This is a genomic window from Cryobacterium sp. M25, assembly GCF_002929635.1.
Taxonomy (GTDB): domain Bacteria; phylum Actinomycetota; class Actinomycetes; order Actinomycetales; family Microbacteriaceae; genus Cryobacterium; species Cryobacterium sandaracinum.
On record NZ_PJJU01000050.1, the window covers coordinates 56,401 to 114,071 of the forward strand.

At 64.6% G+C, this 57,671-nt stretch carries 52 protein-coding genes and 1 tRNA gene (2 of these 53 only partly in view); 14 read left to right on the forward strand and 39 right to left on the reverse strand.

Features of this window, described 5'->3' with window-relative positions; translation table 11 throughout:
• The 4 genes from CXY81_RS16965 to CXY81_RS07845 all read right to left on the reverse strand — a co-directional run.
• On the reverse strand, nucleotides 1-415 hold the 5' portion of the coding sequence (locus tag CXY81_RS16965; RefSeq protein ID WP_233194056.1) for an N-terminal phage integrase SAM-like domain-containing protein. 134 nt of this gene lie to the left of the window's left edge; 415 of the gene's 549 nt are visible here — the first part of the coding sequence; it begins with the start codon at nucleotides 413-415; the stop codon falls past the left edge of the window.
• A 21-nt stretch (nucleotides 416-436) separates the two neighbouring features.
• A complete protein-coding gene (locus CXY81_RS07835; RefSeq protein WP_233194057.1) occupies nucleotides 437-700 on the reverse strand; it encodes a helix-turn-helix domain-containing protein in 264 nt (87 codons plus the stop codon).
• 632 nt (nucleotides 701-1,332) lie between these two features.
• The gene (locus CXY81_RS16635) at nucleotides 1,333-1,488 is read right to left on the reverse strand and encodes a hypothetical protein (RefSeq protein WP_166805222.1); all 156 of its coding nucleotides are present in this window, start codon (nucleotides 1,486-1,488) and stop codon (nucleotides 1,333-1,335) included.
• A 938-nt stretch (nucleotides 1,489-2,426) separates the two neighbouring features.
• Nucleotides 2,427-3,800, reverse strand: coding sequence for a hypothetical protein (locus CXY81_RS07845; protein WP_104194503.1), 1,374 nt, complete (start codon nucleotides 3,798-3,800; stop codon nucleotides 2,427-2,429).
• A gap of 629 nt (nucleotides 3,801-4,429) precedes the next feature.
• Here CXY81_RS07845 and CXY81_RS07850 point away from each other — a divergent pair.
• Nucleotides 4,430-5,260 (forward strand): hypothetical protein, encoded by an 831-nt coding sequence (locus tag CXY81_RS07850; protein WP_233194058.1) that lies wholly within the window; start codon nucleotides 4,430-4,432, stop codon nucleotides 5,258-5,260.
• 146 nt (nucleotides 5,261-5,406) lie between these two features.
• Here the strand turns inward: CXY81_RS07850 and CXY81_RS07855 are convergent, their stop codons facing one another.
• The 3 genes from CXY81_RS07855 to CXY81_RS07865 all read right to left on the reverse strand — a co-directional run bounded on the left by CXY81_RS07855 (nucleotide 5,407) and on the right by CXY81_RS07865 (nucleotide 10,212).
• Nucleotides 5,407-6,093 (reverse strand): nuclease-related domain-containing protein, encoded by a 687-nt coding sequence (locus CXY81_RS07855; protein ID WP_233194059.1) that lies wholly within the window; start codon nucleotides 6,091-6,093, stop codon nucleotides 5,407-5,409.
• A 450-nt stretch (nucleotides 6,094-6,543) separates the two neighbouring features.
• Nucleotides 6,544-9,219 carry a DEAD/DEAH box helicase gene (locus tag CXY81_RS07860; protein ID WP_104194504.1) on the reverse strand — a complete coding sequence of 892 codons (2,676 nt, stop codon included), beginning with the start codon at nucleotides 9,217-9,219 and terminating at the stop codon, nucleotides 6,544-6,546.
• Nucleotides 9,220-10,212: a DUF1837 domain-containing protein gene (locus tag CXY81_RS07865; protein ID WP_104194551.1), complete on the reverse strand. Its 993-nt coding sequence runs from the start codon at nucleotides 10,210-10,212 to the stop codon at nucleotides 9,220-9,222. It abuts the gene before it with no gap.
• Nucleotides 10,213-10,495: 283 nt separating this feature from the next.
• Between CXY81_RS07865 and CXY81_RS07870 the strand changes: the two genes are divergently transcribed.
• Nucleotides 10,496-11,095, forward strand: coding sequence for a GNAT family N-acetyltransferase (locus CXY81_RS07870; protein WP_146067651.1), 600 nt, complete (start codon nucleotides 10,496-10,498; stop codon nucleotides 11,093-11,095).
• Between the two features lie 103 nt (nucleotides 11,096-11,198).
• Here the strand turns inward: CXY81_RS07870 and CXY81_RS07875 are convergent, their stop codons facing one another.
• From CXY81_RS07875 to CXY81_RS16380, 15 genes are all read right to left on the reverse strand, one after another.
• A complete protein-coding gene (locus CXY81_RS07875; protein ID WP_206750598.1) occupies nucleotides 11,199-12,380 on the reverse strand; it encodes an IS30 family transposase in 1,182 nt (393 codons plus the stop codon).
• 455 nt (nucleotides 12,381-12,835) lie between these two features.
• A complete protein-coding gene (locus tag CXY81_RS07880; RefSeq protein WP_104194553.1) occupies nucleotides 12,836-13,411 on the reverse strand; it encodes a hypothetical protein in 576 nt (191 codons plus the stop codon).
• Nucleotides 13,412-13,560: 149 nt separating this feature from the next.
• Nucleotides 13,561-14,115, reverse strand: a complete 555-nt coding sequence (locus CXY81_RS07885) for a GIY-YIG nuclease family protein (protein WP_104194506.1) — start codon at nucleotides 14,113-14,115, stop codon at nucleotides 13,561-13,563.
• A gap of 195 nt (nucleotides 14,116-14,310) precedes the next feature.
• A complete protein-coding gene (locus CXY81_RS07890) occupies nucleotides 14,311-14,634 on the reverse strand; it encodes a hypothetical protein (protein ID WP_146067652.1) in 324 nt (107 codons plus the stop codon).
• Between the two features lie 86 nt (nucleotides 14,635-14,720).
• A complete protein-coding gene (locus CXY81_RS07895) occupies nucleotides 14,721-15,329 on the reverse strand; it encodes a hypothetical protein (protein ID WP_146067653.1) in 609 nt (202 codons plus the stop codon).
• A gap of 586 nt (nucleotides 15,330-15,915) precedes the next feature.
• Entirely contained in the window at nucleotides 15,916-16,872 is a 957-nt protein-coding gene (locus CXY81_RS07905) for a hypothetical protein (RefSeq protein ID WP_104194510.1), read from the reverse strand.
• A gap of 143 nt (nucleotides 16,873-17,015) precedes the next feature.
• On the reverse strand, nucleotides 17,016-17,384 hold the full coding sequence (locus tag CXY81_RS07910) for a hypothetical protein (RefSeq protein ID WP_104194511.1): 369 nt from the start codon (nucleotides 17,382-17,384) through the stop codon (nucleotides 17,016-17,018).
• Nucleotides 17,385-17,990, reverse strand: a complete 606-nt coding sequence (locus tag CXY81_RS07915) for a hypothetical protein (protein ID WP_104194512.1) — start codon at nucleotides 17,988-17,990, stop codon at nucleotides 17,385-17,387.
• A 912-nt stretch (nucleotides 17,991-18,902) separates the two neighbouring features.
• The gene (locus CXY81_RS07920; protein WP_104194513.1) at nucleotides 18,903-19,940 is read right to left on the reverse strand and encodes a serine/threonine-protein kinase; all 1,038 of its coding nucleotides are present in this window, start codon (nucleotides 19,938-19,940) and stop codon (nucleotides 18,903-18,905) included.
• A 10-nt stretch (nucleotides 19,941-19,950) separates the two neighbouring features.
• Nucleotides 19,951-20,397 (reverse strand): hypothetical protein, encoded by a 447-nt coding sequence (locus tag CXY81_RS07925; RefSeq protein ID WP_104194514.1) that lies wholly within the window; start codon nucleotides 20,395-20,397, stop codon nucleotides 19,951-19,953.
• Between the two features lie 98 nt (nucleotides 20,398-20,495).
• Nucleotides 20,496-23,684, reverse strand: coding sequence for a type I restriction endonuclease subunit R (locus CXY81_RS07930; RefSeq protein WP_104194515.1), 3,189 nt, complete (start codon nucleotides 23,682-23,684; stop codon nucleotides 20,496-20,498).
• Nucleotides 23,684-24,838 carry a restriction endonuclease subunit S gene (locus CXY81_RS07935; RefSeq protein ID WP_104194516.1) on the reverse strand — a complete coding sequence of 385 codons (1,155 nt, stop codon included), beginning with the start codon at nucleotides 24,836-24,838 and terminating at the stop codon, nucleotides 23,684-23,686. Before CXY81_RS07935 ends, CXY81_RS07930 begins: the two co-directional genes overlap by 1 nt.
• A gap of 11 nt (nucleotides 24,839-24,849) precedes the next feature.
• Nucleotides 24,850-26,466 (reverse strand): class I SAM-dependent DNA methyltransferase, encoded by a 1,617-nt coding sequence (locus tag CXY81_RS07940; protein WP_104194517.1) that lies wholly within the window; start codon nucleotides 26,464-26,466, stop codon nucleotides 24,850-24,852.
• The gene (locus tag CXY81_RS07945) at nucleotides 26,466-28,634 is read right to left on the reverse strand and encodes a hypothetical protein (protein WP_104194518.1); all 2,169 of its coding nucleotides are present in this window, start codon (nucleotides 28,632-28,634) and stop codon (nucleotides 26,466-26,468) included. Before CXY81_RS07945 ends, CXY81_RS07940 begins: the two co-directional genes overlap by 1 nt.
• A 164-nt stretch (nucleotides 28,635-28,798) precedes the next feature.
• Nucleotides 28,799-28,945 (reverse strand): hypothetical protein, encoded by a 147-nt coding sequence (locus tag CXY81_RS16380; protein WP_158252030.1) that lies wholly within the window; start codon nucleotides 28,943-28,945, stop codon nucleotides 28,799-28,801.
• On the opposite strand from CXY81_RS16380, the gene CXY81_RS16640 reads away from it, so the two are divergent.
• Both CXY81_RS16640 and CXY81_RS16970 read left to right on the forward strand, forming a co-directional pair.
• Entirely contained in the window at nucleotides 28,944-29,495 is a 552-nt protein-coding gene (locus CXY81_RS16640; protein ID WP_199183017.1) for a hypothetical protein, read from the forward strand. The genes CXY81_RS16380 and CXY81_RS16640 overlap by 2 nt on opposite strands.
• 51 nt (nucleotides 29,496-29,546) lie before the next feature.
• Entirely contained in the window at nucleotides 29,547-30,434 is an 888-nt protein-coding gene (locus tag CXY81_RS16970) for an Ltp family lipoprotein (protein ID WP_104194519.1), read from the forward strand.
• A 253-nt stretch (nucleotides 30,435-30,687) separates the two neighbouring features.
• On the opposite strand, the gene CXY81_RS07960 is transcribed toward CXY81_RS16970, so the two are convergent.
• Nucleotides 30,688-31,530: a metallophosphoesterase gene (locus CXY81_RS07960; protein WP_104194520.1), complete on the reverse strand. Its 843-nt coding sequence runs from the start codon at nucleotides 31,528-31,530 to the stop codon at nucleotides 30,688-30,690.
• A gap of 168 nt (nucleotides 31,531-31,698) precedes the next feature.
• Complete coding sequence (locus CXY81_RS07965) at nucleotides 31,699-32,292, reverse strand: hypothetical protein (protein ID WP_104194521.1); 594 nt, start codon at nucleotides 32,290-32,292, stop codon at nucleotides 31,699-31,701.
• Nucleotides 32,293-32,596: 304 nt separating this feature from the next.
• Here CXY81_RS07965 and CXY81_RS07970 point away from each other — a divergent pair, with 304 nt between their 5' ends.
• Complete coding sequence (locus tag CXY81_RS07970; RefSeq protein WP_104194522.1) at nucleotides 32,597-34,465, forward strand: hypothetical protein; 1,869 nt, start codon at nucleotides 32,597-32,599, stop codon at nucleotides 34,463-34,465.
• 95 nt (nucleotides 34,466-34,560) lie between these two features.
• On the opposite strand, the gene CXY81_RS16385 is transcribed toward CXY81_RS07970, so the two are convergent.
• Entirely contained in the window at nucleotides 34,561-35,073 is a 513-nt protein-coding gene (locus CXY81_RS16385; RefSeq protein WP_158252031.1) for a hypothetical protein, read from the reverse strand.
• Nucleotides 35,074-35,277: 204 nt separating this feature from the next.
• Between CXY81_RS16385 and CXY81_RS07985 the strand changes: the two genes are divergently transcribed.
• The 6 genes from CXY81_RS07985 (at nucleotide 35,278) to CXY81_RS08010 (ending at nucleotide 40,208) form a co-directional block, all read left to right on the forward strand.
• Nucleotides 35,278-35,634, forward strand: coding sequence for a hypothetical protein (locus CXY81_RS07985; protein ID WP_104194523.1), 357 nt, complete (start codon nucleotides 35,278-35,280; stop codon nucleotides 35,632-35,634).
• A complete protein-coding gene (locus CXY81_RS07990) occupies nucleotides 35,634-35,939 on the forward strand; it encodes a hypothetical protein (RefSeq protein WP_146067654.1) in 306 nt (101 codons plus the stop codon). Before CXY81_RS07985 ends, CXY81_RS07990 begins: the two co-directional genes overlap by 1 nt.
• Nucleotides 35,940-35,978: 39 nt before the next feature.
• The gene (locus CXY81_RS07995) at nucleotides 35,979-36,281 is read left to right on the forward strand and encodes a hypothetical protein (RefSeq protein ID WP_104194525.1); all 303 of its coding nucleotides are present in this window, start codon (nucleotides 35,979-35,981) and stop codon (nucleotides 36,279-36,281) included.
• Nucleotides 36,278-37,186, forward strand: coding sequence for a site-specific integrase (locus CXY81_RS08000; protein WP_104194526.1), 909 nt, complete (start codon nucleotides 36,278-36,280; stop codon nucleotides 37,184-37,186). The genes CXY81_RS07995 and CXY81_RS08000 overlap by 4 nt, the downstream gene beginning before the upstream one ends.
• A gap of 92 nt (nucleotides 37,187-37,278) precedes the next feature.
• On the forward strand, nucleotides 37,279-38,280 hold the full coding sequence (locus CXY81_RS08005; protein ID WP_158252032.1) for a tyrosine-type recombinase/integrase: 1,002 nt from the start codon (nucleotides 37,279-37,281) through the stop codon (nucleotides 38,278-38,280).
• Entirely contained in the window at nucleotides 38,277-40,208 is a 1,932-nt protein-coding gene (locus CXY81_RS08010) for a hypothetical protein (RefSeq protein ID WP_104194528.1), read from the forward strand. The genes CXY81_RS08005 and CXY81_RS08010 overlap by 4 nt, the downstream gene beginning before the upstream one ends.
• A gap of 242 nt (nucleotides 40,209-40,450) precedes the next feature.
• Here CXY81_RS08010 and CXY81_RS08015 read toward each other — a convergent pair.
• Nucleotides 40,451-40,527 (reverse strand) — tRNA-Pro (locus tag CXY81_RS08015).
• 340 nt (nucleotides 40,528-40,867) lie between these two features.
• On the opposite strand from CXY81_RS08015, the gene CXY81_RS08020 reads away from it, so the two are divergent.
• Nucleotides 40,868-41,245: a hypothetical protein gene (locus CXY81_RS08020; RefSeq protein WP_104194529.1), complete on the forward strand. Its 378-nt coding sequence runs from the start codon at nucleotides 40,868-40,870 to the stop codon at nucleotides 41,243-41,245.
• Here the strand turns inward: CXY81_RS08020 and der are convergent.
• Genes der through CXY81_RS08055 form a run of 7 tightly spaced genes read right to left on the reverse strand, consistent with a single transcriptional unit; the run spans nucleotide 41,242 to nucleotide 47,703 of the window.
• Nucleotides 41,242-42,759: a ribosome biogenesis GTPase Der gene (gene der / locus CXY81_RS08025; RefSeq protein ID WP_104194530.1), complete on the reverse strand. Its 1,518-nt coding sequence runs from the start codon at nucleotides 42,757-42,759 to the stop codon at nucleotides 41,242-41,244. The two genes, CXY81_RS08020 and der, sit on opposite strands and share 4 nt — an antisense overlap.
• Nucleotides 42,756-43,442, reverse strand: coding sequence for a (d)CMP kinase (gene cmk / locus CXY81_RS08030; RefSeq protein WP_104194531.1), 687 nt, complete (start codon nucleotides 43,440-43,442; stop codon nucleotides 42,756-42,758). Before cmk ends, der begins: the two co-directional genes overlap by 4 nt.
• A gap of 2 nt (nucleotides 43,443-43,444) precedes the next feature.
• A complete protein-coding gene (locus CXY81_RS08035) occupies nucleotides 43,445-44,527 on the reverse strand; it encodes a prephenate dehydrogenase (RefSeq protein ID WP_104194532.1) in 1,083 nt (360 codons plus the stop codon).
• Nucleotides 44,528-44,546: 19 nt separating this feature from the next.
• A complete protein-coding gene (locus tag CXY81_RS08040) occupies nucleotides 44,547-45,344 on the reverse strand; it encodes a pseudouridine synthase (protein WP_104100394.1) in 798 nt (265 codons plus the stop codon).
• Nucleotides 45,341-45,964, reverse strand: coding sequence for an SMC-Scp complex subunit ScpB (locus CXY81_RS08045; RefSeq protein WP_104100393.1), 624 nt, complete (start codon nucleotides 45,962-45,964; stop codon nucleotides 45,341-45,343). The genes CXY81_RS08040 and CXY81_RS08045 overlap by 4 nt, the downstream gene beginning before the upstream one ends.
• Before the next feature lie 25 nt (nucleotides 45,965-45,989).
• Nucleotides 45,990-46,799, reverse strand: a complete 810-nt coding sequence (locus tag CXY81_RS08050) for a ScpA family protein (protein ID WP_104194533.1) — start codon at nucleotides 46,797-46,799, stop codon at nucleotides 45,990-45,992.
• A complete protein-coding gene (locus CXY81_RS08055) occupies nucleotides 46,783-47,703 on the reverse strand; it encodes a ParA family protein (RefSeq protein ID WP_369828358.1) in 921 nt (306 codons plus the stop codon). Before CXY81_RS08055 ends, CXY81_RS08050 begins: the two co-directional genes overlap by 17 nt.
• A gap of 174 nt (nucleotides 47,704-47,877) precedes the next feature.
• Between CXY81_RS08055 and CXY81_RS08060 the strand changes: the two genes are divergently transcribed.
• Both CXY81_RS08060 and CXY81_RS08065 read left to right on the forward strand, forming a co-directional pair.
• Nucleotides 47,878-49,149, forward strand: a complete 1,272-nt coding sequence (locus tag CXY81_RS08060) for a glycosyltransferase (protein ID WP_233194061.1) — start codon at nucleotides 47,878-47,880, stop codon at nucleotides 49,147-49,149.
• Nucleotides 49,146-49,946 carry a PIG-L family deacetylase gene (locus CXY81_RS08065; RefSeq protein ID WP_104194536.1) on the forward strand — a complete coding sequence of 267 codons (801 nt, stop codon included), beginning with the start codon at nucleotides 49,146-49,148 and terminating at the stop codon, nucleotides 49,944-49,946. The genes CXY81_RS08060 and CXY81_RS08065 overlap by 4 nt, the downstream gene beginning before the upstream one ends.
• Before the next feature lie 806 nt (nucleotides 49,947-50,752).
• Here the strand turns inward: CXY81_RS08065 and xerD are convergent.
• The 6 genes from xerD to CXY81_RS08095 all read right to left on the reverse strand — a co-directional run.
• Complete coding sequence (gene xerD / locus CXY81_RS08070) at nucleotides 50,753-51,739, reverse strand: site-specific tyrosine recombinase XerD (RefSeq protein ID WP_233194062.1); 987 nt, start codon at nucleotides 51,737-51,739, stop codon at nucleotides 50,753-50,755.
• A 67-nt stretch (nucleotides 51,740-51,806) separates the two neighbouring features.
• A complete protein-coding gene (locus tag CXY81_RS08075; RefSeq protein ID WP_199183023.1) occupies nucleotides 51,807-52,430 on the reverse strand; it encodes an NUDIX hydrolase in 624 nt (207 codons plus the stop codon).
• Nucleotides 52,431-52,514: 84 nt separating this feature from the next.
• Nucleotides 52,515-54,236, reverse strand: a complete 1,722-nt coding sequence (locus tag CXY81_RS08080; RefSeq protein ID WP_104194538.1) for a CTP synthase — start codon at nucleotides 54,234-54,236, stop codon at nucleotides 52,515-52,517.
• 11 nt (nucleotides 54,237-54,247) lie between these two features.
• Complete coding sequence (gene recN / locus CXY81_RS08085) at nucleotides 54,248-55,945, reverse strand: DNA repair protein RecN (RefSeq protein ID WP_104194539.1); 1,698 nt, start codon at nucleotides 55,943-55,945, stop codon at nucleotides 54,248-54,250.
• Nucleotides 55,946-55,954: 9 nt separating this feature from the next.
• A complete protein-coding gene (locus tag CXY81_RS08090) occupies nucleotides 55,955-56,875 on the reverse strand; it encodes an NAD kinase (RefSeq protein WP_104194540.1) in 921 nt (306 codons plus the stop codon).
• Nucleotides 56,872-57,671, reverse strand: the 3' portion of a protein-coding gene (locus CXY81_RS08095) for a TlyA family RNA methyltransferase (RefSeq protein WP_104100466.1). Its footprint extends 7 nt past the window's final position; only the last 800 of its 807 coding nucleotides appear in the window; its start codon lies beyond the right edge, outside the window — the gene reads right to left on this strand; the stop codon is at nucleotides 56,872-56,874. Before CXY81_RS08095 ends, CXY81_RS08090 begins: the two co-directional genes overlap by 4 nt.

The window sequence follows — 57,671 nt, forward strand, 5'->3', positions numbered from 1 at the left end:
GCTTGGCCCGGCTGTGGGAGAGCTTCGCCAGCTGCTTGATGAAGTGATCGCAACGAGCGACACCTATCTCCCGCAGCGTGAGACTGCGGAACACGGGGAGCACGAGCGTGCGCATGTTGCGCTCGTACAGATTCCGGGTCGTTCTCGAGATTCGATTTTCCATATCGATGTCCTCGAGCCAGTACGTCGCCAAGTCCTCGAACGAGCTGTCCGGCGTCAGCGACGTGTTCGTCGGCTGCTGCAGGTATCTCGTCGTGAGCTTGCTCTTCAGCGATCGCTCAGCAGCCCGGGCGGTGTCGCCGGTGGCCTGAACCTGGCGTGTCTGACCGTCCCAGTCCCGGTAGCGGGTCCGAGCCTCGAATCGGCCGGACGGCGCCACCCGGATGGTGATGTCCCCGAAGGTGCTGATCGTCAACCGTGGCCGCGACACTTCAGCTCACCGCCGATCGGTGCGCCGCGGCGGGCTGGACGGCTCCCGCTGCTCGGCAATCCAGGCCCGCACGTCGGAGATGGCGAACTTCAGGTGTTTGCCGAACCGGTAGGCCGTGGGGCCTTTGCCGTGCACACGCCAGTCGTAGACCGTGGAGATCGGTATGCCCAAGTAGGACGCCAGCTCGTTGATGTCCATCAAGGGTTCCAGACCCCACGCGTCGGTAGAGGGGGCATCGGAGGAGGTTGGGTATTCGTTGTGGATGCTCATACCCAGAAGGTGCGCACCGCAATCCCGGAATATCGGGATGGACCGAAAACGACGTCGGCGCCTCGGATGGGAAGGCCGTTTCAACGGCTCCGGAAAGGAGTAAAAGATGGATTTGTGATGGGGTAGTCAAATCTCTAACCAAAAAAGTCCCGGAAACCCTTGAGTTTCCGGGACATTTGGTGGGCCGTTTGCGAAAGCCAGCAGGGCGCGGATTGGCAGAGACTGTGGATCTCGTTTTCCCACGCAGTCCTCACTCTTTTCCTCCAGCGAGGCCCGGGCCGACCTCTGACTCGGATCGGATCGAGCGCGAGGCGCGAGGCGCGAATTCATTTGCCGCTCAGCGGTGTCGACGACCAGTGCAGCTTGTTTGAGGTGGGATAGGGCGATCGCTTCGTTCGCCGATCGAATTCAGCTCCGTCGCGTAGATCAGAGTCGGGCGGGCACCCTCGGCACGATCAGACTTGGCCAGTTCCTCGACCAGCCTCTGCCTGACCGACTCCGTTACCTCGAAGAGGAACTCATCCACAGCTTCCAAGAGTTTGAGGAAGCGGCTCACCATTGGTGGCGGCAGTGTCCGAGAATAGGTCGTGACGTCACACCACTCACCCCTAGTGTCGGGCCAGCCCCCGCCTTCATCCCATGCCAGCTGCACGCCTAAGCTCATCCTCGCCATAACCGAACGTGTAGTCCTCATCCATGCCGTTCGAAAGCCAGATGTTTGCGGCATCCCAAACGCTCAGCGAGTCGCCGCCGGAATCGTCCGCTGCGTCGTGGTCCTCCCCGATCATGCAACGGCAATCCTCCCCGTACTGGGAGGAGCCCCCGTCAATCGTGTAGTACTTCTGATGCTTTGGTCCTGTGGGCATGCCGCCGCCACCTTTCTGATACCCATACAGGCAAGACTGCGCGAGCGTCCTCTTTCAGGACGCACGAGTGCGCAATTATCTTTGAACTAGATATGCCTTTAGGCTCGGGAATCCACTGGCACTGGGCTTGTCCCAGGATGACGATCTGGCCCAAGACGATCAGTGCGAGTCGACTTCTTTTCGCGAGCCCCTTAACCGATCCCAGTCGGCATCGGTGTCGGCTACGACGCCCGTTTCTTGAGGCCGCACGAAGAGCATTCCAACCAGTTAGTGCTGATCCGCTGAAGCGTATGGGTGCCGCAATCCGGGCACTCGTGACCTTTCGCCATTGGATTTCCTTTCGTTGAATGCGCCGCCCCGAGAGCGAGCCGCCGACAACTAATAGTAAGCCAGTCTTGTATTCATTGGCTCGACACGCCGACGCTGACCAGGGTTTTTAAAACTAATGGTTGGGCGCGAGAGAACCATAGAGGCTGCAACGCCGACCGGACGGCGAGGCGATCGACTTGCTGCTCTGCTCTGAGCGTCGGAACTGGACCTGCTCCTCGCATCCGACATAGCGTCGGCGAGCGGAACCCGGAAACGACGACGAATCCGATCAGGACGAGATCGATTGAGCATGCCGCGAACACGGCAACGACTGGAGTATGAGCCGTGCGGCGAGTTCGATGCCCGCGTTGTCGTTGACCGCGGTCGAATCCGCGCAGGGGAACATGTGCGTGGTCACACCGTCAATCCCGACTCCGCTGTGCACCTGTCGAACGGACGACGCACGTGCGCGGTGGTCAGCGAGTCAGCGGAGAGCCGTCCCTTGACTGGAGCAGGAGTAAATCCCGGCCTATTCTCCCGACAGTGGCAGATCATGGCCCGTCAGTGGCGGCCTCAGGAGTCGATTGTCCGGAGGAGGCCCGCTTATCTGACTTGCGCCTCAATATCGAACCGATCGCGTCGGTAACCCCGGAGGTCGCACCCTTGATCGCGGCGCTGGCATTCTCGGCAGCAGCCACCGCCCGCGGCTTATCAGGGATACCGTCGCCGTCGATGTCAACCGCGCGGAAAGATTCGGTGGCCCGGTCGAAGGTTTCGGCCCCAAAGCGCCCGGCAACAGTGACCCCTCCCGATGCGGACGCAAGAACTTTGTCTCGCGCCTCAGAAACGGCGTGGCCCCACCGCTTCGCGGTCTCGGACTCATGGCGTGATGCGATCCCGAGCCGCGCACGGAATTCAAGAAGGCCGACCGCGACTTTGTTACTTGATTTCACTGCGGCTGGGGAGTCGAACGGGTTGAGAAGTACCGCAGCGTTTGCGCGTTGCACGGTCTCGTTCATCTGGGAGAGAATGCGTGCCGTGCTGCGGGCGATGAGTTCGACACGATTCTGACGGGCCCTAGCCAGTCCGAATCGGTGAGTCTCCAAATCAGCAGGTGCAGCGTCGAGCACTCGGTCGAGTTCGAGTATTGAGACCCCGTCCTGGAGTTGGACCGTCCGCGCTAGGACCGCGAGCCATTCATGCACCTTTGGCTCGGCTGCTTTGGTCGCTTTGGCGATTTCACCGAGATCTGCTTTCTTCTCGAGCTTTTCGGCGATGCTGTCGAGTTGGCGGAGCGAGTAGCCCTGCGTGCGCGCGAGCATCATCCCGCAGGCTTGCACCTTCGACCAGGTAACCTCGGAGACCCGCCCGACGTGGTTACGCACAGTTAGGGCGTCTTCGATGATCAGGTCAACGCCGATCATGTCGGCTAGCACTGCGTCTTTCTGGCTCCGCAGGATGTCGTCGACCTTTTCGTCGAGTTCCCGGAGATACTCGACTATCTCGTCCATCTGCTGCTGCATCGCGCGCTGCTGCATCATCGTGGACAGCGCGGTCAGAGCAAACGGCCCGCTGAGCAATACGGTCGGGTTTGCGATCTGAAGCCACTGCTTGATGTCGCCGGGTTTACCGATCATCGCGTGGCTGACCCCGCCGGTTTTCGTCGACATCAATCCGAACTTCTTGATGGCTTCGGCCGACTCGGCGGTCAGCTTCACCCAACGACCGGAGTTCGCAGCGAGATCCGCGCCTACTTGCGCGGCCGCCGCGCCCGTGCCCGAGAACGACCAAAGCCGATGAAGATCAAGCTCCCGCGACGGAGCCTGGTCTAGCCCCGTCGAAAGTAGAAACCGCTCGATATCGGCTGCAGCCCCAAGAGCCACGAGACCGTCCCCGTCGCTCACCAGTTCGATCTCGCTGCTCATCGCTACTCCTGTCGCTCGTGTGATTCCCTCTTACCCTAGGGCGAATAAATAGCACTGTCCCCAAGGTGAACGGCTCCATCTTCCCGTTTGACGGACGATGTCGTGGATGTGGCCACTGTGGTCAGCGCGTAGCCGACAGCGCCAATGCTCACCCGTGGGTAGAACGAAGGGCCATTGACAGTCACCGGAGGCACTCTCTAGGTTCGTAAGTGCCCGATCTCTCGTGCACTGCGCTCCTCGTCGACGTATACAAGGTGAGGGTCCGTACGTGAACGAACGGTTCTTCATCTTGCTAAAAACGCCATCGCAGAGGGACGGTTCCAATGGTCGACGCACTCACGGCAACTGATCAGGCCATCGTTCGAGCGATCAACACGGACTCGATTGACGCGGAAAATCTTGTAAGCCGAGAGGGCTGGACTCGAATCTGTGCTGTCCGAGGTCGCCACTACCGCGCCGTTGACGAGGAAGCGTGGCAGGATCTCTGCGCCAAGCGCGGATACTTGCAGCTTCGACGTAATTCGCGCGGGTTCTAAAGAGCGAACTGAGTTGGATATCACGCCCTTGAATCGGTGCCAGTCGGGGGCTTCTCTACTCTCTCTAGTGCCGCCCCATCGTATGCTCGGGTGATGACGACGTCCTCAATTCCCGACAGCAACGGGGTCACCGAGCAGGCAGACCCCTCACTCGCATTTGCCAGGGACGGCACGGAAGACCGCGCGATCGGGTTCACCCTCAACGGGATACAGCATGAGCTTGCGCGTGCGACCGTGTCAGCGCGACTCACGGAGGCGGCCCCAGAAGTCATCCTGAAGCATGCAGTTCGAGTCAACGCCACCTGGTTCCCGGTCATGCAAGCATTCGAGACGGCGACCGGCATTCCCCGGGCAGATTTCAAGTCTCGGGCCGCCAGGAGACACCTCGCGACCCTCGGCTACGAGATCCGGGGCGAGATCAGCCCACCCGCTTCGGAGCCCGCCGAAGTGTCAGCCACATCACCATCACCGCTGGTCGATGAGTCGTGGCACACCGAAGCGAACGTTCAGTCGGCAATCGTCACCTGGTTGGCGGGTCGCGGGTGGCGCATTCTGTCGGTGGCGAACACTGCGACGAGGGAACGCGGCATTGACGTCGTCGCAGCGCGGGGAGACGAGACCGTTGGTATCGAGGTCAAGGGGTACCCGTCCCGGGGTTATGCAGATCCAGCCCGGGCCACCGAATCGAAGCGCACCTCACCGAGCACGCAAGCGGGCCACTGGTACGGGCAGGCCCTGCTCGCTGCGATAAAACTGCGCGGGAACCAACCCGACGTCCACAGCGTCGTTGCCCTTCCGGACTTCCTTCGTTATCGAACGCTCTACGCCGAGACGAAGTCGTCCCTCGACGCGGCGGGCATCTCGATCTGGTGGGTGGATTCCCAGCAGGCCGTCACCGCGGACGGCTGTAACCCCGAGCTCTGAAACCGTCAAGCCGCCCGAGGGTTTGGCCGATAGGACCGGTTATGTCAGCAGGGCCGAAACCCGCCAGTGCCATGCCAGTGTTGAGGTCAGCCGCGGTGGAGATCCGCCGGCGACCGCGGCTAAAACCGACTACGGCGGATGACCGGTCACGCGGCCGGGAACGACGACGTGAGGCTCCGATGTATCTCCCTGGCCCTCTGATCGTTCACGGGCCCGGGCTTTGATACGAGCTCGATGGCCTTCCGGGGCCACAGGACGTGGACGGCGCCGGTCGTGAAGGCACCGCCGATCAGGGGCCAGTCGGCCTCCACGAAGCAGAGCACCCCGTGCACGGGAATCTCCGCCAGGCCGGCGTGGTCGAGGGCCGCTCGAACCAGGGCGACCTGCTTGCGGGCGCCGGCGACCAGCTTGCTACAGTCGCGCGACCCCACCATCAGGGTCTCGGTCCGCGGCCGGAACAGGCCTCCGTCAACGCGGAGGCTGGGGCGACCCTGGTATTTCTTGGCGTCGATGACGAAGACCCCCGAGGGGCACACGACGATGTGATCGATGTTGGCTCGGGTCCCAGGGATGCGACGGTCGTGCAGAACGTGAACGCCCGGCCCGGCGATCCGGTCGAGACGCTGACCGAGGACTTCCTCCCCGCGCGCTCCGACCGCCCACGCCCGGGTGCTCTGCGGGTCATCGCTCACGGCCAGGATGAGAGCGCCCAGGTGCGGGTGGGCTTCCCGGATCCGGGTCTCCCGTTTGTCCTTGCGCCGCTCGTACTCCCGTTTGGCCGACGCGCCGGCCGTTCCCGCGAAGGTCTCGACGGGCTCTGGCGAGGATGCCACGGCGCCGGGCCTCGAGGCGTCACCGGGCTCAGCCTCAGTCGGGCCAGCGGCCTCAGGAACGGCCACTGGTAACTCCAGTTGGCACTGCGCGCAGGTCACGGTCTTGGTTTCTCGCTCGTAGACCGCCATCGTGCCCGCGCCGATCTCAACGGTGCAGAGTCGGCACTGCCCCGCATACCGAAGTCTCATCCTCTTCGGCGTCAACGCCGCGTCTCCGCTCACGATAGACACACTACGGTAGACACTACGGCGACTCCGTCGCTGTCTTGACAGGAAGTTGCCCCCGGGTACGACGACCCCTTGGCCGCCCACGTTATCCGGGTTCTGGGGGCGTTCGCCAGTCGCTACAGTCTCCATGGAGGTTGCAATCTCCGCCGCCTCACACTGGCAGAACACCCAGCGATATAAGAGCGAACTGAGTTTCAACTACGAGGTTGCGCGAGCATCCATTCAGTGTGAATCCGGATTCCCGAGTTCACCAACCGATATCGGCGCCTTGCGGAGGATGTTCTCCATCTCTGCCTTCGTGTCCTCGGCGAGGTCGGCGACCGCAAGAAGAGTATCGAGATTGACTGCAAGCAACTCGCCGCTCGCCGTGAAGCTCAGGTGGCTCGAATGTTTGCCGAGGAGATCCAGCGCGACGCTGCGTGAAAATCCGACCTCCTGCAGGTTGATCACCTTCGGATCGCTCGAGCCGTATTCAACCAGCTTCGCGACGTTGATCCCCGCATTTTCAGAGCCCAACGCCTGAACCGTGAGGTCGTAGTAGTTCTCGAGGTAACTAATGATCTTGAAGCGCAGTCCAGTCTCGAGGTCGCGCATAGTCTCCTCAATGATGAGGTTGACATGCTTAGGATCGCCAGAATTAAACGTCTCTTCGATCAAGTAGGGCGACTGGGCGTAGTCGCGGTAGGTGATCGTGCCCCTTTTAGCGTGATAGGCAATTGTGCGGCTAATAACGAGAACGAGCGGGTCCCCCCTGACCCAGTAAGACATCAGCGTTGCCCAGTAGCGAAGACGCGCGGTGTAGCCCGGGTCTTTGGAAGGAACGAGCGGATCCTTGCCGCCGGACTCTTCCTCGATCCAGTCGTAGACATTGCCTAGGCGAACGAGGATCTTCTCGATTAAGTCGAAGTCCAGTTCGCTTATCTTGGATGGAACTAGCGCACCGGCTTTGCCGTTACTTAGTTCTTCCCAGATTGCACCCTGGTACCTGGGTCGAATCCCCGGAGAGCGTCTGAGTACCTCTTCTGATCCCACGAAAGCACTCACGGCCTTCTCTAGAAGCTTCGCGCCGCCAGAGACCTTTTCGAGGAAGAGGGCACGAAGGGATGTCTGCTGCTTCCCAAGGACATGTAGCAGCAGGATCGATGAGTACTGCTCCACCGTGCGCTTCGCATCATTCGACGGATTGCCAGGTATTGGCTCGCCCCGTAGGACGTGGCCAATATCGGTGAAGTCCTTTCGCTTATTTCCCGGGTTGACGAGAAAGCTCTCAGCGATGATCGGCTCGCCGCGTGGGATCAGTTGGCGCCGACTCTCGCTCCAACCGTTCGACTCGTGTCGAACGCATATAACGTTGCCGGAGAAATCATAGGTCAAGCGGCCGGCTCGCCCGGCAAGGTTCTCGAAGTCGATCTTGCCGAAGACTGAGGGGCCATGCGTGTCGTTGAGGACGAAGATGTTCTTCGCCGGGAGGTTCACGCCCTCGAGGAGCGTTGATGTGCACACGACGTACTGAAGTTGTGACTCTGGATCGGAGAAACACGCCTCGACCTTTTCGCGCACTTCCTGGGGCATCTTGCCATGGTGGAACGCCACTCCGTGCGCAAGTGTCGTGACCAGGAAGTAGTCCTTATGGATATGCTCCTTTACGAACTTTATGAGCGAATCGATCTTTGGATCAGAGACCACCGGAAGCACGCCAGCAAGCTCCAGCGCGAACTGAGCAGACTTTGCAGAGCTATTGATGTAGACGATCGACTTTCGGTCACCACTCAGAGACGTGATGAGCTCAATCGCATTGCTGGCCTCCGGGGCTTGTTCCAGTTCTCCGTCACCACCCGCCGCCCCGGACAGATAGTGCTGCTTGCTGTCGACAAGATCAACGAAGTAACGCTGCTGCGCCACCGTTCGCTCCTTTACAGCGAATGCACCATTCGTTGCCTTGCCAAACAGCTCTAGGAAGAGCTCTGGATTCTTGATGCTCGGCGACGCGAAGACCAGCTTGGTGGCAAAGCGCCGAGTCGTCTCAACGATGGCGTGGTAATAAATCGAGGAGCGCGCATCCTTCTTGGCGATCACCTTCTGCGCCTCATCGACGATCAGATAGTCAATGTCCCGGACAGGGTTTGATAGGTAGCGCAGCAAACGCTCCGGCGTCAGCACGAAGATCGTGCGAGGGTAGGTCTGCCGAAGATACAAAGGAAGCGATGGGAAGGTCGCGATATTGACCTCCGGAACATCACGAAGCAGTTCTCTCAGGTCAGCGGCAGTTTGACCGATCAATGCCTTCGTAGGCACTAGAACAACGACGCAGTGCTCGTCGAGATCGGAACGGCGCACGATGTCGTAGATCGCGTCCTTCAGGATGAACGACTTCCCAAGCGAGGTCGGTCCCGAGAAGCTAAAGAAGTCCTCGCCGCGCATGCGCTCCGCGATCTCGAACTGGGTATCGGTAAACGTCGCATTGCCACGCTTCGTGGCCTGCATGATTTCCTTCGCTGCACGCAAAATGCCGCGCGACACGGGAAGCGAATACGACGTGTCGCTGACGTTCGAAAGCGTCCGAAGGCCAGGGAAGTTGCCCAGTTCGATGAGGACCGCCGTCGTAACCGCGGCGGCTCGATTGCTCGCTCGCTCGGACAGCCCGACGAGTTCTTCATATTCACGAAGGAGCGCAATCAGGTTGTAGGCGGTTTCACGATGATTGGGAAGCGTCGAATGGGACAGGATGTCGGCGTATCGGAGCAACCGACCGACCAAGTCGTCGTCCGCATGCACCGAGGTACTCCCCGTGAGGAACGCCTCGGAGACACCTTGTTCTAAGGTCGAAAGGTCCTGCACATAGTCGTCTCGGGCGACGATGAGATCACTCAACGCGTCGGCCACGATTCGTGCCGCCACCTACTTCACTACCTTGTGGTTTCCCAGCTGTGCGGCGAGCTCACTGCGAACCTTGTCGATTCCTTGTGCTTTGTCGCCCACGCCGCGTTTGGCGAACGGGAGTGCGTAGATGTGGACCGGATAAATGCCAAGCCCACGGTCCGTAATCTCTTGCTTGATGAGATCGTGTTGACTGGTAATCGCATCCGTTGCTCGCTTCTTCAGCTCAACCTCGATCTCGTCTAGTTCCATTTCTTCAACTCTCATGTCTGTGACATCGATCTCGTACCCCACAAAGAGGCCAAACGCGTTGTGCTTCTTGATCGCGTCATGCCCGCCAGTCGCCGATGGCAGCAAGATTGCTGAGAGCGTCGCGAGGTTTACCTCGTCCACCTCTTCTTTGAGGAGCTCGGATTGGACGAGCCACGTGTCGAAGTCGAAGCCGTCGTCGTGCACCTGTCCGACAGATTTGAAGGCCGCTTGGATTCCTCGCTTCGGGCTGGCTCCAACCGTGCCCGCATCGCCGTACATCTTGGATTCGCCGAAGATCAGCTGATACGTGTTCTCGTCAATGCGCAGCAGGTGGACACCGTCGGAGCCGTGGACATAGTGGCCACTACTTGTCTTCAGTTCCATCTTCGACAAGACCTTCGGCGCTCCAAGATGCCCTTCAAGCAACGAATACAAAATAACTTCTCCCCCCTCACCAGCGTTGCTATCGGGCAGCCGGAACTGTGACTGGACCTTTGCGGCAACTTCCATCATCCGGCCCGGATCTCCAAGCGCCTTCTGGTAGTTGAGGCGCGAAAGGACGTAGGCGACGCTATTGTTCTTCAGAACGCGGTACAGCCCGGGGAGGTCGAAGTCGCCGTTTTGGACACGCAGGATGTGCAGGTGCAAGTTCGTTTTTGTCTGCAACGCAACACTCACGGGCTCATAGAAGACCGCACTGAACTGCTCGCGGTTTGAGGCAAGGAGCGATAGCGGCAGCGCCGGGGCTAGTGCGTCGGTCATTTGGGGCTCCTCGATCGAACGCACAGGGATTCGTACCCAGAATGGCCCTTCGTTCGCTGATATCGTGACGGCACGGCGATGAGTGCTCATGAAGCCCCCTATTTTGGGTGTCCTCCAGACAGGCACACTTTGCTCCCTTGCAGCATTTGATTCGGCAACGTGGTTTGAGCGCATTGCCTCGGTAGGCCCCGGGGCCACACCAAGCGCCCGACCTGCTCGGCAACGGTCGAGCCCGGGACCAGCCTTAAAGTTCATCGCTGATCCGACGCAGTAGTGTTCGAACGTGTCCAAGAATGTGAGCGACTGCGAGTACGAGGCGTTAGAACCGACCTTGCCTCTCCGCAGCGATCCAGAATTTGGCGGATGGGCTGAACGGTTGATGACTCTTTCGTCGGCCGAAGTCTCGATCCGGGAAGCGACCGCGGATCCACAAGACGGCCGCCGAATGAAGGACTTGCAAGTTCTGTGTTCGCCGATATCGGTCCGATCTGTACGAGACAACGCCTTGACGATTGCCGAACAGCTCGTGCTCCTGGCCGAGATCGACGACGTTCATATCGGCTTCTGCATCTCATCCCCGGGGCTCAAAGCCTCAGACCCGTTGTTCATCCAGGTAGTCGCAGTTGCTCCGGCTGCGCAGCGACGAGGAGCGGGCCTGGCATTGCTCACCGCCACAGCGGATCGGGGGCCTCGGCGCGATATCGCACTTGCCACCCAAGACGACAACACCGCCGCACGGTCGCTGAACGAAATGTTCGCCAAGTCAATCGGCGCGAGCATTCGAAGGGTCCGCCTCGGCACTTACCGGGATAGCAACCTTGGTATCCAACGAGGACTCGGCTACCGCGCTTGGGTCATCCAACGTCCACCAGTCGAACCGTGACTAAAGAGGTCGACCGGAATCTGTTAACGCCGACTGAAAACAGGGCCACTTCTGCCAGGCGAGTTCTAGGGCGAATTCCAGCGGTCGTCGCAACACTGGTTGGTTAGCTGGATTCTAGTTCGTCGACGAGGAGTTCGGCTGGTGTTGTCCAACCGAGGCGTTTCCGGGGTCTGTTGTTGATCTTGGCGGCGACTGCAGCGAGGTCGTCGGCGCTGTGGATGGCGAGGTCGGTGTGCTTGGGGAAGTACTGTCGCAGCAGTCCGTTCATGTTCTCGTTGGAGCCGCGCTGCCAGGGCTTGCCGGCGTGAGCGAAGAACACACCGTCGGTGAAGAGGGAGGCGATCTTGTCGTGGCTGGCCATTTCGGCGCCCTGGTCCCAGGTCAAAGTCCGCCGGAGTTCCTGAGGTAGGGCAGACATCGCGGTGACGAGCGATGCGTTGACTTCAGCTGCTGTGTGCCCGCCGGGGAGGTGGAGGAGGACGGCGTAGCCGCTCTTGCGGTCGACCAGGGTGCCGATCGCCGACCGGGTGCGCGTGCCGATGATGAGGTCTCCTTCCCAGTCTCCGAACCGGGACCGGTCGTCCACGACCTGGGGGCGGTGGTCGATCAAGGTCGCCGGTGCGATGAAGCGTGGGGCACGTACGTCGGGGCGTCGTCGACGCTTGCGCAGTGGTCGGCCCGTTCGGAGATGTGGTGTCAATTTCCTGGTCAATCCGCTGTTTCCTGGCCAGTACAGGGCTTGGTAGATCGTTTCGTGGCACACGTGCCACAATCGTTTCTGCGGGTGAGTGTCTCGTAGCCAGTGGCTGATCTGTTCGGGGCTCCAATCCAGTTTCAGCTTGTCCTGGACCAAGTCGCGGAGCTGAGGGTCTTGTCCGATGCGCCCAGCTCGCACCCGTCGGGCCTTCTCTCGAGCTCGTGCGTGGGCCAGGACAGCGTCGTACTGGCCGCGGTCGTGTTTGCGCATATTGCGGCGAAGCTCGCGGCTGATCGTCGACGGTGACCGGCCGAGTCGCCTGGAGATCTCCCGGATGGACAATCCTTCTCGCCTGAACAAAGCGATCCGCTCACGTTCGATCAGGCTCAGGTACCGTTCGTGTCTGTCTGCCTCAGCAAGTCGTAGCGGCGCGATCCCACCACGTTGAGATCGCCAACGGTGACCGGTCGTGCGTCCGATCCCCACGCGCTTCGCGGCGGCGATCGGTCCGATCCCGGCAAGTATGAGTTTCCAATACTCGTCTTCGCGGTTGAGGTTTCTCTTGCGCCCACGTCTGGCCATCTTCACACTCCAAATCTTGGTGGAGTGTTGCGACGAGACCTAGAACTCGCCCGGCGTTTCTGGCCCTGTTTTCAGTTGGCGTTAACAGAATCGATCCGTTCCGGCGACGCCGCAGCGGTGGGAGGTTCTTACCATTCTGATCCGTCCCTAGAACAGCCGGGATTCGGCGCGTGAATGTGTGCCACGTGTCACGGTTTAGGATCAGACCTTTGACCAGGCGCCGGAACCTTGGAAGCTATTCAAGAGCGGGTCGCATTCCTCATCGAGAAGATCCGCGAGGCTTTTGACGGTCAGTCAACCAATGAGTATCAGAAGAATGTGCTCCTCGAGTGTCGACGGTATTTTGAAACCAGACCTCACCCGAAAGTTGAGCTGCTTGATACGAGCTTGTCAGAAGGCAACACTGCCTCTGTCCCAACGGTCACCCCACTTGGGGCACGGGACGCATCGAGCATACGTCGTCACCATTCCGGTATGCCAGAATGCCACGGGTGCTCGGGCGGGAGCCCAACTCGCGGATCACGCGCAAGATCTCGGTACTCCGGCGGGAGAAGTACCGGTGCTTCGCGTGCGCTTCCATCGAGGAGATCCCACCGGTTCTCGTAGCGGCTCCAAATCGGAGCTAACACCCGTGCTCTTTCCACTGGGGCATTGCGTTTCCCCGGCTCCGCGGACGGGTCGGTGAGCCAGTTCATGTGCGAGATCCACGCGGCCGCTGCGACATGGTCGCGCGGTACGACAAACGCCCGCGGTGACTTCACCAGATTGTCGGGGAGCATCACGAGCACAAACCATTCCCGGTCGGAAATCGAGGGCAGCTGAGCGTTGGGGCCCAAAGGCCAACTAATCTTGTCGCCAAGACCACGTGCAGCTTTCACCTGGACCTCGATCATCCGCCGATCGCCTGTCGTTTGCACTGCGAGTATGTCCGTTCGCTCGAGACCATCGCGCGTGAGCGCGACGCCCCATCCGAGGAGGGAGAGCGCGGCACAGGTCCAATGCTCACCGGCCGACTTGCTCATCTTGGTATCTACCATGCTGGTCAGCATGGCAGGGTTTGCAGACCGGATCCGACAATGCTCACCAGACCCGGACCGCCTTCGTGCACCCGGACGTTCTGCATCGGCTCACCCGCTGGTGCACGAGAAACGTGTCTCGTGAGCAGGGGCCGCCCGGCCATCATGGACTACCGGCTAGTACCAGGCGTTACCGCAACCTGTCGACAGAGCGCGCGCACGGCGCTCAGCTCCGGCAGCGCCCGCGGGTTTTCCTGAAGGTTCAGGAGCGGCGTGTGCCTCTTAATTAGACCAACCTCCGCTCGGCGCACGTCGTTCTGGGCTAAAACAACCCAGCTCACTTCAAGACTGCGGTTGATCCAATTGACGATAGCGTCGCGGTCGAGGGGAACGAACCGGTAGTTCTGTTGACGCCTGCGTCCGGCAAGCGAGCCCTGCGGCGGCCGGTAGCCGAGCACGGCTCCGAGGCTCCGGAAGAACGTGCCGTTCCCTTTTGCTCGGAGTTCGTTTCCGAGCAGTCGCACTAATAGGGTTTGCTCCTCCCCCTTCCCGATGTAGATCAGTCGGTCGCCGCGTTGGTCAAGGATGCGCCCGAACGGCTCCGGCAGTGCAGAGCCCTCTCTGAGACGAATTGCATAGACCCCGTACTCGTCAGGGATGTCAGCGTCCCAGTCGCCCGCTGTTCGGAACGAGGCTTCATCGAACAGCGATTCGCGTGCTGTCATGCTCCCGCCTCGCTCAGCACTTGATGGTCCAAAAGATCATCATCGACGATTGACCCGTCATCGGTGCCCACAGCGCGTATCGGAAGGCGCAGTGCAGCGCGCGCGTTCCAGCTGCTCATCGGTCCATCCTCTCCTTCATGCATCCACAGTCCCCGATCTGCGGGGGCGGCCATAGCCCACATGGTCGATTGAGGGTTACGTCACGGACTCTTCCAGCCTCTCGACAAGGCTTCGCATTTGTTCCCGCGTCAATTCGATCGTGCCGGCTATCACGCTGGGATCGGATTCCTCGCGAAGTTCGATCTGGAACTGCTCTTGGTCCCCCAATCGCTCATTGGAACTGATCTCCGCGAAAGCAAGGATTGGAGGATACTGCGCTTCGGCGTCCCGGATTAGGTCCTCGACCGTGCTTTTGGAATCATCAATCGCGTCCCGCCACCCTTCACTTTCGTCCTGCGCTATGACCAATTTCTGGTGAAGCTCTCGAAGGTGACGAACGTCGACTCGCATGTTTCCCACAGCTCTAATCCCTAATCGAACGTATTGGATGCACTCGGTGTCTGACGCGATGCGCAAAACCACGACGCGTCACTCGGGACTGAGACTCAATGTTCCCCCACCCACGAGCCGGATAGCCGTTCCAGCACGGCTTCGTCGATACGGTCAAGCTGGACTGATCCACCAGCGAAGTCAGACCAGGCGACATCAAGAGCGCCGGAGTCGACGTCTTTGGTTCGGCCGTGCAGCCGTGCAGCGAAGTCCCTGTAGTCCACGTTCGTTGTAGCGTGGACGAGCATCATCGCGGCCTCATCGATGAGGTCGAAATTGACCCTGCAGAAAGCGAGCGACCATGCTGCGGCGTCGGCGGCTCCGCCGCGAGCAGCGATCATGTCGTACCGGTAGCCACTTTCGTGGTTGACCAGGTCGTCACGCCAACTCTCCAGCGAGCCAAGGACCACCGGGGCATCGCCTTCAAATTCGATGAGCTCAACTGCGAGATCCATGCAAGGCCCTGCCAACGCGATTCGCGCGTTCGTCTGAAAATCCGGCGTACGGATCGGAGGAACAATTTCGTACCATCCAACGGAGTTTGGACCCATCGAACCGAAGCGTTGGCCAAGGTGAAGGGCAGCAATGATGTGAGCCGCCCCATGCCGAGCTGCGTCTAGGTCTCGTAAGCCGTCTTGCACATCAAAGTCGGAAAGTTCGTTCATGACACCTCGTTCGCCTAGGGATGCTTCGAACCCTACAACTTCGCGCGGGCTGGCCCCGACCGGTTCACGGTCGTGCGAGTCGTCAGCCGCCCGAAACTTGGCTTCCTGCACGGCGAAACGTGCCAGCAGGTCCTCCAGGTCGTAATCGAGCGCAGTGAGATTCGCTGGGTATGCACTGAATCATCTGGCTCGGCCGGTACCGATCTGCGGCTCTCGGTCGCCCTCACCAAGGACGACGGAGCCGGCAGCTGGCCGATGTCCGGTGCGTATGTCCAATTTCGGGCTCTCCCAAGGGCGATGACGGTTGCCGCCGAAACTGGGCCGCAGTCCATAGTCATCCGGTTCGAGTTGCTACTGGTCGTATTGGCGAGGGCGTGACGTGAAGTGAGCCCGTTCCCATCCTGTGACGGCCTCCTCATGATGAATCGCGAGGGCGGGACCGATGCTCGATTCCCGGGGTTCCTACCGAGCTGGCTGCGGTAGCGAAGTTGGGCTCCTCCCGTCGGCTCGCTAACGCCATTCCCCCGGACCACATGGCGAACCCAGACACCGTGACAATTTCCGAGTGCCGCGTTCGTTTCCTCGGCTACACCAGCGTGCGCAGCTCAACCCGCCCATCGTAGTCACCGTCTGCCATCAGATTCACGAGATTGGTGGGCTCGCCGTCGCTTGTGGCTATTACTTCTACACGTTTGCCTTGGAAGCGGATCCGCACTGAACCTCGGTAGTGGAGTTCCTCGAGACCGTCGCGGGTGTAGCCGGTTTGCTTGGCCCAGTCCTTGAGGAACCGGGCCTGCGCTAGCTCATCCTCATCTTTGAGCCCGTCGGACGCGGCGGTCAATGCATCCTGGACAGTTCGGTGGATCACGTCGAGAAGCCTATGCACGGTGAGCGGACTCAGATCTGTCTCCGGCTCTAGGAAGTCGGCCAGGCTCCGGCTGTGCTGCCCCAGCACGTAGTGCCGGTCCCCGTACCCGTGGGCGACTTCTTCGTCGCTCGGGGGCGATGTGTCGATGATCCCGAGAAGGCGAGATTCCAGCTTTTCGGCGTCCACCCGAGTTTTGAACGTTCCATAACCGTGCGCGTACGTGTTGCGAAGCTCAGTGATTGCATCCATGCCTCTGGAATCGATGTCAAACGGCGACTTCAGCATCGTCCTGTAAAACAGGGTGGCGTTTGATCGAGTCCACGCCTTCCCGTTCGTGAAAACGATGCCCTCATCACTAATGAAGAAGACTGCTGCTGCCTTCGCAAGTGTCAGTTCGGCAAGGGATACGGCCCTGACGAGAACCATCATCCCGAGGTGTTGGGACGCTAGTACCGGGTCAGCGCCGACCATCTTCTCGGCCTCCCAGTAGACATCACCTTGGTCGTAGAATTCCGGGTTGAGGCTTTGATTCGCGTCCTCCACCGCTCGCTCATATGCCGCGGCGAACGCGTTAATGTGCGCACGGTGAAACCCGACGAGCTGCTGGAATTCGACTTCGAAGGCGCTGCCTACCTTGTCGCAGATCGCCCAGTACCAGGGTGCGGTGTCGTTCACGGTTTCGAGCCTATCGATGCACTACAGAATCGCATCGACGTCACGCCCACGGATCTCGGGACTGCTGCCGATTCGATTGACTCCCAAATACTGACCAGTAACCTGACCTTTCACCCAACGGGGCGACGCCTTCGGCTTCCGGCTTACCAACCGTCCGCGTCGGGCTCGTCGGGGTACACAGACCGGTAGAGTTCGGGGTCCGTGACAACGAAGACACTGAGCCGCCAGTTGCCGAGTCTGGCCGCCCACAGCCGGCTGCCCTCCTCCGGATAGCCTGCACCCCACTCGGCCAGCCCCAGGTGGTCCGCCCAGGACGCACACAGCGCTTCGGCATCGGGCTGTTCACGGCCACCAGGGTGGGTGCCCTCAAAGTCAGTCTCCAGTTCGGAACTGAGCCTCCAACTCAACGGTGGGAGGCCGGCGCGGGCACCGCGCTTGTTGAGCACGCCGGTGACGGCCTCCGAGATCGCGCGGGACAGGCCCTCTTCGTCCTCGGGGCTGAGTCGCGTCATCTACCGGACCGCCTGGTCGCTCAGGTACTCGGCGACGGCCTCGTCGATACGTTCAAGGGCCCACAGGGATCCGACGAGCAAGCACTCGGCGGCGTCCAGCGCTTCCGGTTCGACGTCCGCGATCCGGCCGTTGAACCGCGCCGCGAACGTCGCGAACTCGACCGGGCCGCCGGCGTGGATGATCATTAGCGCGGCCTCGTCGATGAGGTCGGAGTTGACGGTGCAGAAGGCCAGCGCCCATGCGGCCACCTCAGCGACGAATCCGTTCGCGGCGACCATGTCATCCAGGTACGCCCCGTCGCCGTGGGCAGCGTCGTCTCGCCAAGATTCCAGCATCTGCACCATCGTCTCGCCAGCATCCCCCTCGCCCTCGATCGTCTCGATCACGATCTCCAGGCAGGGACCGGCCATAGAGATGCGGCCCGGAGCTGTCGGATCCGCCCCGGCGTCCAGCCCGACCAGCGTGCACAAACCGTCGGCACTCGACCTAGCCGAAACAAGGCTGCCGCCCACGGCGAGACACGCCAGAACGTGGGCCGCCTCGTGCCGGGCCAGACCGAGGTCGTGGCGGATAACGGCCGCCACCGGCAGGGCTGCTGACTTCATGATTCTCCTTGCTTCGAACGCTCTCGTGCCCGCACTGCCGCGCTGACGAAGATGAACGCTACCGGATCTGAGGGCCGCCACCCCGCCGGCGCAAGGCGCCCCAATTCCCTCCCAAGCACTCAGACGTGAGGTTTATTTAGGCATTTCCCTTCGCGGCCTGTCCAAAGCGTCAAGTAGAAATCGACTAAAAATTGAATCCGTCAGACCCGGGCCTGCACTGCCATCCCGTCAAAAGCGTCAAGGAAGAAATCGAGGTTTTCGGCCGCGCCGTCGCGTCCCCCATTCCGGATCCGTGGCCCACCGGTTCGACCGGAACTGCGTGCCCGACGGGCCCGGATCCCGCTGGTGGGGCGCGGCCCGTGACCGCGGTGTCCGCTGGCCGGCCCGGGGAACCCGCGACCCGACCCGGCGCACGAATCGGATTCCCGGCCGTCACGGCGGTCAAAAAGTGAATTCCCGTCCGCACCGGATCACGGAATTCGGGCGCCTGAGCGGCAAAACCGGTAAAAACCGTCAAGTCAAAAAGTGAATCGGGAAGAGCCCGATGCGCCCGCATCTGGCCGGCCTTCGCCACCGTCCGCGGGCGCGGGGACGGTTCCGGCCGCCGGGATCCGGCGCAAAAGAAATTTCGAAATTGGTCCGCCACACGGCCCGGAGCGCCATTTTTGTTCCGGAAACGACCAGCCCGGGCCCCCAGCGACCCGCGTTGGAGGCCCCGGATTCGGGTTCCGCGTCGCCTGCGGACCGCCGACCAGGACAATCCTCAGGCCTTTCGGGTCCGACCCGGCCGGGCCGATACCAGGAAGGTCGGCGGTCGGATCGGGGCGGTCGGGGTGGGCGGCTGGCCGATAAGGGTACATATGACCGGTCTGCCATTGCCTTCAACGTGACTGGACGGTGGACTTGCAACGTTCAAATACCGTTCTCGGCGATTCGCCCAAGCACACGTTCGGCGTGTGTCTTGGCCTCCCGTGAGGTCCCAAACGTGATGGAGTCTGCACCCACATTGCGCCAGCTCCGTCCTGGCAAGCGCCTGCCCAACGAGAAACGGTGAGCGCCGCGCGGCGCCGAATCGATCTCTCCGCGCCATTCCGTGCCGCCCTCACCGGAGGTGCCCGCCCAATATGAGGGGCTGGCACCGGCGACGGTTGGATCCCAGGACACCGTCGGGCGCGCCTTTTCCATGGCATGTCGCAAGTCGGCCGCACTTTGATACCGTGCTCCCGGTTTCACGTTCAGGGCTTTGCGGATGACCTTTCTCAGCGGCGCATGAATATGCGGGAGCCACAGGTCTCGGTCCGGGAATGTACCGGCGACGATCGCGGCCTGGATCTCGCCGGGGGCAATGCCCGACTGTTTGAGGACCGAGTCACCGTTAAGGAGTCTGTACGCAGTGATCCCCAATCCGTAGACATCTCCAACCGGTGTGTCAATCCCCGTGACCGTTCCCACGGCCTCGGGAGGTAAATGCATGACGTAGCTCCATGGCGGGATGCCTGAAGTCGCGCCACTCCGGCAGGAAAGGCCGAAGTCGCTCACTTTGACAGCTCCGCTTCCGTCGAGCATCAGATTGGCAGGCTTGATATCTCGGTGAAGCAACCCTCGAGAGTGCAGGTGCTCCACTCCTCGACAGGCTTCCTCCATGAGTCGGACACCGTCACCGACAGAGACAGCGACTCCGCGATAGCGGTCCTCTACGCTGCCACCCGGCAGATACTCCATACGGATCACCGGCACTCCCCCAATTTCGTCCGCTGAATATACCTGGACCACGTTCGGATGCTCAGCTGCCACCATCGCCTGGGCCTCAGCGTGGACGTCGGATCCAGGGGTGAGCCGCTGTGGATTCAGATATTTGGAGGCGCACTCTCGTCCCAGTGCGTCATCAGATTCCAACCACACTTCACCGAAGTAGCCCGAACCCAAGAGCCGAATCTGCGAGTACGACACTGGTCGACGCCTAAATCGAGAACTGCGCTACGGCGACGATGAGCTGATCTCGTCGAGTCTTGGCCGAAGCGGCGACACAAGGGACAAGGTCGATGGCGGCCTCCGCAGCCGCTTTACTCTTTCCGAATGAGCTTCTCACCGTTGCGCTCTTGAAACTCTTCACTGGCACATTGAGTTCGGCCAACGTGGCTTGAGTAACCCCGTCCATTTCCGCTCTGCCGAAATTTGGCGCACCCGACGGTCCAGACTCCGCCAACCGCAACGAAGCACGGTCGACGTCCCGGCGTGACAGAACCTCGATCAGCTCTCGCCGCAGCCAGGCGAGTTGTCCTGCCCGGTCGCCTGAAGGCGCGGAAAGTTCCTTGAAATCCAACACTGCAGCGTCAGCCCGGTCAGCCCCCTCGACAATCACCCAGCCCAAGGTGTCCTTGCCATTCTTAATGCCGATGACCTTCACAGCCCCGCGCTCCTCTGAGAAACAGTTGTCGTCAGGTACATGGGTGCAGCCCTCAACGTTGATTCCGACCGAGCGAACAGTAGTTCCCTGCTGTACATCTACGATGCCCGCTCTTCGCTGTACCGCGGCGCCATCGACTCCATCTGCTCCATCACGAGCTTGATGGCGACCGGCTGACGGTCCGGCGGATAGCCGTGCTTCACGAGCAACCGTTTGATCGAGGAGCGCAGCTTGGCGCGCACATCGTCGCGCACGGTCCAGTCGGTGCGCACGTCGCGGCGCATCACGGCCACCAGTTCGCGGGCGATGTCCGCCAGCACGGTCTCGCCCTGCACCTCGACGGCCGATTCGTTCTGCGCGACGGCGTCGTAGAACGCAAGTTCGTCGTGGTTGAGCGGCGGCGCGAAACTGGCCCCGCGGTTGGCCTCCGCGGCGACTTCGCGGGCCAGGGCCACGAGCTCGGCGATCACCTCGGCCGAGGTGAGCTGCTGGTTCGTGTACTTGTTCATCAGCTCGGAGATCCGGTCCGAGAAGGCGCGCTGGCGCACCAGGTTGTTGCGCGTCGTGCGCACAGCTTCATCGGTGAGCAGCTTGCGCAGCGCCTCGATCGCAAGCTGCGGGTTGCGTGCCTGCTGCGTCTTGGCCATGAACCCCGGGCTGAGATCGTCGAGCGAGGGCTTCGGCATCCCGGCCGCCTCGTAGATGTCGAGCACCCCGCCCGCGCTCGTCGCGGATGCGATCAGCTCGCCGAGCAGGCGCTGCACGTCCTCCGGCACCGGCTCCCCCCGGGCCTGACGGTCGGAGGCGTCGTACTTGGCCATCCACACCCGGGCCTCTTCGTACAGCTGGATCTCCGGCCGACGCTCCTCGAGTTCCTGCGACCCGGCACCCGAGCACAGCGCCCACGCCCGGGACAGCTGCCCCGAGTAGCGGCGATACGCGGCCGCCAGGGTCTCTTCGCCCTCGGCCACCTGGTTGCCCGGCGTCGCCGGATCCCGCAGGTAGTTGACCGAACCGGTCACCGCGTTCAGGTAGCGCTTCGGCCCGCCCTTGGCGAGCTCCGCCTTCCAGTCATACCCGGCGAGCATCGCGCGCAGCGTGTCGACGAGCGACAGGGTCAGCACGATGGCGTCGTCGACGTCGCGCCCGATGGGCTTGCTCTCCTGGTCTGTCTTCGTGTACTCGCCGAGCGCCTTGGCCAGGTTGTCGGCGAGCGGCGCGTACGCCACGAGCAGGCCGTCCTCCTTGCCACGGAACGTGCGGTTCACCCGTGCGAGCGTCTGCATGAGCAACGCGCCCTTGAGCGGCCGGTCCAGGTAGAGCGTGTGCAGCGGCGGCGAGTCGTAGCCGGTGAGCATCATGTCTTTCACGATCACCAGCTGCAGTTCGTCGTCGACGTCCTTGAGCCGGGCCTTGACCACGGCGTTGGCCGAGCTCCGGCGCACGTGGTCGATGACCGGCGGCGTGTCCGATGCTGTGCCCGAGTAGACGACCTTGATGACACCCTTGTCGAGCTCGTCGGAGTGCCATTTCGGACGCAACGCCACGATTGCCGAGTACAGGTTCGCGCAGATCTCGCGCGTTCCGCCCACGATCATGGCCTTGCCGGGCGACTCGATGAACTTCGTCATCTGGCCACTCCGGTTCTCCCAGTGCGTCACGATGTCCTCGGCGAGGGCGGCGATGCGGTCCGGGGCGCCGTAGACGGCGTTGACCACGGCGACGGATGCCTCAATCCGCGCCCGCTCGGTGTCATCCAGCCCCACGGTGGCTTCGTCCGCGGCCTCGTCAAGGATCTCTTCCGTGACATCCGTCGCCAGGTTCACCTTGATCAGGCGCGGCTCGAAGTAGACCGGCACCGTGGCGCCGTCGTCGACGGCGCGGGAGAGGTCGTAGATGTCGATGTACTCGCCGAACACGTCGCGGGTGTTGCGGTCGTCGAAGGAGATGGGCGTGCCGGTGAACGCGATGAGGGTGGCGTGCGGCAGGGCGTCGCGCAGGTGGCGGGCGTAGCCGTCGAGGTCGTCGTAGTGGCTGCGGTGTGCCTCGTCGACGACCACGATGATGTTGCGCCGGTCGGAGAGCAGCGGATGCTCCGCGCCAGCCTGCTTCTCGGCCTCGCTGCGCCCGAACTTCTGCAGCGTGGTGAAGTAGATGCCGCCCGTGGCGCGGTTGCTGAGCTCGTCGCGCAGTTCGCTGCGGCGCTTGATCTGCCGCGGCTTCTCCGGCAGCAGCAGGCTCGCCGCGAACGTCTCGTAGAGCTGCCCGTCGAGCTCGTTGCGGTCGGTGATCACCACGACCGTGGGGTTCTTCAGCTTCGGATGCCGCGACACCAGGTTGGTGTAGAGCTCCATCTCCATCGACTTGCCCGAGCCCTGGGTGTGCCAGACCACGCCGGCCTTACCGTTGCTCTCCACCGCCTGCGCAGTGCTGCCGACGGCCTTGGTGACGGCGAAGTACTGGTGCGGTTTCGCGATGCGCTTGGCGAGCCCGTCGGCCCCCTCGTCGAAGGCGGTGAAGGAACGCATCAGCTGCAGGAACCGCTCCTGGTTGTAGAGGCCGAGCAGCGCGATCTCCATTCCGGTGGTCGCGTTCCAGTCGTTCGTGTCGCCGGGCTTCACCGGGGTGCCGTCGTCGTCGACGTTCCACGGCGAGAAGTGGTTGAGCGGCGTGAACGGGGTGCCGTACTTTGCGAGGATCCCGTCGCTGGCCAGCGTGAACACGCAGAATCGGAACGCCATCGGGAACTCGCGCAGGTACGTCTGCAGCTGGGCGTGCGCCGCGGCGACATCCGCCGTCTCACTGCCGGCCTTCTTCAGCTCGATAACGCTCACCGGCATGCCGTTGCAGTAGAGCACGAGGTCGAAGCGCCGCTTGTAGTCGCCGCGGATGAGCGTGACCTGATTCACCGCGAGCCAGTCGTTCTCCGACGGTTCGGCGCTGACCAGACGGATGCTCGGATTCACCTCGGTGCCGTCGTCACCGATGTAGCTGAGCCGGAACCCGTCGATCAGGTAGTCGTGGATGCGGTGGTTCTCGGTGATCGCGTCCTGCGACTTGGGCGAGGCGATCTCGGCGAGCGCCTGCACCAGGTACTCCGCCGGAACCGTCGGGTTCAGCCGCCGCAGCGCGTCGAGCAGCCGCGAGCGGATGAGCAGTTCATCCCAGCTATCCCGCTCCCCACTGCCCGGTGCGATCTGCTCACCCGCCGTCGGCTGCCAGCCCAACGGTTCGCTGAGCAGCTCGAGCGCCACCTGCTCCCACTCCGCTTCCGAAAATCCCGCCATCAGAGCACCCCCTCAAGTACTTTCTCTGCATCCCTCACCCGAAGCTTGCCAGACATGAGCTGCGGGAGGAGTGCGTCTCGCGTTGCGGCGAGAGTCTCGTTCTCGCGCTCGGCGAGAAGCGTCCGATCCCAAACCGAAGTCATCAACGCATCTACCCGGCCGATCGCGGACTTGGTCGGGACATCGACCAGCTCGTCCAGGTGCCCTCGTAGAATGTGTCCCATCGTCGTCGCTTTGTCCGCAGCGACCCCCTTGAAATACGCAAGTCTCGATCGAATCAACTCGTAGACAAGCCATGACGGATAGCCGTTCGGAATTACCTTGAAAATGTGTTGATTCACGATGCCTTCGGGTCGGAACCATCTGTGCAGCGTGAGGGAACCAGACCAGGCGAACAGTATGTCGCCGGGTCTTGCGAGGAAGTCATCGCCCACAGTTGCATCACTGAACACAGTCGACCCGCCGATACCAGAGTTCAATTCTGCAATTCGAATGACAACGCGACCCGCGCCACTGGCACCCTTCGTGAAGGCCTTACCGTTCACAAAACGAGCAGTCGTCGAAAGAGGCGCTGACGCTGACTCATTCACAAGCGACTTGAACAGAGCTTGGGAAAAATCGTCCGCTTTTCCGACCAGCTTGATGTTGGCGGCGATCTTGTCGTCCAGCGCACCCAGCACCTCGGCAATCCTCTGCTGAGCGGGGAGCTCGGGGAAAGGTACGAAAAGCTTCCCTAGCTCGGTCAGGCGTATGCCTGCGGCCGCTACCTGCTCCACGATCGTTTCCATTTGTCGACGTCCGACCGGAGATGAGAAGTAGTAGAAATAGAAGCGGGCATCGGCGATTGAGGGGTCCAAGCGCGCACGAATAATCGAGCTCTCCCACGTAGTCGGTTCATTTATCTGCGCGACGATGCTGCACTTCCCTGCACCTTCGAGCGTGAGTGACCGCCTAGCAAACATAAGGTCGCGCGGCCTGAGCAAGATCCGCTCCTCATCGAACCCAGTGAGGTCAACGCGCGCCATGTCAACATCAGGAATCCTCGGATACTTAAAGAGCTCACCCATGTTGAGCATCTTTATTCCTGAGCCACGGCTCGCGGCCGAGACCGTCACACCGCTGCGCAGCGGATATGCCAAGAGCGCGTTCAGCATGACTTGATCTGTCACGAGAGACGCCCCAACTGCTCCCGAACGACCATCGCGAGCCGCTCCGACTCGTCGAACTGGGCGAAGAGCTCATGACTCAGACGCTGAACCTTCAGCTCGATCGGTTCGCCATCGCCCTCGACTTCGGCGGCGCCGACATAGCGACCAGGGCTGAGAGCATAGTCGGCGGCTTGGATCTCTGCCAATGAGGCGGAATAGGCAAAGCCCAGCTCATCTGCGTAAGTGAGTGCATCATCCGTCGCTGACGCCGTACCGCGCCACGCATGATAGGTGCCTGCGATCTTGGCGATGTCCTCGTCGGAGAGCGCGCGCTCGGCCCGGTCAACCATATGGCCGAGGTTGCGAGCATCGATGAAGAGCACCTGGCCGGTGCGGTCGATGCTGCCGTGTTCTCCGGCCGTCTTGTCCTTGGCGAAGAACCACGTGCAGACCGGTATACCGGTGCTGCGGAACAGCTGGGTGGGTAGAACGATCATGCAGGAGACGAGGTCAGCTTCGACGAGTTGGGCGCGGATCTCTCCCTCGCCGCTCGAATTCGACGACATCGAACCGTTAGCCATCACGACACCGGCACTGCCACCGGGGGCCAGCTTGGAGATGATGTGCTGGATCCAGGCGTAGTTTGCGTTGCCGGCCGGGGGCACGCCGTACTTCCAGCGGGGGTCGCTCTCGCTGCGCGCCCAGTCCTTGATGTTGAAGGGCGGGTTGGCGAGCACGTAGTCGGCCTGAAGCTCGGGGTGCTGGTCGCGAGCGAAGGTATCACCCCAGCGGCTGGCGAGGTTGCCGTTCAAGCCGTGGATCGCGAGGTTCATCTTGGCCATCCGCCAAGTGCGCTCGTTCATCTCCTGCCCGTAGACGGAGATGTTCGAGCCCTCCTTGTGGTGTGACTCGAGGAACTTCTCGGTCTGCACGAACATGCCGCCCGAGCCGCAGCACGGGTCGTAGACGCGACCGTGGGTGGGTTCGAGCACCTCGACGAGCACCCGCACCACCCCGGCGGGCGTGTAGAACTCGCCGCCGCGCTTTCCTTCGGCGGCCGCGAACTTCTCCAGGAAGTACTCGTAGACCTCACCCAAAATGTCGCGTGCTTTCGTGGCGCCGTGGCCGGTGAAGCGGGCCGAGTTCAGCAGATCGAGCAGCTCACCGAGGCGGCGCTGGTCGACGCCGTCGCGGTTGTAGATGCGCGGGAGGGAGCCGGCGAGGGCTGCGTTGTCGGCGGAGATCAGGTCCATCGCCTCGTCGATGAGCAAACCGATCGACTTCGGCGTCTCCCCCGCGATTGCGGGCAGACCCTTCGCGTTCTCGGCGAGGAAGGTCCAGCGGGCACGCGCGCCCACCCAGAACACGCCGCGGCCGGTGTACTCGTCGACGTCGTCGATGAGCTGGGCGATCTGGTCGTCGTTGAGGCCGTCCGTCTCCAGCTCAGTGCGGATCTGCTCACGGCGTTCGTCGAACGCGTCGGAGACGTACTTGAGGAAGACCAGGCCGAGGATGACGTCTTTGTACTGCGAGGCATCCATCGATCCGCGCAGCTTGTCGGCGGCCTTCCAGAGGGTGTCCTTCAGCTCTTTCATGGTCGACGGCAAGGCCGCGACTTTGATCTTGGGTGCCACTAGTTGGTTCCTTCCGATGGAGCGAATGCGTGTGAAATTTGTGGGCCCGTAGTAGAGGAGACCGTGAGGCTGCCGGCGGTGACGCCCGCCATCAGCAGGGAGGTCAGCTCGTCGAGGTGGGCGAGGCGCGCGTGCGCCAGTTCCTGCTCTAACCGTACCGAGGCCAGGGCGTCGGCGAGCGCACGGCTCTGCCGGTGGTGCACCTGGCGCAGCGGCCAGCGCTGCCAGCGCCGGTGCCCGGGTGGCAGCGCCGTGATGTCCGCGGCGAGCACCTCGCTGAGCAGCCCGTTCGGGTCGTCGGCACTGATCCGCAGGATGCGCGCCGGGAAGAGCACCACCGAGGTGCCCTCCCGGTCAACGATCGCGGCCGGGTGCGGCACGGTGGTGAAGACCACGTCTCCCGGTTCCGTCACCCGGCCCGAGGGATAGTCGGCGGCAAAACGCAGCCGGTCGATATGCCGCTGGCCGAGCGAGGTCACGCCGAGCACCTCGGCTGGCCCGATGAGACGGATGCCCGCAGCACTCCGCCGACTCCCGGCGGTGCCCTCGGCAGTGACCTCTGTCACGTCGCCGGCGTCGAGGCGGTTGCCTGGGATGTAGCGCAGGTGCCGGGCGGACACGAGCTGTTCCACCGTCTGGGTGACCGCCGGGGTGGTGGGCGTGTGCCCGCCCGAGGATTGGCCGGCGGGGCCAGGTGCGTTCGCAGAGAGGTGGGCGAGGTGGCTGAGGCCGGGTGCGGCATCCGTTTTGGTTGTTTGGAGCGGCGCTCGGGTCAGCAGGGCGAGCAGTTCGTCGACCCGCACGGCGAGCGCGGCGCCCTGCGTTGCGGGCACGGATGCGACCGGGCGCGCACCGGCCACCAGCGAGTCCCGGCGGGCGAGCAGGGTGCGCGTCAGCACGAAGCGCGCGAACCGGAACGCGTGGGCACGCACGGTGCCGCGGTCACCCAGAGCGGCGACAAGGTCGCTAATCAGGTCGTCGATCACCGCTGAGGTCAGGGGCGTTGCGGTGAGGTCGGCGATCATGGTCCAGCGGTCGGCGAGGGGCACGTGGGCGTGCGCGGCTCCGAGCACCCAGAGGGCCTGGGCCTGCTGGGGCTTGTGGGTGAGGAGTCCGGCCGGCAGGCGCACGATCGCGCGCACGCGGCCCGAGCGCAGCAGGGTGGAGCGCAGCTCCTCGCTCTCCCGGGAGAGGCCGGCATCGTTGAGCACCGCCGAGGGGGCGATGACCACGCCGAGCTGGTCGTTGGTCATCTGCAGCACGATCTGATCGATCGCGGAGAGCATCTCGGCGGGTGCCATCGCGGCCCGGCCCGGCGGAGGCAATTGGGCGATATGCACCGCGGAACCGGCGACCGCGAACGCCCCGGACGGCGCCACCTCCAGGCCCACGCGGGTGATGCCGTGCACGAGCAGGCGCCGACGGAGGAGCCGCGCCGCGTCGCCGTCGTCGTTCGGGGTGAGCACGGTGAGGTCACTGGGGTCGGCGTGGGCGTGGGCCAGGGTGAGGAGGATGTCGCCGGCGCTCCCGGTGGCGTCGACGAACGGAGCTCCTGGCATGGTGGCGGCGAGCGCCGACGCGGTAAACGCCAGGAGCTCGAGTGCGGGACCGCTGAGGGCCGTCTCGCTGAGGTCGCGCAGGTCGATCCGGAACCGGTCGGCCAGCAGACCCTCGAAGGCCGGGGCCTCGCCGTAGGCGGCCTCCACGAGTGCGTCGACGTAGCCGATGAGCGCGCCGCGTGCAGGGCCGAGTGCGTCGATTTCCCGGTAGAACAGGGCGTCGTCGGGATCGTGCTCGTCGGCGGCGTCGAGCAGGTCGGCGTCGCTGAGCGTGCCGAGCGGCGTGCCGAGCTGGCTGCGCAGGGCGAGCAGGGCGGTCACCGCGCCGAGGGAGGACTGCGCACTGCCGGCCGAATCGGCGGGGGCGGCGTGGGCTGCGGCATCCGTCAACGCTTCGGGGTTCTTGCCGCGGCGCGTGTCGGTGAGCCACTGGCCCACCTGGTGGGCTTCGAAGAGTTCCTGGCCGCGCCGGCGACTCACCGGGGCGGGGAACGGGGTGGCGGTCTGGGCGGAGCGGGTGCGCCAGACCGAGACGACCGGGCGTTGCACCCGGGCGAGGGCTGCGATGTCGGACATCGTCATCAGGAGCGCCGGCTCAGACGTGCTCATTCGCGCTCCCCCTCTGCCTGTTGTGTGTCTGCTCGTGTGTCTTCAGGTTAGGGCAGCGACGCCACTGCGCGTGACGTTTGCTGATAACCCCTGTTATCAGACACCTGCACGCGCAGTCTCACGGTCGCCCCTAGCGTGACGTTGTGCCTGATCCACCCGAAGTTTCAGGCATAGGCAGGCGGCGCACGGTCACGGGGGGAACGCCCGTGCACCGCCTGCTCCCACCACTTCAGCACTCGGCGCGGTTTGCCGGGATTGCCACGCTCGGCAGTCAGCGCTTCGCCAGACCATTCATAGGAGATCACGGTCATGACAACACAGGAGAACAGCACCGCGAGCATTGAGGCGCCGGCCGGTTCGACGACGGATGCTGCAGCACCCACGGTTGCAGCAGCACCCTCGACCCCGGCGCCACTTCCCGCATCGCCGCCGGCGTTCAGCTCCCGCGAAATCAGGATCGGCGCCGTCGGAGTGGGCCTCGGCCTGGTCGCGGGCGTCGTCGGGTCGCTGCTCGTGGCATCCGTTGCCGGCGGTCTCGGCTCGATCGCGATGGGCAACCCGATGGCGGATGCCGCCGCTACCTGTGAGGTCGAGACGAACCCCTGGATCACCGTGGGCGATGAGGGCCGCAGCATCTCGATGCAAAGCGAGGGCGAGGGCGAGGAAGCGGCCGGTGCGAACTTCGAGGACCTGGCCTGCGTGCTCCTCGAGCTGGACACCCCGGACAGCGTCATCAACCGGATCGACAGCACCCGGGCCCTCGACGGGCGGCAGACCGGCACCTGGGAGGACTATTCCGCCTCGTGGGGCTACCACCCCGACAACGGCCTCGACATCGTGATCGAGATGCCCGCCGACTAACCCACTCCCCCATTGCCACTCACACAGCATCAATCGAACAGGAGACACAGCATGTCCGAGATCAAACCCACCAATTCAGGTGCAGGCGGCGTTCCCGCCGCGCAGCAGGAACAACCCATCCCCCTCGCTCCCCCGGCACCGCGGCCGGGCTTCCCTGCCGACTCGGCCGGGGCATCCGGACCGGTGCTCGTCTCGGACAAGTCGTTCGTGGTGACGTGGCTGCTCGCCCTGCTGCTCGGAATGTTCGCCGCCGACCGCTTCTACCTGGGCAAGGTCGGCACCGGCCTGCTCAAACTGTTCACCTTCGGTGGTCTGGGCGTGTGGGTTCTGGTCGACCTGATCCTGGTTCTCACCGGAGCACAGCGGGACAAGCAGGGACGGATGCTGGCCGGCTACGACCAGAACAAGAAGATCGCCTGGATCGTCTCCGCCGCCCTGATCGCCCTCTCGATGCTCATCTCGGGCGTGAACGCGGCCACGGCCACCGATGCAACGCCCGCCGCCGTGGCGCCGGTCGCCGCGGAGGATTCAGCTGCGACGACGGAACCGAAGCCGGTCGAGACGACGGCGCCAGTTGAGGAGGCGGGTCCCGTTGAGGAGACGCAGACTCCCGAGCCTCCGGCCCCAGCCGTGCCTGCCGACTTCGCCTCCGCGCTGGTCAAGGCCGCGAGCTACTCGAAGACTATGCACATGAGCAAAGCCGGACTCTACGGTCAGCTCACATCGGAGTACGGCGAACAATTCTCGCCGGAGGCCGCCCAGTTCGGGGTGGACAACGTGCAGGCTGACTGGAACGCCAACGCTCTCGCCAAGGCGAAGACGTACCAGGAAACTATGGCCATGTCCCCGGAGTCGATTCGTGAGCAGCTCACCAGCGAGTATGGGGAGCAGTTCACCGCAGAGGAAGCGGACTTCGCCATCGTGCACCTGAACGACTAACCCGTTGCCACAGCGAGGACCCCGCCCAAGCGCGGGGTTCTCGCTGTTCCCGGGCATGGATAGCGTCGACCGCCCTGTACAGCTGCTCGGATTAGGTCATTGCGAGCGTGCGCGGAGAGCGAAGACCGTGGCTGTAATACTCACCGCCACAGACACCGCTGGTTTTTTCAAGATCGAGGAGAAGATGAGGAGGGTTGCCTTGATCGCCAGTAAACAGCGGGTGTGCCTTCGCGATCATCGAGCGCATCCGTGTTCATTTCGTGGGTCCTTCTTTGCCACCATCCCGAGTGATGAATTCCAGTTTGAGCGTTCGCACGTCGAGGATGGCCTGGCTGGTCGCGGATGCTGAGCCGCCCTGGTCCAGGATCACAACGCGTGTCTGGAATTCCCGGTCGGCGGGGCTGTAGGTGACCAGTTCGTCGATGTGCCGGTGGTAGTGGCCACCGAGGTAGAGCCGGGGACGTACTTGCTGGAACCCGCGATGGAACATGGCACGTCCTTCAGCGGAGTACTTGAGGCCGGCTGGCGGCCACCCGTGGTCTGTTGCCGCCAGCCACGCATCTAGGGACGGGAGGTCCAAAGGTGCATCGTGTCCGATGAGTACGTCGGCCTCTTCGTGCCCGAGCGTGGTGAGGTCTGCCTCGGTGATTGACTCTTCCGTCCAGACGGAACGCCCCGGAACACGATGGCCGATATCGACCGAATTGGCGCCGCCGAGGGCAGCAAGGGTGGCTCCGCTGGCGAGTACGGTCCTGTAACCACGCGGGATGTGGACGATGTTCGGTCGGATCCAGCGCAGCCCGTCATCGGCGACCGGGAACTTGTAGAGGAGGTCGAAGTCCTCGTGATTGCCGTCAACGAACGCGAGGGTCTGGGCCGTCATCTTGAGTCGTCGGCTCAGCTTGTCAATATCGATACCCCAGTTGCGCCCCGGCCACAGAAACCCGAAATCGCCCAGGACCACCAGATGTTCGATCCCTCGGGCTGACATCGTTCGTGCCACGGTCAGCACGTGTTGCATGTCGCCGTGGGTGTCGCCGAGGAATCCGATGCGACTGGCGGCCGACAGTGCGCCCGGCCCGGTCGCTGTGATCACTGCGCCCTCGCCGTCTTGTCCCGCGCTCGGCGGTCACCGAGCGCGAGACACCCACATCGGGACTCCGGTTCGTGAACGGCCATGTCACCAAATTACGGTGCGGTGTTCCCTTTGGGGTGCACGCCGGGCATCCGTTGTCGACGAGTCGGTCTTTCGGGTATCCCGTTCTCAGCGGGAGTGGCGGAGTCCAGATCCAGTGTTCTGCAGGGCCATGAGCACAGCGAGCTGTGCGGCCCGGCTCTCGGGCTGTGTTCCCATCTGCAACTGTCGGAGCTGCCGGCCCAACCATCTAGCCAGCGCGAACTCCACCTTGTCTGCACCGTTGAGGTAGGGCAGTTTCCCGGTCAGGTCGACGTGTTGGACGCAGGCGTCGAAGTTTTCCTGCCATGCCTGGTCGTGGGGATCCCACTCGAATGCCGGTGAGACGTCGAGCCGAAGGAGCTGGTATCGGCAGAGTTTGTCTTCGAAGCGGCGCTGGTACCGGGCCCACTCGCCCCGGCGCCGTTCTTCTGCGGGGAGGGTGGCAAGGTTTCGGGTGCGCTCGCGCGGGGTTCGCCCGTTCTCCCGCCAGTAGTCTTCGTAGCCATAGAGGGCAGAGACCCAGTTGGCTGGGCGTTTGACTGTGGTCGTCCGGGCAGCGTCGCGGTGTGCACTGTTCTTGTCGGCTTCCGCGTAGCGGGCCGAGCGTGGGTCCGGATCTGGTTCTTTCAGCCAGAGCACCTCGGCTTTGGCGAACAGGTTTTGGGGGTTCGTGCCGTTCATGGGTAGCCCGTCGTGGCCACCGGGGTGGCGGCCTCGACGAGGTCATGCGCGGGGCAGCCCAAAGGTGCGCGATCGTTCTCGGACTCATGGAACTCCGTCCATGAATCGGCGGATTGATCCGCGAATTCTTCCTACGGTTGTGGTGCGAGGCGTTCCAATATCGACGGATCCGACAATCTCAGAAATTATTCTGAAATTCTTTTTCTGCAATTGATCAGGTATTACCTTCAGGCAGGGGGTTGGACCATGCCGAATATGACCGAATTCTGCTCAGGGCCCGAAATCAGCCGCACACATATGTTTTATGACAAACAACCGATTCACCGACAACCTCAACTCCGACACCAACAGCCTCGCCAATCTGATGACAACCATGACTGCTGACTCCACCACACCGGACACCACCGACTACGGCCGCATGAGCGCATCGGAAGTCAACTCCGGTGGTCGCATAGACCATGTCTTCACTTCGCAGCAGGTCGCTCTGGCCCACTCCCGTGTTCTCCAGACCGGCATCCTTGACAAGCTGAATGCGTGGCGAAGCGAGGACGCTCAGGTCACCGGTGCCAGCGCACGGCCCGCCCTCATTTCTGACCACGCCATCCTGGTTGGGCTTCTCCTGATCGCCAGCGAACACGGTCCGCTCCAGATCAGTTCCCTCGCACTGGTCTTTCAACACCGGCTGCCCGCCGAGTCCCGCACGCTTCTGTGCCTCCCGGACGCCGCACCTGGTTTCGCAGGTCATGCTCGCGAGGTGAAGCGCTGGATGGGCCGCACTCACCGTGCCTTCCACCGCATGCTTAGCCTGATGGATCCCTTCCCGCAGGAACGGAACACTTCGTCCACCTACACGGAGGTCCAGGCCGTTCTGGATGCGCACGACGCCGACCGCGAGAAGAAGATGAAAGCCCGTCTGGACGAATTCACGGAGGGGTTCCTGCACATGACATTCATGCAGCAGCCGCGGCACCTCCGCCAGGCCACCAGCCGCATCGACCTCGCCATCGAGCAGACATTCATCGCGTCGCCCACCACCGGCGGGTTCTCAAAAAAGACCCTGGCCAAGAAGGTTGCGGACGAAATTGGCACCAATCCTCTGCTCCGTCAGCCAGCACCTGTCGACGTGTTCGCCGGATGGTGGTTGGGCAGGGCTCACAACGGCAGGAGCGACTTCCGCTGGGGCTGGGCTGCCAACATCGCCGTGCGCGTCGACTCGGAACACCCCGGGGAATCCCAATTCCCCAAGCTGGCGATCAGTGCAACCCTGAGCATGCCCAACATCGGGGTGGCCGAAGAAGCCGTTTCGCTGATGCGTTCGGCACTCAGCACAGGCCTCGCACCCGGCATCACGGATGCCGACAAGGCCTACTTCGCCAACTCTCCTGTCGAACGCCTCCACGAACCCACGTTCAACCTCGGGTTCACACCGTCGACCGATTACCGCGTCGAGCGACTCGGAGTGCAAGGCGGCCAGTTCGGATCAACCTTCATCGAAGGCAAGGCCTACTGCCCCAGCATGCCCACGACACTCCAAGACGCGTCCAGGGATCACGTCAACGGCACCATCGACCCAGATACATATCAACGTCGCATTCAGCAACGCGTTCACTTCGAGCTTCGTCCCAAGGGCAAGCCCGATGACCAGGGCCGGGTCCGGATGATGTGCCCCGCCGTCGGTGCCAGCCCGGCCGTCACTTGCCCACTGCGCGACATTCCAGGAGGCAACGTCCGCTCGAACCGCCCTCGCGTCGACGAGGACGACCTTCCGAACTTTCCCGACAAGATCTGCACCCAGAAGTCCGTGACCTTTGACAAATACGACGGTCTGCGTGAGCGTCAGGCCTTCACGTATGGGAGCCCGGAGTGGCAGGAATTTCATACTCACTCACGGAACTCCGTTGAAAGCCTGAACGCCGGTGTCAAAAACCCTGTTTTCGAGAGTCTTGACGACGCCTCTCGCCGGACTGTGCGCGGGTTCGCTGCTGCCCAAGTCTTCGTGACGATCTTGCTCACCAACTACAACCTGCGCACAATCGCCGCGTACCTACGCGTTGAAATCCAGGATCAGGCCTCGAACACAGTGGCGGTAGAAACAACCACGAACGCGCGTCGCGGAAACCGTCAGCGGGCAGCCCGGTGCACCCGTGAGGAAGGTGCTGCGCCTACGACGTAGCCGAATCCAAGAAGTCGCTCCTGAGGATGCTCAGGAGCGACTTCTTGTATGGGGTCGCCGAAAGCCCGTGGTTTGCACGGGCAGCCTCAACACCGTCACCACCGGGCCTCGAACTGATTCTTGGCCGCACGCAACACTGCATCCGGTTGCTCGAGATGATCGACGGGACGGTCCTCCGCATCAAATGCCGTCGTCGGAGAGCACAGCCATAGCAACAAATTCTCTTCGGACCAACCATTTGCCGCCGCCAGTTCGATGAGCCGCGCCATCATCGGGATGATCGTTCCGTGGGTCCGATCGAGTTGGAAACCCGGATACACGACGGCGTTCCGACGGACGACGCCGGCGATCTGATGCGCAGCGCGTCGTCTGGCCGCCAGCGTCCGGTTTGACGGGCTGGCTCCCAAACGTTCGGCGACTTGCCCGCTGGTCAGCAACCCAAACTCTGCGGCGATACTGCGCCACATGTTCTCTGTCGCCTGCAGGCTGCGCGCGAGCTGCGGCGAAACCACATCCGGGCTCGCCGCCATGGCTCGCCTGAGCCGCCACACACCGGGCTCGGAAACCCCCGAGGTGTCCGGTTCCCCGGGACGCTCTGCTCCGGCCATGGTCCACCTCCACGTGGCTATTTGCCTCGCAGCCTATTGCTGAAGCCGCTGAAGACTCCCGTGTGTCCTACCTTTCACCACGGGGCTGGTCGGGTTTGTCGCTGAGTCGGCTGATTGAAATCGGCAGCTTTCGTAGCGTTGACCTTCAGCAGACCGAAGTGGTCCGACAGGTGGACACCCGGTCCGAGAGAAACGGGGTGCGGCATGGTTGACATGGCTGAAGGCGCTGCAGGCGACTCCGGGGCGAGTGGACCGGATTTCCTGTGGGGTATCGAAGGCGGATGCTGGCTCATCACGACTGAGGACTCGACCTATCGGATCGACCTGGACGCCATGACCATCGACAGGTTTCGGTTTCCCGATCCCTCGTCCGCCCCCACGGATAATGGGCCCACTCGCCCGCTGAGGGAGATCGTGGAGTGCAGGGTTGGAAAGCTCGGCTACTGGCTCCTAAACCCCGAAGGCCCCGACATTGAGACCGTTGAGTACTACTGGCAACGTTCCAGCACCGTCGTGCGCATTGAACCTGTGCCCGCTCAGCCGGCAGATCGCCCCGAGTGATGGCCAGCGAACGGACGGAGGAGCTGACCGGTGCCGAGGGCGGCCGCTGGATTGTGACGACGCTGAGTTCCACGTATCGATTCGATCTGGACGCGATGACGGTCACCCGAATCCCCGGCGAAGGTGCCAGTCGAACCGTGAACGATCGGACGCGGCCGCTCCGTGAGATCGTGCGCTGCGGGGTCGGCGCACGGGGCTACTGGTTGATGAATCCCGAGGATGACGAGTCGGCCTTCGTCGAGAACTACTGGCAGCTGTCCACCACGATCCAGAGCATCGCCCCCGCACCCGCACCCGCGGAGTGATCGGCGAAATGGGCTAGTCGGGCCCGGAAGGAGCACAGCGTGGATACTTTGACGGATGACGCAACCGGCTGTTACGTCGTAACGACGGCCTCCGCCACTCGCTACTGGCTCGACCTCGACCGACGGCTACTTCGACGTGTGACCAGTCCCGGGGTTCAATCGCCCCTTCGCCTGCGCCAGGACGGCGACGACATCGATTTACTCGAGGTTGTCCAGTGTCACATCGGTCGGCCCATGGTGTTGCTGATCAACTTGAATGTGCCGGGCGTGTGGTTGACGACCCGCGAATCCACCCCCGTTGTCCGCATTGATTCCGTGCCGAAGACGTTGATCCGGCGATGACCGACTACCAGAAGCCGCCCTACGACTACCGGCCCATCAATGCGCTGCCCTACTGGGACGTCATTGGCGAGTTCATCACCTCCGCCGTGACCGACACCGCAGCAGCAACGGGTCGCGAGGAGCGCTCGCTCTACCCCGCTGCCGTCGCGTTCGTCTTGTGGTGTTGGCAGAGCCGCGGCACGCCACTTGAACGGAAACGCATTTTCCGCCGGGCCACCGTCGAAGAATTCATCCATCTGGCAATGACGAGATACACCAAAGGCAGCAGAGCCACTCACCGGGCAACGCTCTGGCTGATGATCGAAAACCTGAACCCCGCCGATCTCAACCGCAGTCACCGGCCGATCTCCCGGTCGGCACCCACGAAACCCTATTCGGCCCCAGAGGTCGCGGCGCTCTACAGCTGGGCCACATCGCAGGGAACCGAACATCGGCGCCGAGACGCGATCGCCCTCCTCGCCCTCGGCCTCGGGGCCGGCCTGGCCTCGCGGGAGCTCCTCGGTGTTCGCGTCCGGGACCTCGACACCAGGACCGGCCGCATCCAGGTGATCGTGTGGGAGGGGCGGCCCCGGGTCGTCCCACTCCGTCCCGACTGGGAACGCCCCCTCCGGCGAATCCTCGATGACCTCCAACCCGAGGATTGGCTCTTCCGCCCTGGTCGACTCAGCGCGACCTCCGGGCAGGTCACGGACTTTCTGCTGCGCGCCCGCACAGACTTGGACGTGCGCCCCAGTCGCATGCGCGCCACCTGGCTGCTCGACCATCTTCATAGCGGCACGCCACCCCAGGAACTGCTGCGGATCTCAGGGCTGAAAAACCTGGCAGCCCTCGACAAACTAGCCATATTTACCCCCAGAACGGGGGTAATCCCACCCTTTCGCAAATCACTCACTAAAAAGCTCTGATCAGGGCTTTGGTTGCGCTGCGGTGATCGAGAATGGTGCGATTCAGAGAAATCCGCTGCTGGCCCCGAAAATCCGCCGCACACACACTCTGGGTGACTACAAAAAACCGACTCAACGACAAATTCCTCACCGACTCCCAGGCCTACGCCCACCTCCGCGCCCTGGACCCAGAACTTCCCGACCACGTGTGGCACGTCATCATCCGCTACCGGCCGCAGCTCTCGCATGTGCAGTGGGATGCGGTGCGTGAGTTCACGATCGTGAACGCCATCCGGATGCAACCCCGCACCTTCGAGACCGTGCGGCGGCTGATGACGATGTCGGCCCGGTTCAACGCCTGGGTGTGGACCTCAACGGGCACTACGCTCACCGTCGAGCGCGTGTACACGCAGAACCTCATCTACCGGTATCTGCAGGAACGTCTTCCCAAGCATTCCAAAGCCCACCGGTGGGGTCTCGTGCGCCAGCTCGGAACCATTGCCGAAACCCTGGCCGACACCGGCGTCACACGTCTCCCTTCACTGCATCGCAATCCCAGCCGCCGCCCGTTCACCAGCGCCGAGGTCGCGTCCATGCACAGCTGGGCGGCGAGCCTCACCACAACGTTGAAACGACAAAACGCCCAGGCTCTCCTCGGCCTCGCCGGCGGTGCGGGGCTGCGCCCGGACGAGATCATCGACATGCGGATCGGTGACGTCGACGTTGTTGACGGTCGAGTCTTCGTGAACATCCCCGGCGGCCACGCGCGCAGGGTTCCGGTTCGGAACCCCTGGAGCCGCACGCTGATGCGTAGCCTCGCCGGACGCACGGAGGCTGACGAATACATTTTCCGCGCCTACCGTTTCGAGGAGTACCGGCCCCGCGCTATTCAAACCTTCCTGACCGAACATCCCTGCAAGGTTCGGGCCACGGTGTCGCGGCTTCGTTCAACCTGGGTTGTCGCCCAGATCGACAACGGGCTCCCTCTGCCGATACTCATGGCCATTGCCGGTTTCAGCACGAGCACCAGCCTCCACGACCACCTCGAGCACGCTCGCCCCCTGGACGTCGCTGACTACGTCGGCGTCATCATCGGCGAAGAGGTCGCCCGATGAGCGCCGGCGACATCGACTACGGATTCAACGGATACGACCCTGATCTTGGCGGGATGACGCAGGCCGAGGTCATGGGCCGCGGTCGGATCCACCAGCTCATTGACGACGACACCGTGAAACTCGCGGAGAGCCGGGTTCGGAAGACCGGTATCCTCAAGCGACTGCAGGAGTGGAGCGACGAAGACGCGACCCCTTTCAGCATCGGCGGTCGTCCGTCCCTCATCTCGGAACGGGCGCTTCTCACCGGGATAATGCTGCTGGCCAAAGATAACTCCGCCGTTTTTCTGACTTCGCTGCGGGACCTGTTCATGTACCGGCTCAGCGACGCGTCAGGTGAACTCCTCGGACTCGAGCGCCCCATGACCGGATTCGTCGGTCACGTCGCGGAAAAGAATCGCTGGTACGCCAACACGTGCAGGGCCTTCCACCGCATTAACGACCTGATGGACCCGTTCCCGCAGGAACGTCGCAAGTCGAAGACCTACACCGAAATCCAGGAGATCATCGCAGCACACGATGCTGAACTAGCCGAAAAACGGAAAGCCCGACTCGACGAATTCACTAGATTGTTCCTCAAAATGACCTTCGATGAACAGCCACGAAGCATTCGACGTGCCTCAAAGAAGGTCGACATCTCATTGGACCAGACCTACATCGAAACCCCAACGACAAAGGGATACTCGCGCAATACTCTGGCCAAACGCGTGGCAGACGAGGCGACAGTCGTCGACAAGCGATCGCTGAAACCTGGTCCTGTCGATGCTTTCGCAGGCTGGCATGTCCGCACCGGACCACGAACTGACACCCCCAAAGGCCAAACGGACCCGACCGCCCCCACGAAGGGCAAAGCTGAATCAAACTACAGATGGGGCTGGGAAGCCAACATCGCTGTCCGAGTAGATGCGGAAGCCCCCGGCAAGCATCGGTTCCCCGGGCTCGCCGTTGCGGCGACTCTCAGCCTGCCGAACATCAATGTCGCTGAAGAAGCGGTCTCCCTGATGCGTGGCACCACAGCATCCACCGGGCTGGAACCTGGAGTCTGCGACGCCGACAAGGACTATTTTGCGAACGCGCTTCAAGCTCGCCTCCATGACCCCGCGTTCGCCGAAGGCTACACACCTTCGACGGACTACCGCATCGACCGCCTTGGGATCCAGGGAGGAGACCACGGCGCTGACTACATTGAAGGCGGGACATACTGCCCTGGAACCCCCAAGCCCCTTCAGGAGGCGACGATAGACCTCAAAAGCGGAATCATCGATACAGAAACCTATCGGGCCAGGATCAAGAGCCGGACCGCGTTCCAACTCCACGTCAAAGAGAAGCCCGACGCTAAGGGCCGTGTCGTCCTGCGCTGCCCTGCCTTGGGCCCCAGCCCGTCCGTGACCTGTCCCCTGCGGGAACTCCTCAAGACCGTCACTGACAAGGAGCGCCCCGGTGTCGACCCGGACGACGTTCCTGACTTCGCCGACAAGATCTGCCAACAACATTCCGTCTCCTTCGACACCGCGAAGAACCGCCGAAACAATCAGGCATTTGAATATGGAACCGGGGAGTGGTCGGAGTTCCACACCCATGCCCGCAACTCCATTGAATCCCTCAACGCCCAAGTCAAAGCCGGCGGAACCGAAGACATCGAATCCGCGGGACGACGCCGGGTGCGCGGACTCGGAGCTGCCCAGATCATCGTGACGATGCTGCTGACAAACTTCAACCTCCGCAAGATCGCAGCGTTCATCAGCGACAAGATCAAAGCCGACGCGAAGAGCGAGTCCCGTGGCGAACCCGTGGTCGCTCTGGTGCGACGCCGAGATCGCGAATGGCACAACCCCTACACGGACACCTACCCGCCCGGAGTTCTCCGCCCAGACAAAACGAAACCACCAGGCTCAGTCGACGGGACCGGCGGGCCACCCCTGAGGAGATAGCCACCAAGGCGGCCACCGATACTGCCCGAGAGGGCAAACACCCAGCATTCGAGACAATCCGACGCGCGTAAAAACGCCCGAAGACACGCTGAACAACCGAGATCCCGCACACAACTCAAGAATCGCGACCAGAAACGGACGCGAGAAGCCCTTAAACCAGAAATCGCTCCTGAGAAGCCTCAGGAGCGATTTCTTTTTGTTTCGACCGGACCGTTTCGTGAAGAGTTTCGCGAACGGCCCTTTGGTCGGGCTGACAGGATTTGAACCTGCGACCCCTTGACCCCCAGTCAAGTGCGCTACCAAGCTGCGCCACAGCCCGCCGCTCTTGCGACGATTCCAACGAACAGAATCAGCGGGAGACAACTTGAATATCTTACCGCGTCTGGGAACCACCCGCGCACCGTCTGGGGCCGCGGTGGGAAAGTCGCGGCGCTGACCGAGCACGGGCGACCGACGCAGTGGCACAGCGACGGCGCGGGGGGAGTGTGAGTGAATGCCAACAGACTAGTGAGATCAGGGTCGAAGCCGCCGCATCCGTGCTGCGGGAAGACGTGAGCCAGGTGTTCGCCGCCCGCGGCGACTAGGCACGATGCTGGTGCCAGTACTTCAAGCTACCGAACCGGGAGTTCCAGAAGGCCACAGCGCAAGCATGCGCCGGGATGCTGCGGGAGCAGGTGCAGGCCAGCGCGCCCGGGCCGGGCGTCATCGCGTTTCTCGACGGAGAGCCGGTCGGTTGGTGCGCGGTCGAGCCGAAGCCGGCGTATTCGCGGCTGCAACGGGCGAAGGTGGTCACCGTGGGCAGCCGGCAGAAGCCTGACGACGCATCCGTGTGGCCGGTCACGTGCATCGTGGTGCGGGTCGGAATCGGCAGCGCGGAGTTGCGGCGGCGCTGCTGTGCGCAACTGTCGCCCAAGCCCGCGGCGCGGGTGCGGAAAGGCCGGGTCGTAATGGATCTGGTGGTTCAGACGACCGAAAAGGCCCCGACCAGGAGATGGAATATCTCCCGATCGGGGCCTTGTGACGCGCGAAGCGGCTAGCGCTTGCGCTTCTCGCGCACGCGCATGCTGATGTTGATCGGGCTTCCCTCGAAGCCGTAGACCTCGCGCAGGCGACGCTGGATGTAGCGACGGTAGCCCGGGTCGAGGAACCCGGTGGTGAAGATGACGAAGGTCGGCGGGCGGCTCGACGCCTGGGTGCCGAACAGGATGCGGGGCTGCTTGCCGCTGCGCACGGGGTGCGGGTGCGACGCGGCCAGCTCGGCGAGGAACGCGTTGAACTTGCCGGTGGCGATGCGGGTGTCCCAGGCTTCGAGAGCGGTCTCGAGGGCCGGAACGAGCTTCTCCATGTGGCGGCCGGTCTTGGCCGAGATGTTCACCCGCGGCGCCCAGGAAACGTGCGCCAGGTCCTGCTCGATCTCACGTTCCAGGTAGCGGCGACGGTCGTCATCGATCTGGTCCCACTTGTTGAAGGCCAGCACGAGGGCGCGACCGGATTCGAGCACCAGGTCGATCACGCGCACGTCCTGCTCGCTGATCACCTCGGTCACGTCGATCAGGACCACGGCCACCTCGGCCTTTTCGAGGGCGGCGCTGGTGCGCAGTGAGGCGTAGAAGTCGGCGCCCTGCGAGAGGTGCACGCGACGACGGATGCCGGCCGTGTCGACAAAGCGCCACACCCTGCCGCCGAGCTCAACCTGCTCGTCGACGGGGTCGCGCGTGGTTCCGGCGAGCTCGTTGACAACAACGCGCTCCTCGCCGACGACCTTGTTCAGAAGACTCGACTTGCCCACGTTCGGTCGGCCGAGGATCGCGACGCGGCGCGGTCCGCCGACTTCCTGCTTGGCGACGGCGGAGATCTCGGGGAGTTCCTCGAGGATCGCGTCGAGCAGGTCGGCAACGCCGCGGCCGTGCAGAGCCGAGACGGGCCAGGGCTGGCCGAGGCCGAGCGCCCAGAGGCTCGCGGCCTCAGGCTCCTGGCGGATGTCGTCGACCTTGTTGGCGACGAGGAAGACGGGCTTGCCGGCCTTGCGCAGCAGGCGCACGACGGCCTCGTCGGTGGAGGTCGGTCCCACGTTGGCGTCGACGACGAACATGACGACGTCGCAGAGTTCAATGGCGAGTTCGGCCTGCGCGGCGACGGATGCGTCGATGCCCTTGGCGTCGGGCTCCCAGCCGCCGGTGTCGACGAGGCTGAAGCGGCGTTCGTGCCATTCACCCTTGTAGGTGACGCGGTCGCGGGTCACCCCGGGGGTGTCCTCCACGACGGCCTCACGGCGGCCGAGGATGCGGTTCACGAGCGCGGACTTGCCCACGTTCGGGCGGCCGACGATGGCGATGACCGGCAGGGCCGGCAGGTATTGGATGGCGTCGGGGTCTTCCGTCACCGTGTCAAGAACGTCGAAGTCCTCGTCATCGAGATCGTACTCGTTCAATCCGGTGCGGAGGGCGGCGGCGCGCTGCGTCACCAGGTCGTCGTCGAGATCGTCCAGGCGCGTCACCAGTTCGGTGTCGGGGTCGGGGATCGTGTCGTCGAAGTCGTTGTTGTTGGTCATGCGATGGCCTCGCGGTAGGTATTGATGACGTCGAGGACCGCGTCAATGGTCTGTTCGAAGTCGAGATGGGTGGAGTCGACGGTGGTCACACCGTCTGCGGCGCTCATGAATTCGACAACCTGTGAGTCAGCGCGATCCCTCGATCGCAGCTGCTCCGCCACGGTTTCAGTCGATTGGGTCGATATTTCCGCAGAGCGCCTAGTCATTCTAGCCTCCTCGGAAGCCGTGAGCAGTATGCGGATCTCGGCGGTGGGGGCGACCACGGTGGTGATGTCCCGGCCCTCGATCACGATTCCGGTGCGCTTGGAGCTTGCCGCGATGGCGCGAAACAGCTCCGTCAGGTGCGTGCGCACCTCCGGGATGCGGGCCACGGAGCTGACGATGGCGGAGACGGCGGGGTCGCGGATCGCGTCGGTGACATCCGCCCGGCCGACCCGAACGACGTGCTCGTCGGGGGCGATGCCGATGGAGTAGTCGAAGTCGCCCAGGGCGGCCACGACGGCGTCGGTGTTCTCCGGGTCGATGCCCCGGTCGCTGACGAACCAGGCGAAGGCCCGGTACGCGGCGCCCGTGTCGAGGTAGTCGAAGCCGATGCGCCTGGCGGCGGCGCGGCTGACGCTGGACTTGCCGCTGCCGGCCGGCCCGTCGATGGCGACGATGTGGGGGCTTGAGTGACGACCCATGATTAACCAGCAATCCGCCAGCCGCGGGCGGCCAGCTCTTCGGTGAGGCGACCAACGGCCTCAGGGAGTACAGAAATTTCGGCCAGGCCCAGTTGGGCGCCCGGTGAGTGCTCGAGGCGGAGGTCTTCGAGGTTGACCCCGACCTCGCCGACCTCGTTGAGGAGTCGGGCAAGCTGCCCGGGGGTGTCGTCGACCATCACGCTGAGCGACACGAAGCGGCGGTCCTGGCCGTGCTTGCCGGGCAGGCGGGCCACCCCGGCGTTGCCGCCGGCGAGTTCCTCGGCCACCTTGCGGCGCGCGCCCGGTGCGGCGGGGGCTTCCAAGGCGTCGATGAAGCGGTCGAGGTCGTTGCGGTAGGCCAGGAGGATGTCCCGCACGGGTTCGGCGTTCGCGCCGAGGATCTGCACCCACAGCTCGGGGTCGCTGGCCGCGACGCGGGTCACGTCGCGCAGACCCTGGCCGGCGAGGTTCAGGGCCGAGCCGGTGGCATCCGTCAACCGGCGCGCCATGATCGTGGAGACGACCTGCGGCACATGGGAAATGAGCGCCACCGCACTGTCGTGCTCCTCGGGGCTCATCTCGACCAGGATTGCGCCGAGGTCGAGGATCAGGTCGTCGATCGCGGTGGCCTGCTGGTAGCTGATCGCGTCGTGCGCGGCCACCACCCAGGGGCGGCCGACGAAGAGGTCGGCGCGGCCGGCGAGGGGTCCCCCGCGTTCGCGGCCGGCCATCGGGTGACCGCCGATGTAGCGGGACACGTCGGCCCCCAGCGCGCGCAGCTCCTGCAGCGGGGCGAGCTTGACGCTCGCAACATCCGTCACGATCGCCTGCGGGTGGGCGGCCAGCTCACGCGCGACGATCTCGGCCGTCACGTCGGGCGGCACGCACACCACGATCAGCTGCGGCAGGTCGCCGGCAGTGGCGGCGCGGCCGGCGCCGTAGTCGACGGCGATGCTGAGGTTGGTCGGCGACGCGTCGGCGAGGATGACATCGATGCCGCGCGCGCGGAGGCCCAGGCCGATGCTGGTGCCGAGCAGGCCGGCGCCCACGACGCGCACGGGCCCGATCAGGCGAGATTCAACCACTGGAACTCCTGACCTGGGCCTAGATCTTGGTTTCGGCCCGCGACACGGTGAGCAGCTGCCCGAGTTCAACCTTGGTCAGGTCGCGCACGGCGCCCACACGCAGCGTGCCGAGGTGCAGCGGGCCGAACTGGCGGCGCACGAGGTCGACGACGGGGTGGCCGACGGACTCCATCATGCGGCGCACGATGCGGTTGCGACCGGAGTGCAGGGTGAGCTCGACCAGACTGAAGCCGTCGCCGGGAGGGCTGGTCAGGATGCGCGCCTTGTCGGCGGAGATGGGCCCGTCGTCGAGTTCGATGCCGCTCTGCAGCAGCTGGATGGTCTGCGCCGACACGCGGCCCTCGACCTTGGCGATGTAGGTCTTCAAGACCCCGAACGACGGATGCGCGAGCACGTGCGCGAGATCGCCGTCGTTGGTCAGGATCAGCAGGCCGCTCGTCATCGCGTCGAGGCGGCCCACGTTGAACAGGCGCTCCTCGAACTGGTCGGTGAACTCGCGCAGGTCGGGGCGTCCACTCTCGTCCTGCATCGACGAGACGACGCCGACGGGCTTGTTCAGCATCACGTAGCGGCGGCTGGTGTCCAGCTGCACGGCGACGTTGTCGACCATGATCAGGTCCGAGTCGGGGTGGATCCGGCGGCCCAGTTCGGTGACGACCTTGCCGTTCACGCGCACGCGGCCGGCGGCGATCATCTCCTCGGAGACCCGTCGGGACGCGACGCCCGCGGAGGCCATAACCTTCTGCAGGCGCACGCCGTCGGCGGCGGCCTCGAGATTGGTGGGTGTCCCCTGAATCCCCTGGTTGTCGGTTGTCATGGCAATTCCTCAAATCCGTTCGCGCCGTCATTGAGCAGCGGCGATAGGTAGGGCAACTCGTCGAGCGAGTTGATTCCGAGCTGGGCTAGCAGAAGGTCTGTGGTGCCGTAATTGATCGCACCGGTCTCACTGTCGGTGAACGCTTCGGTGATCAGACCGCGGCCGAGCAGTGTGCGCACGACCGAATCCACATTAACGGCACGAATCGAGGCTACAGCCCCGCGGCTGATCGGTTGCTTGTAGGCGATCACGGCGAGAGTCTCCAGGGCCGCCTGCGAAAGCCGGCTCGGGTTCTGGGTGACCACGAAGTCGGCCACGGTCACATCGTGCTCGGGCCGCACGTAGATGCGCCAGCCGCCGGCCACCTCGCGCAGCTCGAAGCCGCGGCGCACGGTGCCGGCGAGGCCGTCGAAGTCGGCCACGAGCCGGGCGACGGATGCGCGCACCTCGCCCAGCGTGGCGTCGACGGCCGCGGCGAGCTGCAGCAGCCCCTGCGGTTCGTCGGCGACCATCAGGATGGCCTCGAGGGTGCGCTCGAGCGGGGGGCGCGGGGCATCCGTGCCCTCTGTGTTTTCTGTGTTCTCTGCGTTCTCTGCTGCGGGGGCGGTGTCACTGCTCATAGTCGTGTCAATGCTCATAGTCGTGTCACTGCTCATAGTCGGCTCCGAGGTTGGCGAGGGTGTCATCGGTCCAGGTCTCGGCACTCCAGTGCAGGCTGAGGTCGCCGAGCGGCACGAGCTGGTCGAAAGAGATGGCGTCGAGGCGGTACAGCTCGAGCACGGCCAGGAAACGGGCGATCACGACGCCCTTCACCTCGGCGCCCACGATCAGCTCGCGGAACGTGAGCGTGTCGGCGGCGCGCAGCATCCGTACCACGTAGGCCGCCTGTTCACGGATGCTGACCAGCGGCGCGTGCAGGTGGTCGAGCCCCACGCCGGGCAGAACCCGCGGGGTGAGTGCGAGGGCGGCCAGGGCGGCGAAGTCGCCGAGGGAGAGAGTCCAGACCAGCTCGGGAGTCTGGCGGCGGAATTTCTCCTCCAGCCGCACCGCCCGCACGTGCCGGGTGGACTCGGCGTCGAGCCGGCCCTGGAACCAGGCGCTCGCGCTCTTGAAGGCCCGGTACTGCAGTAGCCGGGCGAACAGCAGGTCGCGGGCCTCGAGCAGAGCCACGTCTTCGGCGTCGACAAGCTCACCCTGCGGCAGCAGCCCGACGACCTTGAGGTCGAGCAGGGTGGCAGCGACCACCAGGAATTCGGTGGCCTGGTCGAGCTCTTCGTCCTGGTCGAGGCCGCGCAGGTAGGCGATGAACTCGTCGGTGACCCGGCTCAGGGAGATCTCGGTGATGTCGAGTTCGTGCTTGCCGATCAGGGACAGGAGCAGGTCGAACGGACCCTCGAAGTTGCCGAGGGCGACCGAAAACGACTTCGGTGCGTCCGCGTCAGGCGACGGCGCCACGCTGGATCAGTTCCCGCGCCGCCTGCTTGTAGGCCTTGGCGGCCGCGTGCTCGGGTGCGAATTCGGTGATCGGGACGCCGGCGACGCTCGCGTCGGGGAACTTGACCGTGCGGCCGATGACCGTCTCGAGCACACTGTCGCCGAACGCGTCGAGGACCCTCTCGAGCACCTCGCGGGAGTGCAGGGTGCGGGAGTCGAACATGGTGGCCAGGATGCCGTCGAGTTCGATGGCCGGGTTGAGCCGGTCACGCACCTTGTCGATGGTCTCGATCAGGAGCGCCACACCGCGGAGGGCGAAAAACTCGCACTCGAGCGGAATGAGCACGCCGTGGCTGGCCGTGAGCGCGTTGACCGTGAGGATGCCCAGCGACGGCTGGCAGTCGATCAGGATGACGTCGTAGTCGCCGGAGATCTTGCGCAGCACGCGGGCCAGGATCTGCTCGCGGGCGACCTCGTTGACGAGGTGCACCTCCGCGGCGGACAGGTCGATGTTGGCCGGGATGATGTCGAGGTTGTGCACCGACGTCTTCTGGATGGCGTCGTGCGGGCTGACCGAGCCGCTCAGCAGCAGGTCGTAGATGGTGGTGACGTCGTGGGTGGGCACACCGAGACCGGCGGAGAGGGCGCCTTGCGGGTCGAAGTCGATGGCCAGCACGCGGCGGCCGTAGCCGGCGAGGGCGGCACCCAGGTTGATGGTGGTCGTCGTCTTGCCGACGCCGCCCTTCTGGTTGCACAGCGAAATGATGCGCGCCGGGCCGTGACTGGGCAGAACCGCGGGTTCGTCGAAGTCGCGCTTGGGTCGACCGGTCGCACCGACCGGTACCTCGTCTAAACCGGAAAGTCGTGTCCGGTCATCCTGCTTGCGCGCCACTGAGATGCCCTCGATCCGTCTTACACCTGTCACTGTCCCCACTGTAGCGATCGGATCGGGCATGTTGCGGCACGGATCGCCGAAAACCGCAGGTCTGCCGCGTGAATCCGGCGTGTCTCGGCCTGTCATCTGTCCGTGATCGGTCCGTGATCGGTCTCTGATCTGTGGAACCGGGTGAGTCACAGGCTCTTGCGTTAAGGTTTTCAGGTGCCTCAGCCATTTACGCCCCTCCGAATCGCGCTCGTTTGCCTGCACACGTCCCCGGGAGCTGAGCCGGGCTCGGGCGACGCCGGGGGCATGAACGTGGTCGTACGGCACCAGGCGGAGGCTCTCGCCTCCGCCGGCCACCACGTCGATATCCTCACCCGTCGCTCCTCCCCCGTGTCGGAGACGATGCAGTTGAGCCCCGGGGTGACGCTCCGCTTTCTCGAGGCCGGACCGGCCCGTCCCGTGCCGAAGGGCGACCACGAGGAGTTCATCGAGGCGTTCCGCGTGCAGATGGATGCGCTGGGACCCTACGACGTCATCCACTCGCACCATTGGTTCTCGGGTATGGCGGCGCTCCCGCTCGCGCGCCGCCGGGGCATCCCGCACGTGCAGAGCTTCCACAGCATCGCGGCCGACGCGTCGACGCCGTTGTCGGCCGGCGAACGCCCCGAGTCCCCCGGGCGCATGGCCGGCGAGGCCTGGCTGGCGCAGGAGTCGGATGCCCTGGTCGCAATCAGCGAGTCCGAGGCCGACACCATCGTGCAGCGGCTCGGCGGTGCGCCCGAGCGCATCTCGATCGTGCTGCCGGGGGTGGACGGGATTCTGTTCCGGCCCACGGACATCCGGAGTGTCGGTGCCGCCGCGGCTGGGGCTGCCGAGCTTTCTGGACCGATCGACATCCGCGGGTACGCGGTCGTCGCGGGGCGCCTGCAGCCGTTGAAGGGCCTCGACCTCGCGATCGAGGCGATCGCGGCCGTGCCGGAGCCGATCCGGCCCGAACTCGTGATCGCCGGAGACGCGTCAGCCGACTACGACGGCTATATCGACGAACTTCGGTCCCTCGCAGCCCGGCACGGAATCGAGCGCAACGTGCGTTTCGTGGGTCCGCAGTCCCGCGTGGACCTAGCCCTGCTGCTGAGCGGCGCCCGGGTCGTGCTCGTACCCTCGCACTCTGAAACGTATGGGCTCGTGGCGCTGGAAGCGGCCGCGAGCGGTGTTCCCGTCGTCGCCGCGGCGGCCGGCGGACTGCGCGAGGCGGTGCTCGACGGCGACACCGGCGTGGTGCTGGACTCGCGCGATCCGAAGGTCTGGGCCGGCGCGCTCACGCAGATTCTCTCGAACCCCGCGTTCGCCCGGCGTCTGTCGCTCGCCGCGCGCGAGCGGGCCGAGCACCTGGACTGGCCGCGGTCGGCAGAAGGCCTCGTGACCGTGTACCGGTCGCTGGTGCGCCCCGGTGCCGGCGACCGCCGCCCCTCACTGCTCAGCGCGTGAGTCTGCTGGACGGTGTTCCCACTGTTCTGTTCGTGCACGCTCATCCCGATGACGAAACCATTGCGACGGGTGCGCTGATTGCGGAAATGGCGGCCCGGGGCATCCGGGTGTCGTTGCTGACCGCCACGCGCGGCGAGCAAGGCGAGGTCGTGCGTGGGCCGCTGTCGGTGCTCGAGGGCACGGATGCGCTCACCCGGGAACGCGAGCGGGAGCTCGCCTGCGCCGCGGCGGCCCTCGGCATCGGTTTCGCGGATCGGTTCTGGCTGGGCACGCCGCCCGCGCGCGCCGCGGGCCTCGCGCCGCGCGCGTACCGGGACTCGGGCATGACCTGGATTCGTCCGGGGCTGGCCGGGCCGGCCGACGACATCGACGGCGACGCCCTGGTGCGGGCGCCCCTGGCCGAAGTGACCGCGGATGTGGCCGCGCTGATCGGGCAGCTTCGGCCTGCCCTCGTGATCAGCTACGACAACGGTGGCGGGTACGGGCATCCGGATCACGTGCGCATGCATGAAGCGGCGCTGGCCGGCAGCCGGGCGACGGGAGTCGCGTTTGCCGAGGTGGTGCAGGTGAAGGTGGATGGTGCTACATCGGGTGCGGGTGTTGCGGGTGTTGCGGGTGCGGGTGCGGGTGCGGGTGCGGCCGAGTGGTTCGACCTGTCGGCGCACCTCGCGACGGTCACGGCTGCCCTGCGCTGCCACGCGAGCCAGCTCACCGTCGACGAGGGCGGTGGCCACATCGTGCACTCCGGCGGGCAGCGCGAGCCGATCATCACTGCGGTGGGGCTGCGCCTGCTCTGAGGTCGGCCGCACCGACCCGCGCCCGTCTGCGGGGTCTGCGCTGGCTTCCGCTGGTCAGCTGCCGGCCTGGTGTGTAGCCCCTCGTGCATCACTCCTGCAAATCCTGCAGAATAGGCCCGAAAACACGGTGGAACCGGCTCCCGGCAGCCAAATTGCAGGAGCTATGCCAGGGAGGGCGCCGAGACTCCGACGGGTGGCGACGCGGGTGACGACGCGGGTGGCGACGCGGGTGACGGATGCCCCGCGCGGCGGACCCGGCCGCAACTGTTGCCGTTCCGGACAATTGTTGCCGGTACGCGGGCAACAGTTGTCCGGAACGGCAACAGTTAGGCGGGGTTAGGCTACGCATCCCGGACCGGCGGGGCCGCCGCAGCCCAGAGCGGGGGCGGCTCTCGGCAGCCGGCGTCACGTAACCTCGGGGATAATCGCGACACGCCGCATTCGGTGGCCGCTCGACCGGCGGGTTCCGAAAAACTCCGAAGCTAGCGACGGTGACGGATGCCGACGGGCGGGTTCGAGGGCCAGGTCACCGGGTTTCGGCAGGCTCAACCACCGGCGGGGCCGCCGCAGCCGCGAGCGTGGGCGGCTCTCGGCATCCGTCGTCACGTAACTTCGGAAAAAACGCGAGACGCAGCCTTCGGTGGCCGCTCGAACAAAATGTCCCGGAAAGCTTAAACGTCAGCGGCGCGCGGCGGCCCCGGCCGCCACTGTTGCCGTTCCGGACAGTTGTTGCCGGTACACGGGCAACAGTTGTCCGAAACGGGAACAGTCAGGCGGGGTTGAGCTCGTCCAGGACCGGCGGGGGCTCAACCACCACCGCGGGGTGACTCAACCACCGGGGGGACGGAACCGGACACCCGCGCCCGCGGATGCGCCGTCGTGTACATGTCGCGCAGGGTATCCGCGGTGACGAGCGTGTAGATCTGGGTGGTGGCCACCGAGGAGTGGCCGAGCAACTCCTGCACCACGCGCACATCGGCCCCGCCCTCGAGCAGGTGCGTCGCGAAGGAGTGCCGCAGCGTGTGCGGCGAAACATGCCCCTCGAGGCCGGCGCGTTCGGCCGCGGCCCGGATGATCAACCACGCGTTCTGCCGGCTGAGCCTCTTGCCGCGAAGGCCCAGGAACAGGGCCGGCGTCGCCGGTCCACGGGCGGAGAGCAGCGGTCTCCCCCGCACCAGGAACGTGTCGATGGCCGCGCGCGCGTAACTGCCGACCGGCACGATGCGCTGCTTGTCGCCCTTGCCGGTGAGGCGCACCACCTCGGGGTCGAGCACATCGTCCACATTGAGGTTGACCACCTCCGAGACGCGGGCGCCCGTGGCGTAGAGCAGCTCGAGCAGCGCCTTGTCGCGCAGGTTGTGCACCTCGTCGCCGTCGGTCGCCGCGAGCAACAGCGTGACCTGCTCGATCGAAATGGCCTTGGGCAGCCGGGTGCCGAGCTTGGGCGGCTTGGACTCGTGGGCGACATCGGTGTCGACCACGCCCTCCTCGAGCAGAAATCGGTGAAACCCGCGCACGGTCGAGAGGATGCGCGCGATCGACGCCGCGGTCAGCGGCGACTCCTCGCGGGATCCCAAGAACCGCACGTAGTCGGAGATGTGCTGCCGGGTGACGTCGGCGAGTCCGGTCAACCCGACCGCGGCAAGCCACCGGCTGTAGATGGCCAGGTCACGCCGGTAGGCGGACACCGTGTTGGTGCTCAGGCCGCGTTCGATCGCGACGTGCCGCAGATACGAGTCCACGGCCGCCGCGACGACCCCACCGGCAACTCCCGGTGCAGGCGGACCGCCCACACCCGTGACGCCCCGGCCAGCAGGAACACCAGCCGCACCGCTCACACCACCAGACGAGGCCAACCGGTCACACCGTGTGGTCCCAATTGGCCGGATGCCGCGGCCACGGCTCATCCGCCGCCCCGAGGGTGCTCCAGCCACGCGCGCGGGCTGCCTGGGCGGCGAGCACCCCGATCACCAGCGACGGGTTCTGCACCCGGCGGGCCAGCACGGCATCGACGCAGTCATCAAGCGGCACCCAGCGCACCTCGATGTCGGCTTCCTCCTCGGTGCGCTCGAAGATCTCCGGAGCCGCGGCGAGGCCGCGCGCCAGGTAGATGCGGATGACCTCGTTGCTGCCGCCGGGCGAGGTGGCGAACTCACCGAGCACATTCCACTCGGTGGCGACGAGGTCGGTCTCCTCGGCCAGCTCGCGCTGCGCTCCGACGAGTGGATGCTCGCCGTCTTCGTCGAGCAACCCGGCCGGCAGCTCCCAGTCGCGCGTGCGCACGGGGTGCCGGTACTGCTTGATCAGCAGCACCTGGTTGTGCTCGTCGAGGGCGAGGATCGCCACGGCGCCCGGGTGGTCCAGGTACTCGCGATTGATGCGGGAGCCGTTATAGCCGAAGGTGTCGCGGCGGACATCCCACACCTTGCCGTAGAAAACGATCGCGCTGTCCGAGACCGCCGCGAAGGCCGGCTCATCCGCCAGCGGGGCGGAGGCCGATTCGCCGGACTTCTCGGCGGTCACAGGAGCGGTCACGTTGGCGGCGGGCACAGACGGGTGGGTCACGGCTCAGGCTTCTTCCTTGGCTTCGACCTCGAACAGGCGGCTGGCCTGCTGGCGGTCCAGGGCCGCGCTGATCAGGCCGCGGAACAACGGATGCGCGTGGCTGGGCCGGCTGCGCAGCTCCGGGTGCGCCTGCGTGCCCACGTAGAACGGGTGCTCCTCGCGCTTCAGCTCGACGTACTCGACCAGGTGGCGGTCGGGTGAGGTGCCCGAGAACCACAGTCCGGCATCCGCGATCTGAGAGCGGAACGCGTTGTTGACCTCGTAGCGGTGGCGGTGACGTTCGGACGCCTCGGAGGCACCGTAGAGCTCGGCCACGATGGATCCCTCGGCCAGAACGGCCGGGTAGAGACCCAGGCGCATGGTGCCACCCAGGTCGCCGCCCGCGATGATCTCGACCTGCTCTTCCATGGTCGCGACCACCGGGAACTCGGTGTCCTCGTCGAACTCCGAGGAGGATGCGCCGGTGAGGCCGGCCTTGTTGCGGGCGTATTCGATGACCATGCACTGCAGGCCAAGGCAGAGGCCGAGCACGGGGATGCCGTTCTCGCGGGCGAATTTGAGGGCGCCGAGCTTGCCCTCGATGCCGCGCACGCCGAAGCCGCCGGGAACGCAGATGCCGTCGAGCTCACCGAGCAGGCGGTTCGCGCCCTCCTCGGTCTCGCAGTCGTCGGAGGCGATCCAGGTGACTTGGACCCTGGTCTGGTTGGCGAATCCGCCGGCGCGCAGCGCTTCGGTGACCGACAGGTAGGCGTCGGGCAGGTCGATGTACTTGCCGACCAGCCCGATGGTGACGGTGTGCTGGGGCTCGCGCACGGCGTCGAGCACCTTCTGCCAACCGGTCCAGTCGACGCTGGTGACGGGCAGGCCGAGGCGGTCGGTGATGTACTTGTCCAGGCCCTGCTCGTGCAGCATGGTGGGGATCTCGTAAATGCTCGGCACGTCGACCGCGTTGACCACGGCGTCTTCGTCGACGTCGCACATCAGCGCGATCTTGCGCTTGTTCGAGTCGGAGACGGGCCGGTCGCTGCGCAGCACGAGCGCATCCGGCTGGATGCCGATGGAACGCAGGGCGGCGACGGAGTGCTGGGTGGGCTTGGTCTTCTGCTCCCCCGCGGCGCCGAGGAACGGCACCAGCGAGACGTGCACGAAGAAGACGTTGTTGCGGCCGAGTTCGTGGCGCACCTGGCGTGCCGCCTCGAGGAACGGCTGGGACTCGATGTCGCCGACCGTGCCGCCGATCTCGGAGATGATCACGTCGGGGCGCAACTCGTCGCTGGCCTGCAGGCGCATGCGGCGCTTGATCTCGTCGGTGATGTGCGGGATGACCTGCACGGTGTCGCCGAGGTACTCGCCGCGGCGTTCCTTGGCGATCACCTGCGAGTAGACCTGACCGGTCGTGACGTTCGCGGCCTGGTTGAGGTTGATGTCGAGGAACCGTTCGTAGTGTCCGATGTCCAGGTCGGTCTCAGCACCGTCGTCGGTCACGAAGACCTCGCCATGCTGGAACGGGTTCATCGTGCCGGGGTCCACGTTGAGATAGGGGTCGAGCTTCTGCATGACCACGCGGAGACCGCTGGCCGTGAGGAGATTGCCGAGGCTTGCCGCCGTCAGGCCCTTGCCCAAAGAAGAAACGACACCACCGGTCACAAAGATGTGTCGTGTTGTGTCGTTGCGTACTGATGCGTCCGTGCTTTTATTTTCCACCACGGGCTTCGACTCTAGCATTGAGGGCTGACCTATCGGTTGGCGCGGGCGAGGTTCATGAGCTCCCGGGCATGTTCGAGTCCGCTCGCGGAATCGGGCAGGCCGGAGAGCAGGCGGGCCATTTCGGCGGCACGCTCGTCGCCGTGCAGCTGGCGCACGCTGCTGGCGGTGACGGAGCCGTCGCTGTCCTTGACGACGCTGAGGTGGTTGCCGGCGAACGCGGCCACCTGGGCAAGGTGGGTGACCACGATCACCTGGGCGGTTTCGGCGAGCCGGGCCAGCCGGCGGCCGATCTCGATCGCCGCGGCGCCGCCCACGCCGGCGTCGACCTCGTCGAAGACGAAGGTCGGCACCGGGTCGGCATGGTTGATGACGACCTCGATCGCAAGCATCACCCGGGACAGTTCGCCACCGGAGGCCCCGCGCGCCAGCGACCGTGGCTCCGCCCCCGCGTGCGGGCGCAGGAGAATCTTCACGAGGTCGCGTCCGGTGGCGGTGATCTCGGCCCGGCCGTCGACCTCGACCAGCAGCGACGCGTTCGGCATGGCCAGGGCGGCCAGTTCGGCTGTGACGGCCGCACCCAGGGCCTCTGCGGCAGCGCGACGGATGCCGGTGAGCTGGTCGGCGAGGCCGTCAGTCGACTGGCGTGCGGCATCCGTTTCGGTGCGGAGCGTGTCGATGCGGTCGGAGTCGCTGTCGAGTTCGAGCAGACGGGCACTGCCGGTGTCGAGAAAGTCGATGGCCTCGTCAAGGCCGCCCGCGTACTTGCGGGCCAGGCCGGTGAGCTCCGAGCGGCGCTCCTGCACGACCTCGAGTTCGCGGGCGCCATCGGCGTCGAGGCCGGCCAGGTAGCTGGAGAGCTGCGCGGCGATGTCGGCAACCAGGAAGCCGGCGTTCGCGAGTGCCTCGGCCAGGGGCGGCAGGGCTGGGTCGTGCTCCCCGGCCCGTTCGAGCTGGCGCCGGGCGGACTCGAGCAGGGCGACGGCGTCGGGCATCTCGTCGGGGTTCTCCTCGGCCGAGAGCAACTCCCGGGCCTGGGCGGCCGCGATGCGCAGCTCCTCGAGGTTGCCGAGGCGTTCGGCGCGTTCGCTGAGCGACTCGTCTTCGCCGCGCTGCGGGGCGACGAGTTCGATCTCGTCGATGGCGGCGCGCAGCGTGTCGGCCTCGCGGGCGCGCTGGTCCTGCTCGTCGACGAGTCGGTCGAGCTCACTCTGGAGGCCCTGCCAGCGGTAGTAGGCCCTCTGGAACAGGTCGAGGGTGTCGGCGAGCGTCGGCCCGGCGAAGCGGTCCAGGGCTGCAGCCTGGGCGACGGCCGAACGCAGACGCACCTGGTCGGACTGGCCGTGCACGACCACGAGGTCGCCGCCGAGGTCGCTGAGCACGCCGGCGGGGGCGCTGCGCCCGCCGACCACGGCCCGGCTGCGTCCCTCCGCGGACACCGAGCGGCTGAGGATGAGTTCGGGGCCGTCGAGGTCTCCCCCGGCATCCCGCACGCGGGTCGCGACGGTGCCGTCGGCGGGGATCAGCCAGCGGCCCTCCACCCAGCTCTGCGACTGGCCCTGGCGCACGAGACCGGGATCGGCACGCTGGCCGAGCAGCAGGCCGAGCGCGGTGACGACCATGGTTTTGCCGGCGCCGGTCTCGCCCGTCACGGCGGTAAAGCCGGGGCCGAGCGGCAGGGTGGCCTCGGCAATGACACCGAGGTCACGGATGACGAGCTCCTCGATCATGCGGAACGCCTATTCACGGCCGACCGGGCCTCTCCAGCCCGTGACGGGCAGGTTGAATTTGTTGACCAGTCGGTCGGTGAACGGGCCGCTGTGCAGGCGGGCCAGCCGAACGGGAATCGGTGAACGGCGCACGATCACACGGGAGCCCGGCGGCAGGTCGTGCACGCGGCGACCGTCGGCGGAGAGCACCGCGGCCCCGCCGGTGCGGGCGAGCACCTCCACGGCGAGCGACGAGTCCGGGCCCACGACGAGCGGGCGGGCGAAGAGGGCGTGAGCGCTGAGCGGCACCAGCAGCAGCGCGTCGAGCGTCGGCCAGACGATCGGGCCACCGCCCGAGAAGGCGTAGGCGGTGGAGCCCGTGGGCGTGGACATGACCACGCCGTCGCAACCGAAGGAGGAGAGCGGGCGGCCGTCGACCTCGATGACGACCTCGAGCATCCGTTCACGGCTGGATTTCTCGACTGTGGCCTCGTTCAACGCCCAGGTCTCGTAGATCACCTCATCGCCGAGCTTGACCCGAACGGCGAGGGCCATGCGTTCCTCGACCAGGTAGTCGCGCAGCAGGGCCCGGCGCACGGCCTCACCGAGGTCGTCGCGCTCGCTCTCGGCGAGGAAACCTACGTGGCCCAGGTTGATGCCGAGCAATGGGGCCGAACAGCCGCGCACGACTTCGGCGGCACGCAGGATGGTGCCGTCTCCGCCGAGCACGATCACGAGTTCGAGTTCGGTGGTCGCGACGCACTCGTGCAGGATCGCGATCTTGTCGTCGAGGTCCGGGCAGTGCGCGAGCAGGTCGGCGCGCTCGTTGCGGGCCAGCACCGGCACGGCTCCGGCGGCCAGCAGCTGCTGGCAGACGGTGACGGCGGCCTCGAGGGAATCCGTGCGGCCGGTGTGCGCGACGACGAGGATGTTGCGTGGTGCTGCACTCATTTAGTCACTCCCACCAGCGCCGTTGTGCGTTCGATCCATTCTGTCGGATTGCTGCCGACCGCGCTCGACAGCCAGCACAGGTACTCGCGATTTCCGGCGCCGCCGGCGATGGGCGAGGCGATCAAACCGTTCGTCTTGAGGCCGAGGTCCCACGCCGCCCAGAGCACACCGGCAATCGCGTCGGCGCGGAGGCCCGGATCGTGCACGACGCCCTCGCGGATGCTGCCCTTGCCGACCTCGAATTGCGGCTTGATCAGCAGCACGAAGTCGGCACCGTCGGCGGCGGACGCCACCAGGGCCGGAAGCACGGTGGTCAGGGAGATGAAGGACAGGTCTCCCACGACCAGGTCCACCCGCTGCGGCACCCCGGAGGCGGCCGCGATCTTCTCGGCCGTGGCGTAGCGCAGGTTGAACCCCTCGACCAGCACGAGTCGCGGCTCGGTCGCCAGCTGGGGGGCCAGTTGCCCGTGCCCCACATCCACCCCGATGACCTGGCCGGCGCCGCGTTCGAGCAGCACCTGGCTGAAGCCGCCCGTGGACACTCCGGCGTCGAGCACCGTGCGGCCCAGGGCCGGAACCGCGAAGGCGTCGAGGGCGGCGATGAGCTTGTGGGCGCCGCGGCTGACGTAGTGGTCGGTGGCCGCCACCTCGATCAGCTGGGTGTCCCGCACCTTGGCGGATGCCTTGACGACGGGCGTGCCGTCGACCGTGACCAGTCCGCCCACGATCAGCTGCGCGGCGACGGTGCGGGACCGGGCCAGACCGCGCTCGGCGACGGCCGAGTCGAGGCGCTGGT

Bases quoted from the DNA above. Each gene is read 5' to 3' on its own strand.
- CXY81_RS08045 (WP_104100393.1), bottom strand. From the start codon at position 45,964: ATGAGCAGTGACACCGCCCCCGCAGCAGAGAACGCAGAGAACACAGAA.
- CXY81_RS16385 (WP_158252031.1), bottom strand. From the start codon at position 35,073: ATGGCCGGAGCAGAGCGTCCCGGGGAACCGGACACCTCGGGGGTTTCC.
- CXY81_RS08000 (WP_104194526.1), top strand. From the start codon at position 36,278: ATGACCGACTACCAGAAGCCGCCCTACGACTACCGGCCCATCAATGCG.
- recN (WP_104194539.1), bottom strand. From the start codon at position 55,945: ATGATCGAGGAGCTCGTCATCCGTGACCTCGGTGTCATTGCCGAGGCC.
- CXY81_RS07850 (WP_233194058.1), top strand. From the start codon at position 4,430: ATGACGACGTCCTCAATTCCCGACAGCAACGGGGTCACCGAGCAGGCA.
- CXY81_RS07935 (WP_104194516.1), bottom strand. From the start codon at position 24,838: ATGCTGAACGCGCTCTTGGCATATCCGCTGCGCAGCGGTGTGACGGTC.
- CXY81_RS16970 (WP_104194519.1), top strand. From the start codon at position 29,547: ATGTCCGAGATCAAACCCACCAATTCAGGTGCAGGCGGCGTTCCCGCC.
- cmk (WP_104194531.1), bottom strand. From the start codon at position 43,442: ATGGGTCGTCACTCAAGCCCCCACATCGTCGCCATCGACGGGCCGGCC.
- CXY81_RS08090 (WP_104194540.1), bottom strand. From the start codon at position 56,875: ATGAGTGCAGCACCACGCAACATCCTCGTCGTCGCGCACACCGGCCGC.
- der (WP_104194530.1), bottom strand. From the start codon at position 42,759: ATGACCAACAACAACGACTTCGACGACACGATCCCCGACCCCGACACC.
- CXY81_RS08010 (WP_104194528.1), top strand. From the start codon at position 38,277: ATGAGCGCCGGCGACATCGACTACGGATTCAACGGATACGACCCTGAT.
- CXY81_RS07945 (WP_104194518.1), bottom strand. From the start codon at position 28,634: ATGAGCACGTCTGAGCCGGCGCTCCTGATGACGATGTCCGACATCGCA.
- CXY81_RS07845 (WP_104194503.1), bottom strand. From the start codon at position 3,800: ATGAGCAGCGAGATCGAACTGGTGAGCGACGGGGACGGTCTCGTGGCT.
- CXY81_RS08020 (WP_104194529.1), top strand. From the start codon at position 40,868: ATGCTGCGGGAGCAGGTGCAGGCCAGCGCGCCCGGGCCGGGCGTCATC.
- CXY81_RS07965 (WP_104194521.1), bottom strand. From the start codon at position 32,292: ATGAACGGCACGAACCCCCAAAACCTGTTCGCCAAAGCCGAGGTGCTC.
- CXY81_RS08080 (WP_104194538.1), bottom strand. From the start codon at position 54,236: ATGCTAGAGTCGAAGCCCGTGGTGGAAAATAAAAGCACGGACGCATCA.
- CXY81_RS07865 (WP_104194551.1), bottom strand. From the start codon at position 10,212: ATGACCGACGCACTAGCCCCGGCGCTGCCGCTATCGCTCCTTGCCTCA.
- CXY81_RS07930 (WP_104194515.1), bottom strand. From the start codon at position 23,684: ATGGCGGGATTTTCGGAAGCGGAGTGGGAGCAGGTGGCGCTCGAGCTG.
- CXY81_RS07985 (WP_104194523.1), top strand. From the start codon at position 35,278: ATGGTTGACATGGCTGAAGGCGCTGCAGGCGACTCCGGGGCGAGTGGA.
- CXY81_RS16640 (WP_199183017.1), top strand. From the start codon at position 28,944: ATGACAACACAGGAGAACAGCACCGCGAGCATTGAGGCGCCGGCCGGT.
- CXY81_RS16380 (WP_158252030.1), bottom strand. From the start codon at position 28,945: ATGACCGTGATCTCCTATGAATGGTCTGGCGAAGCGCTGACTGCCGAG.
- CXY81_RS07970 (WP_104194522.1), top strand. From the start codon at position 32,597: ATGACAAACAACCGATTCACCGACAACCTCAACTCCGACACCAACAGC.
- CXY81_RS07915 (WP_104194512.1), bottom strand. From the start codon at position 17,990: ATGAAGTCAGCAGCCCTGCCGGTGGCGGCCGTTATCCGCCACGACCTC.
- CXY81_RS07910 (WP_104194511.1), bottom strand. From the start codon at position 17,384: ATGACGCGACTCAGCCCCGAGGACGAAGAGGGCCTGTCCCGCGCGATC.
- CXY81_RS07990 (WP_146067654.1), top strand. From the start codon at position 35,634: ATGGCCAGCGAACGGACGGAGGAGCTGACCGGTGCCGAGGGCGGCCGC.
- CXY81_RS16635 (WP_166805222.1), bottom strand. From the start codon at position 1,488: ATGATCGGGGAGGACCACGACGCAGCGGACGATTCCGGCGGCGACTCG.
- CXY81_RS07895 (WP_146067653.1), bottom strand. From the start codon at position 15,329: ATGAACGAACTTTCCGACTTTGATGTGCAAGACGGCTTACGAGACCTA.
- CXY81_RS08040 (WP_104100394.1), bottom strand. From the start codon at position 45,344: ATGACAACCGACAACCAGGGGATTCAGGGGACACCCACCAATCTCGAG.
- CXY81_RS07835 (WP_233194057.1), bottom strand. From the start codon at position 700: ATGAGCATCCACAACGAATACCCAACCTCCTCCGATGCCCCCTCTACC.
- CXY81_RS07885 (WP_104194506.1), bottom strand. From the start codon at position 14,115: ATGACAGCACGCGAATCGCTGTTCGATGAAGCCTCGTTCCGAACAGCG.
- CXY81_RS07880 (WP_104194553.1), bottom strand. From the start codon at position 13,411: ATGGTAGATACCAAGATGAGCAAGTCGGCCGGTGAGCATTGGACCTGT.